This window comes from Pseudomonas sp. HAR-UPW-AIA-41 (assembly GCF_002304225.1).
GTDB lineage: Bacteria > Pseudomonadota > Gammaproteobacteria > Pseudomonadales > Pseudomonadaceae > Aquipseudomonas.
The window spans coordinates 171,620-228,068 of the sequence record NZ_NSLB01000006.1 but is presented as its reverse complement, the minus strand read 5'-3'; the positions used below and the strand labels follow the sequence as shown (position 1 = coordinate 228,068).

Below are 56,449 nucleotides of genomic sequence, written 5' to 3'. Positions count from 1 at the left end.
CATTCGATGCGATCGCCGCTGTAAGAAAAGAATCCACCGCTGTCAGCCGGGAGGCTGCGATCAATGACCGCCAGAAGCTCAGATGCCGCCTTGTCGGCGGGGCGAGCTGCCGCCGAGCCTTTAAAGGGTCGGGAGAGGCGTGACTGAACGGTTCCTGGGTGCAGACTGAGTAAACGAGCCTGCGGAGACTGGCGCGCCAGCTCAATCGCTGCGGTTTTGACAAGCATGTTCAACGCTGCCTTGGATGCCCGATAGGCATACCAGCCACCGAGGCGATTGTCGCCAATGCTGCCGACCTTGGCGGAAAGCACGGCCATGGCTCCCTTGCGATCCAGCAGTGGCAGGAAGTCCCGCATGACCAGTGCCGGGCCCAGGGCATTGACCTGAAAAACCGCCTGCAAGGCTTCTTGTCGCAGTGCAGCAAGGGCCTTTTCCGGTTGCACACCCTCTCGGTGGAGCAGGCCGCTGGTCAGCACAATCAGGTGATAGGGACCGTTGTGCGCGATCGACTGGGCGGCGGCGGTGATACTGGCCGGATCTTCCAGATCGAGAGCCGGGGTGGTAGAGCGCCCCAGTTCAGTGACAAGCACGCAGCCGGGGTCGTTGCGCAGCTGCTCACAGAAAGCCTGGCCCAGAGCCCCGCTGTTACCGATCACCAGCGCCCGATAGGCCGGGCCAAACGACTGCAGCCGCAGCATCAGGGTTGCCGCCGGAAAAACAGCGTGACCTGTCCCAGTTCGATGCCCAGCTTGAGCATGCTGGAGCGATTGATCAGGGTGTCCTCGTCCATCAGGTACATCCAGTCGTCAAATGTAACCACATAGGTTGTTCCGTCGACAGGCAGATTGAGTTGATAACGCCAGCGCAGGGCATTGCCGGCCAGCTCGCCGACTGCCTCACCCACCACGTCGGCGGCGGTTCCCCGCCAGCGATTGGGGCCGTCGGGCGTCAATGTCCAGACACGTTGCTGAGTGCTGCCGTCGCTGTAGACAAAGCGCTCGTCGAGGATCAGACGAACACCGTCCCGACGGCTTGTGATGTCGACATGGAAGCGTTTGAGTACTTGCCCCGAGCGGTCCTGGTATATGCCCCAGGCTTGAACAGGCCGGTCGAAGAAGCGTTGCAGGTCCAGAACCGGTTTCTCGGCCGCGTAATCATCAACTGACACCGTGCCGCAGCTGGCCAGCAACAGGCAGCAAAGCAGCAGAAACCACTGTTTCATCGCTTATTTCCCTCTTCGTTTTGTACAGGTAATCGGCGCGGTGCAACGGCAGTAACCGGCCAGCCGCAAGGGCGAAGCCGGATTTATGCGCGTTGTTTTGCTAATCCTATACAAAAATAACTTTCTGTACAGAATATGATGGTTGGCGCTGTCAGCGATCGTGGCTGTCGCTGTCGCTGTCGAGGAGAAGGGCGATACGGCGGTACTTGGGCAGGCGCGCCACCACCAGTTGGTGCGAGCGGCGCAGCAGGGAGCCCAGTTCTTCGGCACTGGCCTGGTAGGGATGGCTCAGGCTGACCCAGTGGGCGCGGGCCAGGTAGGGGGCAGGGCGGAAACCAGGACGATCGCAGTAGCCCAGAAACAGATCGTCATCGACCTTGAAGGCCAGGCTGTTGCTGCCAGACAGGTCGAGGAGGGCAAACATCTTGTTCCCTGCGACGGAAAACACACGTACGCCGCCCCATTTGATGTCTTCACGGGCACCGGGCAGGGCGAGGCACAGGGCGGCAATCTGCTCGGATGTCATTCGCGGTAGAAGACCTGGATCAGGTGATAGCCGAACTGGGTCTTCACCGGTCCATGCACCTCGCGCAGGGCCTTCTTGAAAATCACCTGATCGACGGCCCGTACCATCTGCCCGGGTCGTACTTCACCCAGATCGCCTCCGCGTTTGCCGGAGGGGCACAGTGAATGTTTGCGGGCCAGTACGTCGAAGGCTTCGCCCTTGGCAATGCGCTGCTTGAGCTGGGCGGCTTCGGCCTCGGTTTTGACCAGGATGTGGCGGGCCATTGCCTTTGCCATGACGGGGTCCTCATTTCTAGGGTGGCGATATTGTGCCAGCATTTGATGCGCCAGCAGAATGACGCCAATAACAAGTCGATTGCACACCCTGTGCGCCTGGAAAAATCGCCTACCTTTTCTAATCCTGTTTGCTGGAAGTCAAATCATGGATCTCACAGCTCTTCTTAAAGTCCTCGCTAGTCAGGATGGTTCGGACCTTTACCTGTCCACGGGGGCGCCACCCTGTGCAAAGTTCAATGGTGTGCTCAAACCACTATCCAGCGAAGCGCTGAAGCCCGGTGAGGTTGAGCAGATCGCCCGTGGCGTGATGGACGAGGAGCAGCGTCAGCAGTTCGGGCACGAGCTGGAGATGAACCTGGCCATGTCGGTGCCGGGCGTCGGGCGCTTTCGCATCAACATCTTCCGTCAGCGCAACGAAGTGTCCATGGTCTGCCGCAACATCAAGCTGGACATACCGTTGTTTGAAGACCTCAAACTGCCGGAAATCCTGCTCAAGGTGGTGATGGAAAAACGCGGTCTGGTGCTGTTCGTGGGGGGGACCGGTTCGGGCAAGTCCACCTCGCTGGCGGCGTTGATCGATCACCGCAACCGCAACAGCAGCGGCCATATCATCACCATCGAGGACCCGGTGGAGTATGTGCACCGGCACAAGAAGTCGATCATCAATCAGCGCGAGGTCGGCGTGGATACCCGCAGCTTCCAGGCGGCGCTGAAGAACACCCTGCGTCAGGCGCCGGACGTGATCCTGATCGGCGAAATCCGCGACCGCGAGACCATGGAACATGCCCTGGCCTTTGCCGATACGGGGCACCTGGCGATTTCCACCCTGCATGCCAACAACGCCAACCAGGCGCTGGACCGCATCATCAACTTCTTCCCCGAGGAACGTCGGCCGCAATTGCTCAATGACCTTGGCAACAATCTCAAGGCATTTGTCTCCCAGCGTCTGGTGAAGACACAGGACGGCAAGCGCCGAGCGGCGGTGGAGGTGCTGCTGGGTACGGCGACCATCAGCGACATCATCAAGCGTGGCGAATTCGATCTGATCAAGGAGGTCATGGAGAAGTCGCGCAACCTTGGCATGCAGACCTTCGATCAGGCACTGATCGAGCTGGCCAAGGAGGGGGTGATCAGCGATGACGAGGCGATCAAGAACGCCGACTCGGCCAACAACGTTCGCCTCAAGCTCAAACTCTATCGTGATGATCCGGCAAATGTGGCCGCTGCACCCCCTGCCACGGCGCCAGTCGTTGCGCCGGCTGCCACGGCATCGGTTAAAACTGAGCCAGGCAGCTGGGGGCTGGAGTTGAAGCTCGAAGAAATCGAAGAAGAGCCTGTGCCCGAGGATCCGGGGCGGCCGGGTATCTGAGGGCGCCTCAGACGCCCTGTGCGTCTCGTTCCTGTTCTGCGCGCTCCTGGGCGATGATCTGCTGGGCCAGTTCGATCATCTGCTCGCGCATCCAGCGATTGGCCGGGTCCTGGTCGGTGCTTTCGTGCCAGTACAGATGGGTTTCCAGCGGCGGCACATCCTTCACCGGCAGCGCCATGAAGTGCAGGTTGTGGCGGCGGGCAAAACGCTCCGGCACGGTGATGGCCATGTCGGTATCGCGCATGACGCTGGAGGCCATCAGGTAATGCTGCGAGCGCAAGGCGATCTTGCGCTGAATCCCCATCTTGCCCAGCGCCAGGTCGACATGCCCAAGGCCACTGCGGCGGCTGGAGATGTGGATGTGGGTCAGCGACAGGTATTCGTCCAGGTTCAGCTTGTCCTTGGCCAGCGGGTGCCCCTGACGCACGGCGCACACGTAACGATCCTCCATGAGCTTGACGTGACGCACCTGCGGGTCGGTGTTGAGAGGAGCATCCACGGCAAAGTCCAGGCGGCCGGCGGCCAGCTCCTTGGTGGTTTCACGGCGCTTGGCCAGGAAGCTTTCGATGAAGATGTTCGGTGCCAGCCGGCGCAGGCGCTGGAACAGCGGCGGCAGAAGAATCTGCTCGGAAAGGTCGGTCATGCTGATGCGGTAGGTCTTGTTGGCCTGCTGCGGATTGAAGCTGCGGCTTTCCTGAACCGACACACGCAACAACTGCAGGGCACTGCGTACCGGGCCGATGATGTTCTGCGCCATCGGGGTCGGCACCATGCCCTGGGCGGTGCGCACGAACAGCGGATCATTGAAGGTTTCACGCAGCCGGGCCAGGGCGTTGGACACCGCCGGCTGGGTGATGCCGACGATCTGCCCGGCACGGGTCAGGTTGGCTTCGGTATAGATGGCGTCAAAGACGATGAACAGGTTGAGGTCGACCTTGGTGAGATTCATCTGTACCGCTCCTGACAGGTGATGGGCTGATCATACCCATCACGGGATCATATATGGCTTATGAATGTTCATACACGAGGAAAATAGCTTAGATAAATCAGGTCGGCTGATCTAGCATCTTCTCATCCGATACAACCAAGCCCGTCAGAAGGTAGCTCCCATGGATTTCGCCTACTCCCCCAAAGTCCAGGCTCTGCGTGAACGCGTTATGGCGTTCATGGAAGAGCATGTTTATCCCGCCGAAGCGATTTTCGAGCAGCAGGTCAACGAAGGTGACCGCTGGCAGCCGACCGCGATCATGGAGGAGCTCAAGGCCAAGGCCAAGGCTCAGGGGCTGTGGAACCTGTTCCTGCCGGAATCGGAGCTGGGGGCCGGCCTGACCAACACCGAATACGCGCCGCTGGCTGAGATCATGGGCAGCTCGCTGATCGGTGCCGAGCCGTTCAACTGTTCCGCGCCGGATACCGGCAACATGGAAGTGCTGGTGCGCTACGCCAACGAGGCGCAGAAGCAGCAGTGGTTGGTGCCGCTGCTCAACGGCGAGATCCGTTCGGCCTTCGCCATGACCGAGCCGGGCGTGGCTTCCAGCGATGCCACCAACATGGAAGCCCGTGCCGTGCGCGAGGGTGACGAGTGGGTGATCAACGGCCGCAAGTGGTGGACCTCCGGCGCTTGCGATCCGCGCTGCAAGATCATGATCTTCATGGGCCTGACCAATCCTGATGCGCCGCGTCACCAGCAACACTCGATGATTCTGGTACCGACTGATACCCCGGGCGTGAAGATCGTTCGCCCGCTGCCGGTGTTCGGCTACGACGATGCCCCGCATGGTCACGCCGAAGTGGTGTTCGAGAACGTTCGCGTTCCCTATGAGAACGTGCTGCTCGGCGAAGGCCGTGGCTTCGAGATCGCCCAGGGTCGCCTTGGCCCAGGTCGTATTCACCACTGCATGCGCTCCATCGGCATGGCCGAGCGCGCCCTCAAGCTGATGTGCCAGCGCGCCGTGACCCGTACAGCCTTCGGCAAGCCGCTGGCGCGCTTGGGCGGCAACCTTGATCACATCGCCGATTCGCGCATGGAGATCAACATGGCGCGCCTGCTGACGCTGAACGCGGCCTACATGATGGACACCGTGGGCAACAAGGTGGCTGCCAGCGAGATTGCCCAGATCAAGGTGGTGGCACCGAATGTGGCACTCAGGGTGATCGACCGCGCCATCCAGATCCATGGCGGCGCCGGTGTTTCCAACGACTTCCCGCTGGCCTACTGGTATGCCATGCAGCGCACCCTGCGTCTGGCCGACGGCCCGGACGAAGTGCACCGCATGGCCATCGGCAAGTATGAGGTTGGCAAGTACGTTCCGCGTGACATGATGAAAGCTTCGCGCTGAGCAGCGAAGTTACCGCATAAGGCCCGCCTGAGAGCGGGCCTTTTTTATGGGGCTGTTAAATCTTTTGCTCGGCTATGTATCTCGGCTTGTAGCACTGAGATGGCGCGGACGGTGCTGAGTCGATTTTTCCTGCCGAGAAAAACACTTGGGCAAGGAGCTTCAAGAGGGGTGTTTCGGTGTCAGTTTCACAGCCCTGAGCGCCCAGTGGCGGGGCCTTGCGCCATGCGGGTTTGCCGTGAAATTGCTGTGCATTTTTTTGAGCGATAAACGGTATGAAAAAATGTGCGAAAAGCATCTTTTCTCAGAAGTCAAATGGGTGAATAATGCGCGCCGTTAGTGTTCAACAAAACATGATGGTGCGTTAAATATCTAAAACACCCTTGGCTGCCTGAGAGGAGGGCCAACCCCGTATGCCACAGCGCATTTGCATCCTAGAGACCGATCACCTTCGCCCCCAGCTGGCTGACCAGTACAAAGGCTATGGTCACATGTTCCAGCAGCTGTTCAGTAAACAGCCGATCGAGGCGGACTTCGAGGTCTACAACGTCGTCAACGGAGAGTACCCTCCCGAGGACCGACGCTACGATGCATACCTGATTACGGGTAGTAAGGCCGACTCCTTTGGTTCCGACCCCTGGATTCTGACCCTGCGTGACTACGTCAGGGGGCTCTATGAGCGTGGCGAGAAGCTGCTGGGGGTGTGTTTTGGTCACCAGCTGCTGGCGCTGATCCTCGGTGGTTACACCGAGCGCGCTGAACAGGGCTGGGGCATTGGCGTACACCGTTACCAGATCACCAGCAAACCCAGCTGGATGGAGCCTGCCGGCGAGACGCTGGACATGCTGATCTACCATCAGGATCAGGTCACCCGCCTGCCGGAGAATGCCACGCTGATTGCCACCAGTGAGTTCTGCCCGAACGCGGCTTACCACATCGGCGATCAGGTGCTGTGCTTCCAGGGTCATCCTGAGTTTATTCACGACTACACCCGTGACCTGCTCAACCTGCGCCGTGAGAGCTATGAGCCAGCCCTCTATGAGCGTGCTGTTGAGAGCCTGGCCAAGGAGCAGCAGGGTAGTGCAGTGGCAGAGTGGATGATGCGCTTCGTGGCTCAGGGCAAGGCTGCCTGACCTGACTCGCCAGTCGTCATGTCGGTTTGACATCACGGGCGTGGACCTTAGAATCCACGCCCGTTTTGTTGTCATGGGCAAAACTGTCGAAAGGCAGTGACGCAAAGCCTCCGGTCTAACAGCGCAAGCTCAGGATAGCGGGGTTGCAGGCCATTCCCCTCCGCTGGGAATGGCATCTCACTGGGCATTCGCCCATGACACCTATTGACTGGATTTTTGTAGGTTGTCATGCGCTGTATGTACTGCGATTTGAATCTGGTGGGCCATTCCGAGGTCACCAGCATCCCCGGACAAGGTCTGGCCCACTATAACTGCTTCATTACCGCCCAGTTTCAGAGTCGGCGCTTTCGTGGGTTGGACATTGCTGCACTGAGTGACAGCTGCCTTGCGCAACTCAAGGAGCTGGTGCTTACAGAAGCGAATGAGCGCAATCGTGATGACGGCGGTGCGGATATCGAACTCTTCTGAGTTCTACAGCCATTTCAGTCGCTTGAAGTTGGCAAACAGTGCCAGACAGCCACTGCCGATAACCCCAAGGACCGCGAAGTAACCGTAGTGCCAGCGCAGCTCTGGCATGAAGTCGAAGTTCATGCCGTAAAGCCCGGCAACGGCCGTAGGAAACGCGAGAATCGCCGCCCAGGCAGCGAACTTGCGCTGTACCACGCTCTGCCGGGAGGCTTCCAGCAGCAGGCCCAGTTCAATGGCGTGATCGGCCATTTCTCGCTGGTTGGTCAGGTCTTCCAGCAGGCGGTTGACGTGAATGGCCACATCGCGAAAGTACGGGCGCATGTGCTTGTCGATGAACGGGAAGTCCAGCTGTTGCAGTTCCTGGCAGATTTCCACCAGCGGGCCGACGTAACGCTTGAGGCGGAGCAGGTCGCGGCGAAGACCGTGAATCTGCTCGATCTGGGTTTGCTCCAGCGGTTGCTGCAGCACAGCCTGCTCCAGCTCTTCGAGTTCACTGTGTGTCTCCTCCAGCAGAGGGCGGTAGTTCTCGATCACAAAGCTGAGCAGGGCGTAGAGCACGAAATCTTCGCCATGCTCCAGCAGCAGGGGGCGTGCTTCACAACGCTGGCGCACGGTCGAGTAGGGCGCCGAATTGCCATAACGCGCACTGATCACATAGCCCTTGCCGGCAAACAGCTGGGTTTCGATGAAGCGCAGCTGGTCGTCTATGCGTAGTGGCGAATACAGCACCATGAACAGTGCGTCGCCGAAGATTTCCAGCTTGGGGCGGGTGTGCTGGGCCAGAGCGTCTTCCAGCGCCAGCTCGTGAAGGTCAAACTGCTGTTGCAGCAGGCGCAACTCCTCGGCTCCGGGGTCATGGAGGCCGATCCAGGCGAAGTGTCCAGGCTTGCTGGCCCAGTCCCGTCCCTCGTCGAGGGTGATGTCGCGGATCTTGTGCCCGGCGCTGTACACGGCGGCGGCTACCACATGCTGCACGGCTTACTCCTTGTCGTTGCTGGTCGCCTCGGGGCGGTACCAGAGTTGCTGTCGCTCGAAGGGTGTTTCGGCGGGCAGCTCGGGGTTTTTCAGTTCGATCACCCGCCGCTGTTCGAGGCGGGCGCGGCGCAGGGTGGCGCCGTGGTGGTGCTGGAACAGACGCTCGAAACTGCCGTCAGCGATGGCCGCCTCAAGGCCCAGGCGCAGATGTTCGGCCAGTTGCGTGTCCTGGCGCGAGGTGAAGAAATAAAAGGCCGTAGGGTAATGCAGCACGATGTGTTCATCGACGCTGAGCTCCAGCCCGTCGCGCGCGGCCTGAGCCTGCTCCTGCCAGACGGTCACGACCTCGCGGGGAAAGGCATCGAAACGTCCGGCATGCAGCATGGCAAACAGCCCGGGGTAACTTGGGCTGGTCACAACTCGCAGACCATTGGCGCGTAGCAAGGGGGTGTCGGGCCAGTCGTGACGCTGGCCGAAGCGCAGTGACTGGAGGTCAGCCAGTTCATCGACCTGGCTCAGTCGCTGGGCATCCTGCGGACGCTGCAGGTTGATACGCCAGCCGATCAGTCCTTTGTAGATTGGGATGCGGATCGGCAGCAGGCGCTGCTCACGCTCACGTGTGGTCATGGCCCACATCACCTGCAGGTGCGGGCTGTGCTGCTCAAGCATCTGCTGGGCGCGGGACTGCGCCATCGGTTCGCTGGTGGGCTGCAGTTGATAGTGCTGGGGGGCGTGGTCGACTGCCAGTTGCAGCAGTTCGGCGACGTAGGCTTCAGGGTCGCTGTCGCGCGAGTGGCGGGGATAGAGCAGCAGCGGGTCTGCCCAGGAGGGCAAGGCGACAGCCAGCAGCAACAGGCAGAGAGTTTTCATACCAGGCAGCTTCGCGCGCTGCCTGGGATTTTTCAACTCGGCCGCTTAGGCGCGGGCCACTTCCGCATCCAGCTGGGCGATGGTCTGCTGCATCAGATCCCAGCAGCGCTGCATCAGCTCGGGAATGTCATCCAGGGTCATGCCGGCGGTGGGGATCGCCGGCAGCGAGCGGATCTTGATCGAACCGCCGTTCCAGCGGTTGAGGTGCATGTTCTTGACGTAGCTGCTGACACACACCGGGATGATCGGTACGCCCGCGGCGATGGCCATCTGGAACGCCCCTTTCTTGAACGGCAGCAGGCCCTGGCCCTTGTTGCGCGTGCCTTCCGGGAAAACCCAGATCGAGGTGTCCTGATGCTGCAGGGTTTCGGTGGTGGTGAGCATGGCCTGTTTGGCCTGCTGGGCATTGCCACGGTCGATCAGTACGTTGCCGGCCAGCCAGTAAAGTTGGCCGAAAAAGGGCACCCACTTGAGGCTCTTCTTGCCGATGCTCACGGTGCGTTCCGGCACCACGCGGCCCAGTACATAGAGGTCGTAGTTGGACTGGTGGTTGGCAATGATCACGCAGCTGCGCTGGTGCTCCAGCAGGCCTTTGGCGTCGCGCTGCAGATTGAGGCGCAGGATGCGCAGGGCCGGCATCGAGTAGAGGCGCGCGCACAGGCGGCTGTTGTCGGGGTTGAACGGGCGGCAGATGCCCAGCAGCAGACCGAGGATGCCGGCGACGACAAAGTGCAGGCCCATCAGCCCCATACGCAGAGTGAACAGCATGATCAAACTCAGGTGAAAAAAGGGCCAGCAGTGTACGGGCGTTCACCTGCAACGACAAACCCGGGCGACCGCTGGTGACTGCGGCAAAAGGTCCGGGGCTCGGCATGACCCGTGAAGGCCATGCCGATGTGCATCAGGCCGCCGGGCGCTGCTGCTTGGCGTAGAGGAACTCCAGCACCGCCGCACGACAGGCGTGGTAGCGAGCATCGTTGGCCAGTTCCAGACGGTCGCGCGGGCGCTCCAGATCAACCTTGAGGATGTCGCCGACGGTCGCGGCCGGGCCGTTGCTCATCATCACGATGCGGTCGGAGAGCAGCACGGCCTCGTCGACATCGTGGGTGATCATGATCACGGTGTTGCCCAGGTCGCGGTGGATTTCCATCAGCGAGTCCTGCAGGTGGGCGCGGGTGAGGGCGTCCAGGGCGCCGAACGGCTCGTCCATCAGCAGCACCTTTGGCTGCATGGCCAGCGCGCGGGCAATACCGATGCGCTGCTTCATACCGCCGGAAATCTCGCCCGGGCGTTTGTCCTTGGCGTGCATCATGTGCACCAGATTGAGGTTGTGCTCGACCCACTCGCGCATTTCCTTGCGCGACTTGCCGCCCTTGAACACCTGGCGCACGGCCAGTTCAACGTTCTCAAAGCAGGTCAGCCAGGGCAGCAGACTGTGGTTCTGAAACACCACGGCGCGTTCGGGGCCGGGTTCGTTGACTTCACGGCCGTCGAGGATGACGCCGCCGGTGCTGGCCTGGTACAGGCCGGCCACTATGTTCAGCACCGTGGACTTGCCACAGCCGGAGTGGCCGATCAGCGAGACGAACTCGCCCTGATCGATCTTCAGGTTGACGTTCTGCAGGGCGCAGAACAAACCCTTGTCGGTAGGGAAGCTGATGCCGACGCCGGACAGTTCGAGGTGTGCGTTACTCATGGGAATTCTCCTTGGCGGTTAGCGCAGTACGGCGTTCTTGTCCCAGCTGACCAGCTTCTGGGCTTGCAGCATCAGACGGTCTAGGGCGAAACCGATCAGGCCGATGGTGATGACCGCCACCATGATCCGGCCCAGCGAGTTGGAGCTGCCATTCTGGAACTCGTCCCAGATGAATTTGCCCATGCCGGGGTTCTGCGACAGCATTTCCGCGGCGATCAGTACCATCCAGCCGGTGGCCAGCGACAGACGCAGGCCGGTGAAGATCATCGGCACGGCAGCCGGCAGCACGATCTTCTGCACATGGGCCAGCGGCGACAGGCGCAGTACCCGGCTGACGTTGAGCAGATCTTTGTCCAGGCTGGCTACGCCCACTGTGGTGTTGATCACCGTCGGCCACAGGCAGCACAGCGCCACGGTGACAGCCGAGGTCAGGTAGGACTTGGAGAACAGCGGGTCGGTGCTGGTGTAGACAGCGCTGACCACCATGGTCACCAGGGGCAGCCAGGCCAGCGGAGAGACCGGCTTGAACACCTGGATAATCGGGTTCACGGCAGCGTAAATGCTCTGTGACAGGCCGCAGAGAATACCCAGCGGCACTGCGATCAGGGTGGCGATGGCAAAGCCGGTCAGGACGGTATAGAGGCTGGTGAAAATCTGGTCGAGGAAAGTCGGCTTGCCGGTGTAGGGGCGGATTTTCACCACCGCATCCGGATTTTTGGCCAGACGCTCGGCGTTGCGGATTTCCTGACGGGCGATGAACTGTTCGGCCTTTTCGCGCTCCTGCCGGTGGGCGTCGAGCAGTTGTCCGGCCTGGAAGAAGACCTGGCTCGGGCCAGGGAACTGACCCAGGCTGGTGTTGATGTTCATGGCCACCAGTTGCCAGAGCAGCAGGAAGAAGGCGATGCCGGCCAGCGGCATGATCAGCCCCTTGGCCATGCGCTTGAGCAGCACCTGGCTGCGGGCGGTCTTGATGGTGTTGGTAATGGGGGTGGCGACGCTCGGATTGCTCATCGTCCTGTCCTCAATTCGGGCTGCTTAAGGCAGCGAAATACCTCGGTGCCCGGCCGGCCGAAGCCGACCGGGCCTGTTTCACTTGTTGTTGCCGATCTTGAACGAGGCCAGGTAGGCGTTCGGCTTGGTGCCGTCGTAGGTCACGCCATCGATGAACTCGGCCGTCGGTGCGCGGAAGCCGGTCTCGCTGGCTGGCGGGAAATCGCTGGCTGCGGCTTTGCCTTCGGCGACCAGTTCGCCGGCTGCGGCCTTGTAGATCTCCGGCAGATAAGCCTTCTTGGCAGTCTCGAAGTACCAGGAGTCCGGCTTGGGCTCGGCGATCTGGCCCCAGCGGCGCATCTGGGTGAGGTACCAGATGGCATCCGAGTAGTAGGGGTAGGTGGCGTTATGGCGGAAGAACACGTTGAAGTCCGGAACCTCGCGCTTGTCGCCTTTCTCGAACTCGAAGGTGCCGGTCATGGAGTTGGCGATCACCTTGGCGTCGGCGCCCACGTATTCCGGACGGGACAGGATCTCCACGGCTTCCATGCGGTTCTTGTTGTTGTCCTCATCCAGCCACTTGGCGGCGCGGATCAGGGCCTTGACCAGGCGCTTGTGGGTCTCGGGGTTGGCTTCGGCCCAGTCCTTGGACACGCCGAACACTTTCTCCGGGTTGTTCTTCCAGATTTGGCCGTCGGTGATGACCGGTACGCCGATACCCTTGAACACGGCAGCCTGGTTCCACGGCTCACCCACGCTGTAGCCGTTGATGGTGCCGGACTCCAGAGTGGCCGGCATCTGTGGCGGCGGAGTCACCGAGATCAGTGTATCGGCGCCGATCTGGCCACTGACGTCACCTTTTTCCGGGGCGTACTGGCCCGGGTTGATGCCGCCGGCGGCCAGCCAGTAGCGCAGTTCATAGTTGTGGGTGGAAACCGGGAATACCATGCCCATGTTGAACGGCTTGCCCTGGGACTTGAACTGCTCGATCACCGGCTTGAGCGCATCGGCCTTGATCGGGTGGACCGGTTTGCCATCCTTCATTTCCACATGCGGTTTCATCATCTTCCACACGTCGTTGGAAACGGTGATGGCGTTGCCGTTGAGGTCCATGGAGAAGGCGGTGACTACTTCTGCTTCGGTGCCGTAGCCGATGGTGGCGGCAATCGGCTGGCCGGCCAGCATGTGCGCGCCGTCCAGTTCGCCCATGATCACGCGGTCCAGCAGGACCTTCCAGTTGGCCTGGGCTTCGAGAGTGACGTAGAGGCCTTCTTCCTCGAAGAAGCCTTTTTCGAAGGCGATGGCCAGCGGCGCCATGTCGGTCAGCTTGATGAAGCCGAGCTTGAGTTCTTCCTTCTCGGGGTCGGCGGCATAGCCGATCTGTGCGGCCAGCGGGGTCAGGGCCAGCAGGCTGGCGCACAGGACACGCTTGAGCAGGTTGCGGCGATTTTGCATGGGGCTTTCCTCAGTGTCAGAAACGAAAAAAAGACGTCGAAACCTGGCTGCCATTGTTGGCAGGAGGCGCGACGTCTTTGTCGATTCGTCCCGATCACCTCCGTTGGCGATCCTGAGACGGTTGCTGTGAAGGTCTTTGCAGCAGCCGTGCCAGTTTCTCGAGCGAGGTGCGGAGTATTTTGAAAAGCCCTTTTAAAACAGTGTCTTGCGTGCCTCTTGTGGTGCTCGTTTGACGACTATGTAGCCTGCGGGCCGGGTTTGCTTCTGGTCGGGAGTGAAGCGGGCGTGCACTGTCCGGGCGCGAGCAGTGCACGCCAATATGGCATCAGCGCTCCAGCAGACCGTCGGCGCGGAACATTGCCTTGATGCCGCGGATGGCCTGGCGGGTGCGGTCCTGATTCTCGATCAGGGCAAAACGCACGTGATCGTCACCGTAGTCGCCAAAGCCGATCCCGGGCGAAACACAGACCTTGGCTTCGCTGAGCAGCTTCTTGGCGAACTCGAGTGAGCCCAGGTGAGCATAGGCCTCGGGAATCTTGGCCCACACATACATGGAGGCCTTGGGCTTCTCGACCATCCAGCCCAGCTCATGCAGGCCCTTGACCAGCACGTCGCGGCGCTGGCGGTACTGCTCGGCGATGTCGCGCACGCACTGCTGTTCGCCTTCCAGCGCGGCGATGGCCGCCACCTGCAGCGGGGTAAAGGTGCCGTAGTCGTGGTAGCTCTTGATGCGCGCGAGGGCTGCCACCAGCTCCGGATTGCCGACCATGAAGCCGATACGCCAGCCGGCCATGTTGTAGCTCTTGGACAGGGTGAAGAACTCCACCGCCACGTCCTTGGCTCCAGGCACCTGCATGATCGAGGGCGCGGTCCAGCCTTCATAAACGATGTCGGCATAGGCCAGGTCGTGCACCACGAGAATGTCGTACTGCTTGGCCAGGGCCACCACGCGCTCGAAGAAATCCAGCTCCACGCACTGGGCGGTGGGGTTGGAGGGGAAACCGATGATGATCATTTTCGGCTTGGGGATGGACTCGCGGATGGCCCGTTCCAGCTCGGCAAAGAAGTCCACGCCGGGCACCAGCGGCACCGAGCGCACCTGGGCGCCGGCGATCACCGCGCCGTAGATATGGATCGGGTAGCTCGGGTTGGGCACCAGTACCGTATCTCCATGGTCCAGGGTGGCCAGCATCAGGTGCGCCAGACCTTCCTTGGAGCCGATGGTGACGATGGCTTCGCTGTCCGGGTCGATCTCCACGTCATAGCGGTCCTTGTACCAGCGCGAGATAGCGCGGCGCAGGCGCGGGATGCCGCGGGAGGTGGAGTAGCCGTGGGTGTCTTCGCGCTGGGCGACCTGCACCAGCTTCTCGACGATGTGCGGCGGGGTGGCGCCGTCCGGATTGCCCATGCTGAAGTCGATGATGTCCTCGCCACGGCGGCGGGCAGCCATCTTCAGCTCGGCGGTGATGTTGAAAACGTAGGGGGGGAGACGATCGATGCGCGCAAAGCGGCGCTTGGCGTTGTCAGCCATGCTGTCCTCGAAGTACGTAAGCGCCCGGAACCGTCCGAGCGACGTTGGCCGCATGAGGCGACCTGGCGAGGAAGATACGAGATGGTTTGCAGGCCTGTCCAGCACAGTCTTGGACTGGACAGGGGCAACAGTTGTCAGGAGCCGGGCTCAGTTGCCCAGCATGTCGTGCATGGCGATGATCTGCTCGGCCACCTGGATCAGCTTCTGCTGACGGCTCATGGCCTGACGTCGCATCAGGGTGTAGGCCTCTTCCTCGTTGCAGCTCTTCATCTTCATCAGCAGGCCCTTGGCCAGCTCGACGCGCTTGCGTTCGGCCAGTTGCGCTTCGCGGGCATTGAGCTGGGCACGCAAGGCCTGATCGCTCTCGAAGCGGGCCATGGCCACGTCGAGGATCGGCTGCAGGCGCTGGGCGTGGATGCCTTCTACGATGTAGGCGCTGACGCCGGACTGGATCGCCTGGCGCATCACCTGCGGGTCGTGCTCGTCGGTGAACATGACGATGGGGCGTGGCTGGTCGCGGGTCACCAGCACCACCTGTTCCATCACGTCGCGGCCGGGAGACTCGGTGTCGATCAGGATCACGTCGGGGCGGATGGCTTCGACCCGCTCAGGCAGGTCGATGACCAGCCCCGATTCGTCAATCACCTCAAAACCGGCTTCGGTCAGGGCGCTCTTGAGGCGGCCGACCTTCTTCGGGGTGTCGTTGATCAGGAGGATGCGCAGCATGGAGTCAACCTTGTCTGTCGTCAGAGCACAGCCGCATGCGGCTCGTTGCTCAGGGAATGTAGGGCGAAGCTGCGGGCGTAGGCGGCCGGGTCCTGGCCATCCCAGGGCTTGCCATCGAGCAGCGTGCTGCTGCGCATGGCATCCGGAACGCTGATGCCCAAAGCGCCGGCGGCATCGGCATACAGGCTGGTCTGTTGCACGGCACGGGCAATTGCCTGGTAATCGGGGTCTTCGCGCAGCAGGCCCCAGCGGCGGAACTGGGTCATGAACCACAGGCCGTCGGACAGGTAGGGCATGTTCACCGCCCCCTCGGCGCAGAATCGCAGCGGATGTGCATCCAGCCAGGCATGGCCGTTGCCGTCCTCGTAGCGGCCGAGGAAGCGCGACTGAATGGTCTGCAGCGGCGCGTCGACATAGTCGCTACCGCTGATCAGTTGCGCCGCACTGCATTTGTTCTCGTCGCTGGCGTCGATAAAGCGGCTGGCTTCCAGCACGGCCATGACCAGCGCGCGGGCGGTGTTGGGGTATTGCTCGACGAATTCGCGGGTACAGCCCAGTACCTTCTCCGGATGATCCGGCCAGAGCGCCTGACTGGTGGCGAGGGTGAATCCCATGCCCTGATCGATGGCGTGGGCGCCCCAGGGTTCGCCGGCACAGAAGCCGTCGATGCGACCGGCCTGCAGGTGGGCAACCATCTGCGAAGGCGGGACTACGACGGTGTTGACGTCCTTGAGCGGGTGAATGCCCAGGCTGGCCAGCCAGTAGTACAGCCACATGGCATGAGTACCGGTGGGGAAGGTCTGCGCGAAGGTGAGTTTTGCCCTGCTATGGTGCACGTGTTGCACCAGTGCCTCGGCGCTGGTCACGCCGCTGCGCTGCAAACGGGCAGACAGATTGATGCTCTGGCCATTCTGCGCCAGCCCCATGAGGACTGCCATGTCGGTAGCGGGGGTGCCGCCAAGGCCAAGGTGCATGCCGTAGATGAGGCCGTACAGGCCCTGCGCAGCATCCAGTTCGCCGGTCACCAGCTTGTCGCGCAGAGTCGCCCAGGAAGCCTGACGCTTGAGGTTCAGGGTCAGGCCATACGGCTGGGCAAAGCCCTGTGTCGCGGCGACGATCAGCGAAGCGCTGTCGGTCAGCGGCATGAAGCCGATATTCAGGGCAGTTTTTTCCGGGGCATCTGAGCCGGCGACCCAGACCAGGTCATCGCTCAGCAGAGAGGTGGTTTCCGTCATCATTTTGTTCCGTCAGTGAACAAAAAGGCGCCATGTTCCAGACCGCATGAGCAGCGGGAACATGACGCCATTGTCAGGGTCGGGCACCGCCGTTGGTGTCGACCGGATGACTAGAGCAAAGCAAGCAGCATGCCATCCATGGCGTGCGGAATCAGCGCTCGAGCATCTGCTTGACGTTGCTTTGCGGGATTTGCTGCACGCGGCCTTCGGCATCTTCGAATTCAAGCATGCCGGTGTCGCGGTCCAGTTCCGGCTTGCCATGGCTGGTGAGCATCTGGCCGTCGGTGGTGGTGATGATGTATTCGCTGGCGCAGCCGGTCAGGGCCAGGAGGCAGCAGGAAGCGAGAATCAGGTGTTTCATGGGGACACTCCATTGTTGGGACTAAAAGCTGCGGCCGACGATAAGCGGCTCAGTGGCGCTCTTCAAGCCCCTGAAAAAGAAAAGCCCCGCTCTAGGCGGGGCTTTTCAGGCCTTGCTGAGGATTAGGCTTGAACGACCGGGATCTTGGCGTTCGCAGCGGCTTCCTTGTACTCGGCGATCTGGTCGAAGCTCAGGTAGCGGTAAACGTCGGCAGCCATGCTGTCGATGTTCTTCGCGTACTCCATGTACTCCTCGACGGTCGGCAGCTTGCCGATGATCGAAGCGACCGCTGCCAGTTCGGCAGAAGCCAGGTACACGTTGGTGGCGTCGCCCAGACGGTTCGGGAAATTACGGGTCGAGGTGGAAACCACGGTCGAACCGGTCTGTACGCGGGCCTGGTTACCCATGCACAGCGAGCAGCCCGGCATTTCCATGCGCGCGCCAGCCTTGCCGTAGATGCCGTAGTAGCCTTCTTCGGTCAGCTGGTGAGCGTCCATCTTGGTCGGCGGAGCCAGCCACAGACGGGTCGGAATGCCACCCTTGACCTTATCCAGCAGCTTACCGGCAGCGCGGAAGTGACCGATGTTGGTCATGCACGAACCGATGAACACTTCGTCGATCTTCTCACCGGCAACGGTGGACAGCAGACGAGCGTCATCCGGATCGTTCGGGGCGCACAGGACCGGCTCTTTCACGTCGGCCAGATCGATTTCGATCACGGCGGCGTATTCGGCGTCCTTGTCGGCTTCCAGCAGTTGCGGGTTGGCCAGCCAGGCTTCCATCGCTTTGGCACGACGCTCCAGAGTACGGGCATCGCCGTAGCCTTCGCCGATCATCCAGCGCAGCATGGTGATGTTGGACTTCAGGTACTCGGCGATGGCGCTTTCCGGCAGCTTGATGGTGCAACCGGCAGCGGAACGCTCGGCCGAGGCGTCGGACAGCTCGAAGGCCTGTTCAACGGTCAGGTCGTTCAGACCTTCGATCTCGAGGATGCGGCCGGAGAAGATGTTCTTCTTGCCTTTCTTCTCGACGGTCAGCAGGCCAGCCTGGATCGCGTAGTAAGGGATGGCATGAACCAGGTCACGCAGGGTGATGCCCGGCTGCAGTTTGCCCTTGAAGCGCACCAGTACCGACTCCGGCATGTCCAGCGGCATAACGCCGGTGGCAGCGGCGAAGGCTACCAGGCCCGAACCGGCCGGGAAGGAGATGCCCATCGGGAAGCGGGTGTGCGAGTCGCCACCGGTACCGACGGTATCCGGCAGCAGCATGCGGTTCAGCCAGCTGTGGATGATGCCGTCGCCCGGACGCAGGGATACACCGCCGCGGGTCATGATGAAGTCCGGCAGGGTGTGGTGAGTGGTGACGTCGATCGGCTTCGGATAGGCCGCGGTGTGGCAGAAGGACTGCATCACCAGATCGGCGGAGAAGCCCAGGCAAGCCAGGTCTTTCAGCTCGTCACGGGTCATCGGGCCGGTGGTGTCCTGGGAACCGACGGTGGTCATCTTCGGTTCGCAGTAGGTGCCCGGACGCACGCCTTTGCCTTCCGGCAGGCCGCAGGCGCGACCGACCATCTTCTGGGCCAGGGTGAAGCCCTTGCCGCTGTCGGCCGGAGCTTCCGGCTTCTTGAACAGGGTGGATGGAGCCAGACCCAGCTCGGCACGGGCCTTCTCGGTCAGACCACGGCCAACGATCAGCGGAATACGGCCGCCAGCGCGGACTTCGTCCAGCAGGACGTCGGTCTTCAGCTGGAAGGTGGTGACCAGCTCGTCGCTGCCATTGCGGCGCACTTCGCCTTTGATCGGGTACACGTCGATGACGTCGCCCATGGCCAGGTTGGTGCAGTCGAATTCGATCGGCAGGGCGCCGGCGTCTTCCATGGTGTTGTAGAAGATCGGGGCGATCTTGGTGCCGAAGCAGAAACCACCAGCGCGCTTGTTAGGTACGTTCGGGATGTCGTCGCCGAAGAACCACAGCACCGAGTTGGTGGCGGACTTACGGGAAGAACCGGTACCCACCACGTCACCGACGTAGGCAACCGGGAAGCCTTTGGCTTTCAGGGCTTCCATCTGTTTGATCGGGCCAACGGAACCCGGCTGATCCGGGTTGATGCCGTCGCGGGCCATCTTCAGCATGGCCAGAGCGTGCAGCGGGATGTCCGGGCGGGACCAGGCGTCCGGAGCCGGCGACAGGTCGTCGGTGTTGGTTTCGCCGGTGACCTTGAACACGGTCAGGGTGACTTTTTCCGGTACGGCCGGGCGGTTGGTGAACCACTCGCCGTCAGCCCAGGACTGCATCACGGCCTTGGCGTTGGCATTGCCGGCCTTGGCTTTCTCGGATACGTCGTGGAAGGCATCAAACATCAGCAGGGTGTGCTTGAGCTGTGCGGCTGCCACTTCGGCCAGCTCGGCGCTGTCCAGCAGCTCAACCAGGGTGGCGATGTTGTAGCCGCCCTGCATGGTGCCCAGCAGCTCGACGGCGAGGGTCTTGCTGATCAGCGGGGAAGTCGCTTCGCCCTTGGCGATGGCAGACAGGAAGCCGGCCTTGACGTAGGCCGCTTCGTCCACGCCCGGCGGAACACGGTTGGTGATCAGATCGACCAGGAAGGCTTCTTCGCCAGCCGGCGGGTTCTTCAGCAGCTCTACCAGGCCTGCGGTTTGCTCGGCGTTCAGCGGCTGGGGAACGATCCCCAGAGCGGCGCGCTCTTCTACGTGTTTGCGATAGGCTTCAAGCACAGTTTTACCCTCATCAGTGGTCCCAACGGGCTGTCCGGGACGCTCATCCAGCTTTCCAACGTTCTTCTGCGCTTCGAGGCTTTGTGGGCCTCACAGCCAGGGAACCGTTGGCTCCAGTTGAAGCTGTTTTCAAAGTTTTACGCCGTTGGCAAGAACCTGATGGGTGGCACGGGGGAGGGTAGAGAACAACCCCGTTGCCAACCTGGCCTGCTGTCGGAAAACTGTGCTCGTGACGCTTTGAAAACAGCTTCTTATTGGTCTTGGCGCCTTGAAAGGCGCGCTGATTCTACTGGAATGCATCAGTAAAGTTAAGCTGCGAGGCCCGTGCAAGGCGGGGTGAAGTTACCTAGACAAAGGGCTAAGATGGCCGGCCGGATTCATCTGCGCTGCCTGCTATGTCAAACCACCTGATCAAAACTCCCTGTGTCGGTCTCTGCTCCACGGTCTATGGGGATCTGGTGTGTCGTGGCTGCAAGCGTTTTCACCATGAGGTGGTGAACTGGAACCTGTATTCCGAGAGCGAAAAGGGCGCTGTCTGGCGGCGTCTGGAGGCTTTGCTGGTGCAGGTGGTGGCGGCCAAGCTCGAGGTGTTCGACGAACAGCGGCTGCGCGCCCAGCTGGTTCAGCGTCAGGTGCGCTTCAATCCCGAGCAGTCGCCTTATTGCTGGGCTTATCAGCTGATTGCCCGTGCTGCCCGGCTGATTCAGCAAGTCGATGCCTACGGCATCGTGATCCTTCCCGAGTTTCGTGAGCGCAACCTGAGCGAGTTGCGCGATGCGATCGACCGCGAGTTCTTCCTGCTGTCCGAGGCGCATTACGAGCGCTATATCGCGCCGAAGTTTCTACTCGAAGGCATGGAAATCCGTGTCTGACCCAGGGCGTAAATAAAAAGGCCACCGTCTAGGTGGCCTTTTTTGTTGCTCGGGCTGACTTAGTGCTGCTCAACCACTGACTCAAGGTGGTCCAGCACATCATCCGGCTTGAGTACGGCGACATCGCACTCCAGCATGTCCAGTACCACTTCGGCGGTGTTGCCGATCAGCGCGCCGGACAGGCCGGTGCGGGCTACGGTACCCAGTACGACAACTCCTGCGTTCAGCTTGCTGGCGATGTGCGGGATCAGTACGTCGGCCGGGCCCTCTTCGACGTGGATCTGCGCATCGCTCACGTCGAACTGCTCGGCGTAGCTCTTGCACTGTTCCAGGTAGCGGGCGTGGATGGTTTCCGACAGCTGGAAGGTCGGGTCTGCGGCTGACAGCATCGGCGACGGGTGTGCGCTCAGCAGGTGCAGGTCGGCCTTGGCGACACGGGCAATTTCGGCGGCATTGGCGACGATGCTGGTGTTCAGGGTACGGTGCTTGGCATCGCTGTTGCCCACGTCGATGGCGGCCAGGATGGTGCCTTCGGTCCATGGGGTGTCGGTTTTCACGATCAGTACCGGGCAGGGGGTGTAGCGCAGAATCTTCCAGTCATCCGGGGTCAGGATGGCTTTCTTCAGCGGGTTTTCCGGTACGTGTTGCTTGATGACCAGACCGCAGGCTTCTTCCTGCAGTGCAGCGATGATGGTTTCGTGCAGGGTGTTCAGACACAGCTGCTGAGTGGTGACACTGTAGCCCTCAGCCTGCAGGCTCTTCTGCAGGTCAGCCAGATAGGCTGAGTGATCGTGCTTCTTGTCGCAGACCAGCAGGTGCAGGTGCGACTGGGTAACGCCAGCGATCAGCTTGGCGCGCTTGAGCGCCAGGCCTTCGGGCTGGCTGAGATCAAGAACTACCAGAATGCTGCGGATGGCTTGCATGTGTATCTCCCTGAGAGGTGTGACTTTTTAGATGTAGCCACTGTAATTGTGCGTGTCGAAACTGTTGTTGACGCATATCAAACCGCACTGGCCCTGTGCGTAGAGCTTCGTATAATGCGCCGCCTTTATGACTCTAGCCAGTTATCGGTGCCCTTCCCTGACGGTGACTGATAACGGCGGATTTGCTTGCTGAATGAACGGCCCTGCGCCGGGGAGAATGCACATGCTGCCTGAAATTCACGACTTCCTTGGCTGTCGCACCCCCGACGCCTGGGTTCAGGCGGCCGTGCAGCAGCAGGAGATCATGCTCCTCGATCACAAAAACTGTGAGTTCAAGGCCGCTTCGACGGCGCTGAGTCTGATTGCCAAGTACGGCCAGCATCTGGACCTGATCAACTACATGTCCCGCCTTGCCCGTGAGGAGCTGGTGCATCACGAGCAGGTGCTGCGGATTCTGAAGAAGCGCAAGATCGGTCTGCGCCCGGTTTCGGCCAGCCGTTATGCCTCTGGTTTGAGGGCTGTGGTGCGGACGCATGAGCCGCATAAACTGGTGGATACGCTGGTGGTGGGTGCCTTTATCGAGGCACGCTCCTGTGAGCGGTTTGAGGCCGTGGTGCCGCATCTGGACGAGGAACTGAGCAAGTTCTACTTCGGCCTGCTGAAGTCGGAAGCCCGGCACTTCCAGAACTATCTGCGCTTTGCCTATCAGTATGGCGACGCGGCGGATGTGGAGCGCAGTGTTGCCAGGGTGAGGGCCGTGGAGCAGGAGCTGATCGAAAGCCCGGATAGCGAGTTTCGCTTTCACTCCGGTGTGCCGATGCTTGCAGCCTGATAAAACAAAAAAAGCGCCGGTTGGCGCTTTTTTATGGCAGAAGAACCTTATTCCTTCACTTTCAGGTCCAGCGCCAGATCGCGTGCGGCCTTGGTGGCCAGCACGCCCATCAACTGGCCGATTTCGTCCTGACGGCTGCTGGCGCTGCCGCTGCCGGCGCCCATCATCACGCTCGGTACCGGCGCCTGGGAGGCAGCCTCGGCCCATACCTTGTTGATCTGCACCAGAGCATCCAGCTTGGGCTGCAGGGCACCGTCCGCCTCGATCACGGCCTTGCGCGCATAGGCTTCGGCGTCCGCGGTGATCTTGGTGGCCTGGGCGGTGATGCTGGCCTTGTCACGCAGCAGCTCGGCGGTCTGCTTCTCGATCTCGGCACGCTGCTTCTCGCGCTCGGCATTGATCACGGCCAGCTGCTTCTCGGTCTCGGCTTGGGTGGTCTGTTCGATCTGATCGCGCAGGGTTTCCTGGCGGCGGGCTTCGACTTCCTTCTCACCGCGGGCGGTGACCAGGAGCTTCTCTTCCTCTTCCTTCAGGCGGTTCTGCCGGGCCACGGCCAGCTCGGCCAGCGCCTGCTGGACCTTGACCATGCGCTGCTTGTACTGGGGGTTGGGGTCGACGTTGGTAATGCGCGCCTCGACCACTTCCACACCGTACTTGCGGAACTGCTGTTGCTTGCGAACGGGCAGCCCTTTGTCGTCGACCACCTTCTCGGTGATGAACTGGCTGGCATTGTTGTCGCCAAATGCGCCTTGTTCAGTGCCAGCCTGAAGAATGGCGGTCTGGCTTGGCTGATGGCCGCGCGGAGCACGTACTTCGCGGCGCTTGATCAGGTAGAGACCGTCGTTGAGCTGGTTCTCGAACTCGGCGGCAAATTCGCTGCGCGCGCCGGCGTAGTAGTCATCGGCACTCATCAGCGAGGCTGTGGCCTGCAGGGTTTCCTTGATGGCCGGAACCAGAGCGGTCTTGATGAAGTTTTCCGGGTTGCGGTACTCCTGAGCAATCTTCAGGAACTGGTCGCCAGAAGGCAGGCGGAAACGCGCGGAGGACTCCACCTTGGCGTCGACGTTGCCCAGAAAGACGATGGGGAAGGCCTCAATGGTGGCGCCCAGTGAGTCGTTGTCGCTCGTGTCGTCGATTTCCAGCGCCTCGGTCAGTACCGACTGCACGCTGAGCGCTTTCTTCCACGGGGTGGCGCGGCCGAACCACTTGGTGGCGTAACCGACGTCATCGACGATCTTTTCTTCGCCGAAGATGGTGCGCACGTGGGTGGCAAAGCCGGCTTCGTTGTAGAAGAACACGCCGTTGAAGGTGGCAAAGCCTGCGGCAGCCACCAGCAGGGGGGCACCGACGTATTTGATGAGGGTGTTTTTCGAGGGAGCGCCGCTGGAGATTTCCATTATCTGTCCTTGACTGCGGGAAAATTGCGCGAATGCTGCGCAGAGGGGGCTTCGCCGTCAAGCAGGAGAGGCTGGATATGTGCTGTGGCCTGCGAAGAGGGCTCAGTTGAGCGGGAAAGACACCTGCTGGAATCCCGTCTCGTCGATCTGCAGGACCCAGCCGAACTTGTCCCAGTCACCGAGCACGATGCGCTGTGCTGGCTGACCGTTGATCAGCAGGTCATGAGTGGCCGGACGGTGCGTATGGCCATGGATCAGAGTGGTGACGCCATGCCGGGCCAGTACCTGCGGAATCAACTCGGGCGTCACGTCGATGATCTCGGCGGCCTTCATGCGGGTCTGTGCTTTGCTCTCGCTGCGCAGCTTGCGCGCCAGCTTGAAACGGGTGCTGAGTGGCAGGTGACGGAGAATGAACAGTGTCAGCGGGTTGCGCAGCCAGCGGCGCAGTTTCATGTAGGCCAGATCCTGGGTGCACAGGCTGTCGCCATGCATCAGCAGGACGCGCTGTCCTTCGATGCTGACTAGGCTGGGGTCGTTCAGCAGCTTGGCGCCTGTTTCCCGGCAAAACCGCTTGCCGATCAGGAAGTCGCGGTTGCCGTGCATCAGGTAAAGGCGGGCGCCACTGTCCGTAAGTTCACGCAGGGCGCGGGCGATGCCTTGCTGGTAAGCGGACATGCCGTCATCACCCACCCAGGCCTCGAAAAAGTCGCCGAGGATATACAGGGCGTCGGCCTGGCGGGCTCGGGTTGCAAGAAAATGCAGAAACGCCCGGGTGATGTCCGGGCGTTCTTCTTGCAGATGCAGATCGGAGATCAGCAGTGTGGCCAAGGAGCTTACTCGGCAACCACTTCTGCTTTTTCGATGATCACGTCATCGACCGGCACGTCCTGATGGCCGCCCTTCATGGTGGTGGCGACATCCTTGATTTTCATCACGACGTCCAGACCGTCCACGACCTGACCGAACACGGCATAGCCCCAGCCCTGAATGGTCGGAGCGCTGTGGTTGAGGAAGCTGTTGTCGGCGACGTTGATGAAGAACTGCGCCGAAGCCGAATGCGGCTCCATGGTGCGGGCCATGGCAATGGTGCCGACCTTGTTCGACAGGCCGTTGTTGGCTTCGTTCTTGATGGTGGCGCGGGTGGCTTTCTGCTTCATGCCGGGCTCGAAGCCGCCGCCCTGGATCATGAAGTTGCTGATCACACGGTGGAAAATGGTGCCGTTGTAGTGACCATCCTTCACGTACTGCTCGAAGTTGGCCACGGTTTCCGGGGCCTTGTCGGCAAACAGTTCCAGGGTGATGACGCCGTGATTGGTGTGCAGCTTGATCATGGTGATATCCGTTAGGTTGCGGGCTGATGCCAGTGCCTGGCGCGGCAGAGCCGGCGGCATGGGCCAGGAATCGACCGGCAGAGGCAAAAGTGCTCTGTCGGGGGCTTGACGGGTTCGCTATCATACGGGCTTTGTCCCAGGCGGCCTACCCTCGCCGCACACTGCAAGAATCAAGGACCCCATGAGCAAGCCCACCGTCGAAAAAGCTGCCAACTTCCTGCGCCCCGTCGTTCAAGCCGATCTGGAAAGTGGCAAGCACGCCAAGATCATCACGCGCTTCCCGCCGGAACCCAACGGCTACCTGCATATCGGCCATGCCAAGAGTATCTGCCTGAACTTTGGCCTGGCCCAGGAATTCGGCGGCGAGTGCAACCTGCGTTTCGACGACACCAATCCGGCCAAGGAAGACCAGGAATACATCGACGCGATCAAGGCCGACGTCGAGTGGCTGGGCTTCAAATGGGCCGGCGAGGAACGCTACGCCTCCAATTACTTCGACCAGCTGCATGATTGGGCCATCGAGCTGATCAAGGCCGGCAAGGCCTTCGTCTGCGATCTGAATGCCGATGAGATGCGCGAGTACCGCGGCAGCTTGACCGAGCCGGGCAAGAACAGCCCGTTCCGCGATCGCTCCGTGGAAGAGAACCTCGACCTGTTCGCCCGCATGAAGGACGGCGAGTTCCCGGACGGCGCCCGTTCGCTGCGCGCCAAGATCGACATGGCCTCGCCGAACATCAACCTGCGCGACCCGATCCTCTACCGCATCCGCCACGCCCATCACCACCAGACCGGCGATAAATGGTGCATCTACCCGAGCTACGACTTCACCCACGGTCAGTCGGACGCGCTGGAAGGCATCACCCACTCCATCTGCACCCTGGAGTTCGAGGATCACCGCCCGCTCTACGAGTGGTTCCTGGCCAACCTGTCGGTGCCGGCGCAGCCGCGTCAGTACGAATTCGCCCGCCTCAACCTGAACTACACCGTCACCAGCAAGCGCAAGCTCAAGCAGCTGGTCGACGAGAAGCATGTGCAGGGCTGGGATGACCCGCGTATGTCGACCCTGTCTGGCTACCGTCGCCGTGGCTATACCCCGGCCTCAATCCGCACCTTCTGCGACATGATCGGCGTCAACCGCGCCGGCGGCGTGGTCGATATCGGCATGCTGGAATTCGCCATTCGCGAGGACCTGGACGCCAACGCCGCGCGCGCCATGTGCGTGCTCAAGCCGCTCAAGGTGGTGATCACCAACTACCCGGAAGGCAAGGTCGAGAACCTCGAACTGCCGCGCCACCCGAAGCAGGACATGGGCCAGCGCGTGCTGCCGTTCAGCCGCGAGATCTACATCGACGCCAGCGACTTCGAGGAAACCCCGCCTGACGGCTTCAAGCGCCTGATCCCCGGCGGCGAAGTGCGTCTGCGCGGCAGCTATGTGATCCGCGCCGACGAGGCGATCAAGGACGCCGCCGGCAATATCGTCGAGCTGCGCTGCTCCTATGACGAAAACACCCTGGGCAAGAACCCGGAAGGCCGCAAGGTCAAGGGCGTGATCCACTGGGTGCCGGCCGCCGAGAGCGTCGAGTGCGAAGTGCGCCTGTACGACCGCCTGTTCCGCTCCGCCAACCCGGAGAAGAGCGAGGAGGGCGGCAGCTTCCTCGACAACATCAACCCGGATTCGCTGGTCGTTCTCACCGGCTGCCGCGCCGAGCCGTCGCTGGCCAACGCCGTGCCGGAAGAGCGCTTCCAGTTCGAGCGCGAAGGCTACTTCGTCGCCGATCTGAAGGACACCCAGCCGGGCAAGCCGGTGTTCAACCGTACAGTCACCCTGCGCGACTCCTGGGGTCAGTAAATGGCACTTTCCATCTACAACACCCTCTCCAAGACCAAGGACGTCTTCCAGCCGCTGGAAGGCAACAGCGTGCGTATGTACGTGTGCGGCATGACCGTGTACGACTTCTGCCATATCGGCCATGCCCGCGTGATGGTCGCCTTCGACGTGGTCACCCGCTGGCTGCGCGCGCGCGGCTATGACGTGACCTACGTGCGCAACATCACCGACATCGACGACAAGATCATCAAGCGCGCCAACGAGAACGGCGAGCCGTTCGAGGCGCTGGTCGAGCGCATGATCGCCGCCATGCACGAGGACGAGGCGCGCCTGAACGTGCTGCGCCCGGACATCGAGCCGCGCGCCACCGGCCATATCGCCGGCATGCACCAGATGATCCAGACCCTGATCGACAAGGGCTACGCATACGCCCCGGGCAATGGCGACGTGTACTACCGCGTCACCAAGTTCGAGACCTACGGCAAGCTGTCGCGGCGCAAGATCGACGAGCTGAAGATCGGCGCGCGCATCGAGGTCGACGAGATCAAGGAAGACCCGCTGGACTTCGTGCTGTGGAAGGGCGCCAAGCCGGGCGAGCCGAGTTGGGATTCGCCCTGGGGCAAGGGGCGGCCGGGCTGGCACATCGAGTGCTCGGTGATGTCCACCTGCTGCCTGGGCGAGACCTTCGACATCCACGGCGGTGGCCCGGACCTGGTGTTCCCGCATCACGAGAACGAGATCGCGCAGAGCGAGGCGGCCACCGGCAAGCTCTACGCCAAGGCCTGGATGCATGCCGGCGCGGTACGCGTGGACGGCGAGAAGATGTCCAAGAGCCTGGGCAACTTCTTCACCATCCGCGAAGTGCTGGAGAAATACCACCCGGAAGTGGTGCGTTACCTGCTGGTGTCCAGCCACTACCGCAGCCCGATCAACTACTCCGAAGAGAGCCTCAAGGAAGCCAAGGGCGCCCTGGAGCGCTTCTACAACGGCCTCAAGGGCCTGCCTGAAGTGGCGCCGGCTGGCGGTGAGGAATACGTCGAGCGCTTCGGCGCGGCCATGGACGATGACTTCAACTCGCCGGAAGCCTGCGCCGTGCTGTTCGAGATGATCCGCGAGGTCAACCGCCTGCGCGAGTCGGATGAACAGGCTGCCGCCGGCCTGGCCGCCCAGCTCAAGCAACTGGCTGGCGTGCTCGGCGTGCTCCAACTGGAGCCGGATGCGTTCCTCCAGGCTGGCGCCGCCGGCAAGGTCGATGCCGACGAAGTCGAAGCCCTGATCGCTGCGCGCCTGCAGGCTCGCGCCAACAAGAACTGGGCCGAAAGCGACCGCATCCGCGACCAGCTCACCGCTATGGGCGTTGTACTGGAAGACGGCAAGGGCGGCACCACTTGGCGCCTGGCTGAGTAATCAATGCCTGAATGGAAAAGCCGCTCACTTGAGCGGCTTTTTTATTGGCGCTTAGCGGGTAGAAAGCGGTGGGGTGCGTGGTGGTATCTGGCGCTTGGAACCGGTGGCTTCGAATGCGCAAGCTAGGCGTAGCAACTCGTTGTCAGTGTAGGCCCTCCCGGCAAAGGTGAGACCTGCAGGCATACCGATATCAGCCATCACACCCATCGGTACTGTGACGGTTGGCACTCCGAGGTGACGGATTGCCAGATTGCCATTGGCCACCCAGATGCCGTTACTCCAGGCGGTGTCAGCGGAATCCGGATTAATATCGGCATCGGCCGGTCCAACATCCGCCACAGTCGGGAACAAGACCGCATCCAGGCCTAGCTGGTCCATCCAGTCCTCAAGGTCGAGCTTGCGGGTCTTTTCCAGGCCACGCAGGCCGTCGGGAACGGTCGGGATCTGATCCCAGGGCTTGATGCCACGCTTGGCCATATTCACGTACTCGTCCATGCCGGCGGCCAGATCGCCTTCACGGTTGGGCAGGGTGCCTGGGTCGTGTGGGAAAATCTGCTGGCCGTCGACGTCAGCCAGGCGGTTCAGCTTCGGGTCACCGTTGGCTTGCAGGAATTCATCGAACGCCCAGCCTGAGAGCTCCCACAGCTCGTCATGGAGGAATTCGGGGCTGATGATGCCGCGGTTGAAGACGGTCGGTGCACCGGGGCGGTCGCCTTCACAGTTGGAGACCAGCGGGAAATCGACTTCGACGACTTCTGCGCCGGCGGCCTCCAGGCTTTTGCGTGCGGCTTCCCAGAGGGTGATGACGCTGGGGCGTGTGTTGATTCGTTGGCCGGTCGGGCCGCCAATGCCGGGATTCTCGCTGGTGCCGGCCATCTCATCCTTGTTGATGTACATGCGTGGCACGCCCAGGCGCTTGCCCTTGAGTACCTCGGCTTTTGCGGCCAGCGCCTGATAGGAGGCGGGGCGAACCTCGGAGGCTTTTGGAATCGGTACCCAGGGTTGCAGGCGCCAGAGGTCACCACGGGTATCCGGATCGTCAGCGACTACCACATCGAGCACTTCGAGCAGGTCGGCCATGGTCCGTGCATAGGGCACCACGACGTCCATGGTCGGCGTCAGCGGCCAGTTGCCGCGCACCGAGATCACGCCGCGCGAGGGGGTGTAGGCGCAAAGCCCGTTATTGGAGGCCGGGCCGCGACCGCTGGACCAGGTCTCCTCGGCCAGGCCGAAGGCGGCGAAGCTGGCAGCTGTAGCCGTACCGGCACCATTCGAGGAGCCGGAGGCGAAGGGGGCGGTCAGGTAACTGGCGTTGTAAGGGCTTTCGGCGCGGCCGTAGACCCCGCGCTGCATGCCGCCGTTGGCCATCGGCGGCATATTGGTCTTGCCCAGACAGATGGCGCCGGCAGCGCGCAGGCGTTCGACGGTGAATGCATCACGCTGGGCGACGAGATCCTTGAAGGCCGGACTGCCGGATGCTGCGGTGAGGCCTTTGACCAGATAGCTGTCCTTGGCGGTGTAGGGGATGCCATCCAGTGGCCCCAGAGTTTGGCCATGGGCGCGACGGGTGTCGGAGGCTTGCGCCTCTTTCAGGGCCTCCGGGTTGCGTACCACCACGGCGTTCAGGTGGGTGTCGCTGTCTGGTCCATCATAAGCCTCAATCCGGGCCAGGTAGGCCTTGACCAGCTCGACGGCGGTGGTGCGCCCGGATTCGAGTGCGGCACGCAACTCGGCAATCGATGCCTCGGTAACTTCGATCATTCTGCGAACTCCAACAGCGGTTAGCGTACGATTTTGGCTTTCGAGTGATTATAATGCCGATATTTATCGAGTAAATAGGGTTGGTGAAAATCTTGCGGCTGGGGTTGAGTGGTGGTTGATGTGTTCGCGTAAGGAATGCAAGGAAAGATAGGCACAAAAAAGCCCCGAGCACAGTGTGGTCGGGGCTTGTCTGGGGTATGCGGCTACTGGTGTAGGTGTTCAGCGGCGTAGAGAGTGTTTTCCAGCAGGCAGGCGCGGGTCATGGGGCCGACACCGCCGGGGACGGGGGTGATCCAGCCGGCACGTTCGGCTGCTGCTTCGAACTCGACGTCTCCGACCAGTTTGCCGTCTGCCTGGCGGTTGATGCCCACGTCAATGACGATGGCGCCGGGCTTGATCCATTCACCTTTTACCAGGCCGGGCTTGCCGGCTGCGACTACCACGATGTCGGCGCTGGCGAGGTGTCCGGGAAGGTCTCGGGTGAATCGATGGGTGACGGTTACGGTGCTGCCGGCAAGGAGCAGTTCCAGAGCCATGGGGCGGCCGACGATGTTGGAGGCGCCAACGATGACGGCATGCTGGCCGTGGAGGTCAACGCCTGTGCTTTCCAGCAGGGTCATGATGCCTTTTGGGGTGCAGGGGCGCAGCAGGGGGATGCGCTGAGCCAAGCGGCCAATGTTGAATGGATGGAAACCGTCAACGTCTTTGTCCGGGCGGATGCGCTCCAGAAGCTGCGAGGCGTCGAGGTGGGCAGGTAGCGGTAGTTGTACGAGGATGCCGTCGATGGTCGGGTCATCGTTCAGCTGGTCGATCAGTGTTTCCAGGTGCTGCTGGCTGGTTTCAGCGGGCAGGTCGTGGGCCACAGAATGAAAGCCGACTTCCTCGCAATCCTTGCGCTTGTGCGACACGTAAACCTGGGATGCAGGGTCGCTGCCGACCAGAATCACGGCCAGGCCGGGCGCGCGGAGGTTCTGTTGGCGCCGCTCGGCAACGCGTTGGGCAATGTGCTGGCGGAGGTTGGCGGCGATCGCCTTGCCGTCGATCAGGTGTGCGGTCATAACGCTTGGTTAACCAGTAGGAGGATTAAAAACAGTTGGCCTATTCTCGCATGTGCGGCGTGGCCGGCAAAGGCGCGCGCCTTGGTTTTTCCTGTAACTCCTTTATCTCACTGAACTTTTTTTAAATTTTCGGTTGACGGGGTGGGGCTCTGTCGATAACATGCGCCCCGCTTGTCGAGCACAGCTTCTAGCTGGGTAAGACGGTGGTGCAGCTGGTCTGCATAAGCCGAGCTGTTGATCTGCGCTCCGCAATGAATGCAGATGAATAAGCGCCCGTAGCTCAGCTGGATAGAGCATCCGCCTTCTAAGCGGATGGTCGCAGGTTCGAGTCCTGCCGGGCGTGCCATCTGGTACATCGGCGCAGGCAGTGTAGTGCAAGCAATGCAATATGGTGGGCGTAGCTCAGTTGGTAGAGCACAGGATTGTGGCTCCTGGTGTCGTGGGTTCGATTCCCATCGTCCACCCCATATTCCAAACGCCAGGCTTTAGCCTGGCGTTTGCTTTTCTGCAGTACCCCCTCCGCGGACGTGGTGGAATTGGTAGACACACTGGATTTAGGTTCCAGCGCCGCAAGGCGTGAGAGTTCGAGTCTCTCCGTCCGCACCATATTTCCTTCTTTTATATGATCTTTTCGCCCTTTCGGGCGGATGACTTCTGCATTTCTTCCCACTAGAATGCTGGCCTTTATTGAGGCCGGAACGCCGGCTTACGTCTGTGCAACGAGGAATATCCATGCAAGTTTCTGTTGAAAGCACCTCCGCCCTTGAGCGTCGCATGACCGTTGGCGTCCCGGCCGAGCGTATCGAGACCGAAGTCAACAAGCGTCTGCAGCAGACTGCCAGTCGCGCCAAGGTTCCGGGCTTCCGTCCGGGCAAGGTGCCGATGAGCGTCATTCGTCAGCGCTACGAAGACAGTGCGCGTCAGGAAGCGCTGGGCGATCTGATCCAGGCGACCTACTACGAAGCCATCGTTGCCCAGAAGCTGAATCCGGCCGGCGCTCCGGCGGTCGAGCCGAAAGTGTTCGAGAAGGGTAAGGATCTGGAATACGTCGCGACTTTCGAAGTGTTCCCGGAAATTCAGCTGGCTGGCTTCGAGGGTCTGACCATCGAGCGTCAACAGGCTGAAGTACAGGACTCCGATGTCGACAACATGCTGGAAATCCTGCGCAAGCAGAACACCCGCTTCGAAGCTGTTGAGCGTGCTGCCGAAAATGGCGATCAGCTGAATATCGATTTCGTTGGCAAGATCGATGGCGAGGCTTTCGCTGGCGGTTCGGCCAAGGGTACCCCGCTGGTGCTGGGCTCCGGCCGCATGATCCCGGGCTTCGAAGAGGCTCTGGTGGGTGTCAAGGCTGGCGAAGAGCGCGTGATCAACCCGGCTTTCCCGGCTGATTACCAGAATCTGGATCTGGCCGGCAAAACTGCTGAGTTCACCATCACCGTCAACAGCGTTTCTGCGCCGCAATTGCCGGAGCTGAACGATGAGTTCTTTGCTCTGTTTGGCATCAAGGAAGGCGGTATCGACGGCTTCCGCGCCGAAGTGCGCAAGAACATGGAGCGCGAGCTGCGTCAGGCCATCAAGTCCAAGGTCAAGAATCAGGTAATGGAAGGTCTGCTGGCCGCCAACCCGGTTGAAGTGCCGAAGGCGCTGATCGCCAATGAAGTGAACCGTCTGCGCGTGCAGGCTGTGCAGCAGTTCGGCGGCAACATCAAGCCAGATCAGCTGCCGGCTGAGCTGTTCGATGAGCAGGCCAAGCGTCGCGTGGTGCTGGGCCTGATCGTTGCTGAAGTGGTCAAGAAGACTGAGCTGAAGCCTGACGAAAACCGTGTTCGCGAGCTGATCGAAGAGATGGCGTCCGCTTATCAGGAGCCGCAGCAGGTAGTTGCCTGGTACCTGAAGAACGAGCAGCAGCTGAACGAAGTGCGCTCGGTTGTGCTCGAAGAGCAAGTTGTAGATACTGTTCTGCAGCAGGCCAAAGTGACCGATAAAGCGGTCTCCTACGAAGAAGCAGTCAAGCCGGCAGAAGCTCCGCAAGCCGACTGATCCTCTCGCCTCGTTCGAGTACACACCATAAGCCAGCCTTCGTGCTGGCTTATGCGTCTATAGAGACATGACTTAAGGGAGTGTCGCAGCACATGTCCGCAAATCCTTTCATGCCGCAAATGATTGATGTCCAGGCCGCTGGCGGTCTGGTGCCGATGGTGGTCGAGCAGTCGGCCCGTGGCGAACGTGCCTATGACATCTATTCCCGCCTGCTCAAGGAGCGGGTGATCTTCCTGGTTGGTCAGGTTGAGGACTACATGGCCAACCTGGTGGTGGCGCAGTTGCTGTTCCTTGAGGCGGAAAACCCGGACAAGGACATTCATCTGTACATCAACTCGCCGGGTGGTTCGGTGACGGCCGGTATGTCGATCTACGACACCATGCAGTTCATCAAGCCGGATGTATCGACCATCTGCATCGGTCAGGCTTGCAGCATGGGTGCCCTGTTGCTGGCTGGCGGTGCAGCGGGTAAGCGCTACTGCCTGCCGCATTCGCGGATGATGATTCACCAGCCGCTGGGTGGCTTCCAGGGGCAGGCCTCGGATATCGAGATCCATGCGCGCGAGATTCTGACCATCCGCGAGCGCCTGAATAATGTGCTGGCGCACCACACTGGTCAGCCGCTGGATGTGATTGCCCGCGACACCGACCGTGACAACTTCATGAGCGGCCCGGATGCCGTGAAATATGGCCTGATCGATCAGGTTCTGAGCAAGCGTCCGGCCACTGCGTGACGCAGTGTATGACCTCTGCCGGCTGATGCGCGGCAGAGGTTTGCGGACTTGAAAATGCCCGCATTTGCCTCCATCTTGTTTTACAAGCCATCCGGATTTGGATTGATCTAATGACTGATACCCGCAACGGCGAGGAAAACGGCAAGCTGCTGTATTGCTCCTTCTGTGGCAAAAGCCAGCATGAAGTGCGCAAACTGATTGCCGGCCCGTCGGTATTTATCTGCGACGAGTGCGTCGATCTGTGCAACGACATCATCCGCGAGGAGGTGCAGGAAGCTCAGGCCGAAAGTAACGCGCACAAGCTGCCGGCTCCGAAGGAGATCAGCAGCATTCTCGATCAGTATGTGATCGGTCAGGAACGTGCCAAGAAGGTGCTCGCTGTAGCGGTGTACAACCACTACAAGCGCCTCAATCAGCGCGAGAAGAAAGATGACGTTGAGCTCGGCAAGAGCAACATCCTGCTGATCGGTCCGACCGGTTCCGGCAAGACGCTGCTGGCCGAGACTCTTGCTCGCCTGCTCAATGTGCCGTTTACCATTGCTGATGCCACCACACTGACTGAAGCCGGTTATGTGGGTGAGGATGTCGAGAACATCATTCAGAAGTTGCTGCAGAAGTGCGACTACGATGTCGAGAAGGCCCAGATGGGCATCGTCTACATCGATGAAATCGACAAGATTTCGCGCAAGTCGGACAACCCGTCGATCACCCGCGATGTGTCGGGCGAAGGCGTACAGCAGGCGCTGCTCAAGCTGATTGAGGGCACTGTGGCCTCGGTTCCGCCCCAGGGTGGCCGCAAGCATCCGCAGCAGGAGTTCCTGCAGGTCGATACGCGCAACATCCTGTTCATCTGCGGCGGTGCTTTCGCTGGTCTGGAAAAGGTGATTCAGGGGCGCTCGACCAAGGGGGGCATCGGCTTCAATGCCGAGGTGCGCAGTCCTGATACCGGCAAGAAGATTGGTGAGACCCTGCGTGATATCGAGCCCGACGATCTGGTCAAGTTCGGTCTGATTCCGGAGTTCGTTGGTCGTCTGCCGGTGATTGCGACCCTCGACGAGCTGGATGAAGCTGCCCTGATGCAGATTCTGACCGAGCCGAAGAATGCTCTCACCAAGCAGTACGCCAAGCTGTTCGAGATGGAAGGTGTTGATCTGGAGTTCCGTGCCGATGCCCTCAAGGCTGTCGCGCACAAGGCTCTGGAGCGCAAAACCGGCGCCCGTGGTCTGCGGTCGATTCTCGAAGGCGTCCTGCTCGACACCATGTATGAGATTCCTTCCCAGAAGGATGTCAGCAAGGTGGTTGTCGACGAGAGCGTCATTGCCGGCAACTCCAAGCCCTTATTGATCTACGAGAATAGCGAACAGCCGGCCAAGGCCGCGCCAGACGCGTAACTCGACAAGGGGCCTTCGGGCCCCTTGTTATTTCTGGGCATTGCGATTCCAAGTATTGCGCTTGTTTTTTCCCGGGCCCACCCCCATCTTAGGTTCATCCGCCTGCCTGCAAGGGCAGGCCTCCGAGTCCGTTGTAGAGCTGAACTCATGAAGACAACCGTCGAATTGCCTCTGTTGCCGCTGCGCGATGTGGTGGTGTATCCGCATATGGTCATCCCGCTGTTCGTGGGGCGGGAAAAGTCCATCGAAGCTCTTGAAGCGGCGATGACGGGAGATAAGCAGATTCTCCTGCTGGCCCAGAAGAACCCGGCGGACGATGATCCGGCTCCGGATGCGCTCTATCGGATGGGAACCGTGGCCACTGTGCTGCAGTTGCTCAAGTTGCCGGACGGCACCGTCAAGGTGCTGGTCGAAGGTGAGCAGCGCGGGGCAGTACAGGCTTTCACCGATGCTGATGGACATGTCCGTGCCAGCGTCGAGTTGCTCGAAGAAGGTGAAGTGCCTGAGCGCGAGGCTGAGGTCTTCTCGCGCAGCCTGATGAGCCAGTTCGAGCAGTATGTGCAGTTGGGCAAAAAGGTCCCGGCAGAGGTTTTGTCCTCACTCAACAGCATCGATGAGCCCGGGCGTCTGGTCGATACCATGGCGGCGCATATGGCGCTGCGTATCGAGCAGAAACAGGCCATTCTGGAAATCACCGACCTCACGCTGCGGGTCGAGCATGTGCTGGCGCTGCTGGATGCCGAGCTTGAGCTGTTGCAGGTTGAGAAGCGCATCCGTGGTCGCGTTAAAAAGCAGATGGAGCGCAGCCAGCGTGAGTACTACCTGAATGAGCAGATGAAGGCCATTCAGAAAGAGCTGGGTGACGACGAAGGGCACAATGAAATCGATGAGCTTAAAAAACGGATCGAAGAAGCGGGCCTGACCAAAGAGGCGCATGCCAAGGCCACGGCCGAGCTGAACAAGCTCAAGCAGATGTCACCGATGTCTGCCGAGGCCACGGTGGTACGTTCTTACATTGATTGGCTGGTCAATGTGCCGTGGCAGGCCGAGAGCAAGGTCCGTCTGGATCTTGCCAAGGCGGAAGAAATTCTGGATGCCGATCATTACGGGCTGGAAGAGGTCAAGGAACGCATCCTTGAGTACCTCGCCGTGCAGAAGCGGGTGAAGAAGCTCAAGGGGCCGGTCCTCTGCCTGGTGGGGCCGCCTGGTGTGGGCAAGACCTCTCTCGCCGAGTCGATTGCCCGCTCGACCAATCGCAAGTTCGTGCGCATGGCGCTGGGCGGCGTGCGTGATGAGGCTGAGATACGTGGTCATCGCCGTACCTATATCGGTTCGATGCCGGGGCGCCTGATTCAGAAGATGACCAAGGTCGGCGTGCGCAATCCGCTGTTCCTGTTGGATGAAATCGACAAGCTGGGCAGTGACATGCGCGGCGATCCTGCATCGGCGCTGTTGGAAGTGCTGGATCCGGAACAGAACCACAATTTCAACGATCACTATCTGGAGGTCGACTATGACCTCTCGGATGTGATGTTCCTCTGCACCGCGAACTCGATGAACATTCCGGCGCCCTTGCTTGATCGCATGGAAGTGATCCGTCTGCCTGGTTACACCGAGGCGGAAAAGATCAATATCGCCACCAAGTACCTGGTGCCCAAGCAGACCGAAGCCAATGGTCTGAAGAAGGGGGAGCTGAGTTTCGCCGAGGACGCCATACGCGACATCATCCGTTACTACACCCGCGAGGCGGGTGTCCGTAGTCTGGAGCGGCAGATTGCCAAGGTTTGCCGCAAGGCCGTCAAACAGCATGCCGGCGCCAAGCGTATCAAGGAGTGCGTTGATGCCGGCAACCTCGAGCAGTTCCTCGGGGTGCACAAGTATCGCTATGGTCTGGCCGAAGCACAGGATCAGGTCGGGCAGGTCACCGGGCTGGCCTGGACTTCGGTTGGTGGTGAGCTGCTGACCATCGAGGCCGTTGTTGTTCCTGGCAAGGGGCAACTGATCAAGACCGGCTCGCTGGGCGATGTCATGGGCGAGTCGATCACGGCGGCGCTGACCGTGGTGCGCAGTCGTGCCAAGAGCCTCGGCGTCGCGGCGGATTTCCATGAGAAGCGGGATATCCACATCCATGTGCCTGAAGGGGCTACACCCAAGGATGGTCCGAGTGCTGGCATTGGCATGTGCACTGCGCTTGTCTCGGCCCTGACCAATATTCCGGTGCGCGCCGATGTGGCCATGACAGGCGAAATCACCCTGCGCGGCCAGGTGCTGGCAATTGGAGGCTTGAAGGAAAAGCTCCTGGCCGCTCACCGTGGTGGGATCAAGACGGTGATCATTCCTGAGGAAAACGTACGTGACCTCAAGGATATTCCGGAAAATATCCAGCAAGACCTGCAGATTAAACCGGTTAAATGGATTGACGAGGTCCTGCAAATTGCGCTGCAATACGCCCCGGAGCCCTTGTCTGATGCGGCTCCCGAGATTGTTGCAAAAGACGAATCGCGCGAGGCTGAATCCAAGGAGCGAATCAGCACGCACTAGCAGGCAAGCTTCCTTGACACCTTTTTTGAGCCCTTGTTATAAAGCGGCACACTAAGTGGCATGAAGCCCACCCAGCACCGGTTTTGCTTACACCAAACACTAAGAAACAACTCACGAAATAAGGGGACTTAAGAGTGAACAAGTCGGAACTGATCGATGCCATCGCAGCATCTGCTGATATCCCGAAAGCTGTTGCTGGCCGTGCACTGGACGCCGTAATCGAATCCGTTACTGGTGCCCTGAAAGCTGGTGATTCCGTTGTTCTGGTTGGCTTCGGCACCTTCGCTGTCAAAGAGCGTGCTGCCCGTACCGGCCGTAACCCGCAGACTGGCAAGCCGATCAACATCGCTGCTGCCAAGATCCCGGGCTTCAAAGCTGGCAAGGCCCTGAAAGACGCCGTCAACTAAGCGTCTTGATGAGTTGCCCGGAGTCGATGTGAGTCGGCTCCGGCTGCGGAGCGGTAGTTCAGTCGGTTAGAATACCGGCCTGTCACGCCGGGGGTCGCGGGTTCGAGTCCCGTCCGCTCCGCCAGTTCACGAGAAGGCGCATCCACGGATGCGCCTTTCTTTTATCCAAAGAAATCCATCCTGCAGCGGTGCTAAGCACGGCTGTTTTCGGGGGAGTCATGCTGCAGAATATCCGGGACAATTCACAGGGGTGGATTGCCAAAACCATCATTGGGATCATCGTTGTGCTCATGGCCCTGACGGGCTTTGACGCGATCATGACCAGTACCAGCAAGGCGCAGACAGCCGCTGAGGTCAATGGTGAGGAAATCAGTCAGAGTGCATTGGCGCAGGCCGCTGATGCCCAGCGTCGCCAACTGATGCAGCAACTGGGCAAGGACTTCGACAGCAGCCTGCTGGATGAGAAGCTCCTGCGCGAGGCGGCCCTCAAGGGGCTGATTGATCGCCAACTGCTGCTCCAAGGGGCACAGAGTGCGAAGTTCGCTTTTTCCGAGAGTGCTCTGGATAAGCTGATCCTGCAGACTCCCGAGTTTCAAGTCGAAGGCGAGTTCAACGCTACACGTTATGACCAGGTACTGCAGCAGATGGGCTACACCCGTCTGCAGTTCCGTCAGATGCTGCAGCAGGAAATGCTGATCGGCCAGCTGCGCGCTGCCTTTGCCGGCAGTGGTTTTGTTACCGACGCCGAAGTGCAGGCTTTTGCCAAACTGGAAAAGCAGACTCGCGACTTTGCCGCTCTGACAATCAAGGCCGATCCGGCCAGTGTGAAAATTGCCGAGGCTGATATCCAGGCCTATTTCGATGAGCATGCTGCCGAGTACAAAAGTGCCGAGCAGGTCGTTCTGGAGTACCTGGAGCTTAAAAAGGATGCCTTCTTCAATCAGGTCGAAGTGAGTGAAGAGGATCTGAAAGCGCAGTACGAGAAGGAAATCGCCGCGCTGGCCGAGCAGCGTCAGGCCGCGCACATCCTGATCGAGGTAGGTGACAAGCTCAACGATGAACAGGCCAAAGCCAAGATCGATGAGATCGCCAAGCGTATTGCCGCCGGTGAAGACTTCGCCGCACTGGCCAAGGAACTCTCCAACGATCCATCCTCTGCCGAAAACGGTGGCGATCTGGGTTATGCCGGCCCCGGCGTGTATGACCCGGCATTCGAGAAGTCGCTGTATGAACTCAAGCTCAATCAGGTTTCCGCACCTGTGCGCAGCGAGTTTGGCTGGCACCTGATCAAGCTGCTGGGCGTTCAGGCGCCGGACGTACCGAGTTTTGCCAGCCTGAAGGACAAGCTGTCCCGTGACTTCAAGTCCCAGGAAGTGGAGAAACTGTTTGTCGAGGCCAGCAAGCAGCTGGAAAGCCTCGCTTACGAGTCTTCCGATCTGGCTCAGCCGGCCCAGGAGTTCGATCTCAAGGTCCAGCTCAGCCCGGCCTTCGGTCGTGAGGGTGGCGATGGCCTGGCGGCCAACCGTCAGGTTCTGCAGGCGGCCTTCAGCAAGGAAGTGCTGGAAGACGGCGCCAACAGTGGTCTGATCGAGCTGGATCCGGAAACCGTTGTGGTTATCCGCGTGAAGGAGCACAAGCTGCCGGAACAACTCAAGCTGGAGCAGGTCAGCGAAACCATTCGCGGCCATCTGCTCAGCCAGCGTGCCGCCGAACAGGCCAAGCGCGATGGCGAGGCGCTGATCGCCGATCTGCGCAGTGGCAAGACGCCGACCAAAGCCGCCAAGGCGGATACCTGGAAGGTTCAGGAAGCCGCTACCCGCAATCAGGAAGGTGTTGATCCTGCCGTGTTGCAGGCTGTGTTCCGTATGGCCAAGCCGCAGGCTGCGGACAAGCCGGCGTTTGCTGGTGTGGAACTGGGCAATGGCGATTTCGTTGTGCTGCGCCTGAATGGTGTCAGTGAGCAGGAAAACGCGCTGTCCGAGGAAGAGAAGGGTATGTACCGTCGTTTCCTCGCTTCGCGCAGCGGTCAGCAGGATTTCAATGCTTACCGTCGTCAGCTGCAAGCCAAGGCCGAGATCGAGCGGTTCTAACCCAACCGCTCTGACGGACAGAAAAAAGCCCGCGATTGCGGGCTTTTTTCATTTCGAAGCTATCAGTCTTCGATGGCGCCCATGGCCGTGGTGTTGAAACCACCATCCACATAGAGGATCTCGCCACTGATGCCCGAGGCCAGGTCGGAGCAGAGGAAGGCGCCGGCATTGCCGACTTCCTCGATGGTCACGTTACGACGCAGCGGGGTCTGCTTCTCGTTGGCTGCCAGCATCTTGCGGAAGCTCTTGATGCCGGACGCGGCGAGCGTGCGGATCGGGCCTGCCGAGATGGCATTGACGCGGGTGCCTTCCGGGCCGAGGCTGCCTGCCAGGTAACGTACGCCGGCTTCCAGGCTGGCCTTGGCCATGCCCATGACGTTGTAGTTGGGCATGGTGCGCTCAGCGCCCAGGTAGGAGAGGGTCAGTACGCTACCATTGCGGCCCTGCATCAGCGGGCGACCGGCCTTGGCCAGGGCCACCAGACTGTAGGCGCTGATGTCATGGGCAATGCGGAAGCCTTCGCGGGTGGTGACTTCGGTGAAGTCGCCGTCGAGCTGGTCGCCCGGGGCGAAGCCCACGGAGTGGACGATGCAGTCCAAGCCATCCCACTTTTTCGCCAGTGCTTCGAAGACCTTGGCGATTTCCTCGTCACTGGCCACATCGCACGGGAAGCACAGCTCGGCACTGGAACCCCAGCCGGCGGCGAACTCTTCGACGCGGCCTTTGAGTTTTTCGTTCTGGTAGGTGAAGGCCAGTTCGGCACCCTCACGGTGCATGGCGGCAGCGATGCCCGAGGCAATCGACAGCTTGCTGGCGACCCCGACGATCAGTACGCGCTTGCCGGCGAGAAATCCCATATCCGTATCCTCTTACTGGTTAGGCGGCCCCGCCCGGCGTCATGAACGCGGCTTCGAGCAGTTGCCGGGTATAGCTGTGTTGCGGCGCGGCGAAAATGCTGGCCGCGTCCCCTTGTTCCACCACCTGACCCTGCCTGACCACCATCAACTGGTGACTCAGCGCCCTGACCACCGCCAGATCGTGGCTGATGAACAGGTAGGTCAGGTTGTACTTGCGCTGCAGGTTGCGCAGCAGTTCAACCACTTGTCGCTGTACCGTGCGGTCGAGGGCCGAAGTCGGCTCGTCGAGCAGGATCAGCGCCGGCTTGAGCACCAGGGCCCTGGCAATGGCAATACGCTGCCGTTGTCCGCCGGAGAACTCGTGGGGGTAGCGATGGCGGGTTTCCGGATCCAGCCCTACCTCAACGAGCGCATCGATGATCGCCTGTTCCTGCGCCTCTTCATCGCCCATACCATGAATGCGCAGGCCCTCTCCGACAATCTGACCCACGCTCATGCGCGGGCTGAGGCTGCCGTAAGGGTCCTGAAACACCACCTGCATCTGCCGGCGCAGCGGGCGAACCTCTTTCTGCGACAGGCCCTGAATGGCCTGCCCCTGGAAGCGGATGTCGCCTTGACTGCCCAGCAGTCGCAGGATGGCCAGACCCAGAGTGGACTTGCCCGAGCCGCTTTCGCCGACAATGCCCAGCGTCTGCCCCTGGGGAAGACTGAAGCGAATGCCGTCGACGGCCTTGACATGATCCACCGTGCGCTGGAAGAAGCCCTGCTTGATGGGAAACCACACCCTGAGCTGGTCGACTTCGAGCATGGTCGGCCCCGGCGGGTTCTCCGCCGGCTGACCACTGGGTTCGGCACTCAGCAATTCCTGGGTATAGGGATGCTGCGGCGCGCGGAACAGTTCCTCACACGATGCCTGTTCGACGACACGACCGCGCTGCATGACACATACGCGATGGGCAATTCGTCGTACCAGATTGAGATCGTGGGTAATCAGCAGCATGGCCATACCCAGTTTGGCCTGCAGCTCCTTGAGCAACTCGAGGATTTTCAGCTGGACGGTAACGTCGAGGGCCGTGGTCGGCTCGTCGGCAATCAGCAGCTCCGGCTCGTTGGCCAGTGCCATGGCGATCATCACCCGCTGGCGCTGACCGCCGGACAGTTCGTGCGGATAGGCCTTGAGGCGTTTGGCGGGCTCGGGGATGCCGACCAGCTCCAGCAGTTCAAGAACGCGAGCGCGTGCAGCTGCGCCGGTCAGTCCCTTGTGCAGGGCTAGGACCTCGGCAATCTGCTTCTCGATGCTGTGCAGCGGGTTGAGCGAGGTCATCGGTTCCTGAAAGACCATGGCAATCCGGTTGCCACGAATGCTGCGTAGCTCGCGCTCATTGAGCTTGAGCAGGTCCTGACCGTCATAGCGGATGCTGCCGGCGGGATGGCGGGCGAGCGGGTAGGGCAGAAGGCGCAGAATCGAGTGAGCGGTCACGGACTTGCCGGAGCCGCTCTCGCCAACCAGCGCCAGCGTCTCGCCCTTGCGGATGCTCAGGCTGACGCCTTCGACCACGCGCTGCACCTGCTCGCCGGTCACGAACTCGACGGCCAGATCCTCGATTTCGATCAGATTGCTCGGGGTGAGCGGATCAGTGCTCATCGCATCATTTCCTTGGGTCAAAGGCATCACGGGCAGCCTCGCCGATGAACACCAGGAGGGTCAGCATCAGCGCCAGCACGGCAAAGGCCGTCATACCCAGCCACGGCGCCTGCAGGTTGGACTTGCCCTGAGCCACCAGTTCGCCGAGCGAGGGCGAACCAGGCGGCAGGCCGAAGCCGAGGAAGTCCAGCGCAGTCAGCGTACCGATGGCGCCGGTGAGAATGAACGGCATGAAGGTCATGGTCGAGACCATGGCGTTGGGCAGGATATGCCGGTACATGATGGCGGCATTACCCATGCCCAGTGCCTTGGCCGCGCGGACGTATTCAAGATTGCGGCCCCGGAGAAACTCGGCCCGCACCACATCGACCAGGGTCATCCAGGAGAACAGCAGCATGATGCCCAGCAGCCACCAGAAGTTCGGCTGCACGATGCTGGAGAGGATGATTAGCATGAACAGCACCGGCAGGCCCGACCAGACTTCCAGAAAGCGCTGTCCGGTCAGGTCGACCCAGCCGCCGTAGTAGCCCTGCAGGCACCCGCCAGCACGCCGATCACCGAGCTGGCCAGGGTCAGGGTCAGGGCGAACAGGACCGAGATGCGGAAGCCGTAGATCACCCGGGCCAGTACGTCGCGTCCCTGGTCATCGGTGCCCAGCCAGTTGTCGGCAGAAGGCGGCGCGGGCGCCGGGACGCGCAGGTCGTAGTTGATGCTGTCGTAACTGAAGGCAATCGGCGGCCAGAGCATCCAGCCGTCGCGGCTGGCGATCAGCTCGCGCATGTAAGGGCTCTTGTAGTTGGCCTCCAGCGGGAACTCACCACCAAAGGCCGTCTCCGGGTAGCGCTTGAACACCGGGAAGAACCATTGGCCATCGTGCTGCACCACCAGCGGCTTGTCGTTGGCGATGAGCTCGGCACCCAGGCTGAAGATGAACAGCCCGAGGAACAGCCACAGCGACCACCAGCCGCGCTTGTTGGCCTTGAAACGGGCGAAACGACGTTGATTGAGAGGCGACAGACGCATGCTCAAGCCTCCCGACTGGCGAAGTCGATACGCGGATCGACCAGGGTGTAGGTAAGGTCTCCGATCAGCTTCACCACCAGCCCCAGCAGGGTGAAGATGAACAGCGTGCCGAACACCACCGGATAGTCGCGGTTCATGGCCGCCTCGAAGCTGAGCAGGCCCAAGCCGTCGAGGGAGAAGATCACCTCGATCAGCAGCGAGCCGGTGAAGAAGATGCCGATGAAGGCCGCCGGGAAGCCGGCGATGATCAGCAGCATGGCGTTACGGAACACGTGGCCATAGAGCACGCCGCGTTCGGACAACCCCTTGGCGCGGGCCGTGACCACATACTGCTTGTTGATCTCGTCAAGAAAGCTGTTCTTGGTCAGCAGGGTCAGGGTGGCGAAGTTGCCGATCACCAGAGCGGTAATCGGCAGCGCCAGATGGTGGAAGTAGTCGACGATCTTGCCCCAGGTGCTCAGCTCGTCGAAGTTGTTCGACGTCAGCCCGCGCAGTGGGAACCAGTCCAGATAGCTGCCGCCTGCAAACACCACGATCAGCAGGATGGCAAAGAGGAATGCCGGTACGGCGTAGCCGACGACAATGGCGGTACTGGTCCACACGTCGAAGGCGCTGCCGTGCCGCACGGCCTTGGCTACTCCCAGCGGAATGGACACCAGGTACATGATCAGGGTGCTCCACAGCCCCAGAGAGATGGAAACGGGCATCTTCTCCATGATGAGGTCGGTGACCTTGGCGTCGCGGAAGAAACTCTCGCCGAAGTCCAGCTGCAGGTAGTTGCTGATCATGATCCAGAAGCGCTCGGGCGCCGACTTGTCGAAGCCGTAGAGCTTCTCGATATCCTTGATCAGCTCCGGGTCCAGGCCCTGTGCGCCGCGGTAGCTGGAACTGCTGGCGGCCACCTCGCTGCCGCCACCGGAAATGCGGCCGGTAGCTCCACCGGCAGCGGCATCGAAACCTTCCAGCTTGGCGATCATCTGCTCCACCGGGCCGCCGGGTGCCGCCTGGATGATGATGAAGTTGATCAGCAGAATGCCGAACAGGGTCGGGATGATGAGCAGCAGGCGCCGCAGGATATAGGCCAGCATCAGGGCTTGGCCTCCGCCTGGGGCTCTGTGGCGGCCTGGCTGGCGTCGGGCTTGATCCACCAGGTCATCAGACCGTAGTCGTAGGGTGGCGTCACCTCCGGATGCTGCAGACGGTCCCAGTAGGCCAGGCGCCAGGTCTTGATGTGCCAGTTGGGCACCACGTAGTGCCCCCAGAGCAGGACACGGTCGAGGGCGCGGGTGTGCTGGATCAGGCTGTCTCGGCTGCTGGCGTTGATCAGACCCTCCACCAACTGGTCGATGGCCGGGTCTTTCAGACCAATAAAGTTGCGGCTGCCGGGTCGGTCGGCGGAGCTGGAATGCCAGTATTCGCGCTGTTCATTGCCCGGTGAGTTGGACTGCGGGAAACCACCGACGATCAGATCGAAGTCGCGCGAACGCAAACGGTTGACGTATTGCGAGACATCGACACGGCGGATCTCCAGGTTGATGCCCAGATCACGCAGATTGCGCTTGTAGGGCAGCAGCACCCGCTCGAACTCGGTCTGCGCCAGAAGGAACTCGATCACCACCGGCTGGCCCTTGGCGTCGAGCATCTGGTCGTTGGCAATCTTCCAGCCAGCGTCCTGCAGCAGTTGATAGGCGCGTCGTTGCTGTTCACGAATCACTCCGCTGCCATCGGTTTCGGGCACCTTGAACGGCTGGCTGAACAGCTGGGCCGGCAACTTCTCGCGCAGTGGTTCGAGAATCTTCAGTTCTTCCGGACTTGGCAGCTCAGTAGCGGCTAGTTCCGAGTTGTCGAAATAGCTGTGGGTACGGGTATAGGCGCCGTTGAACAGATTCTTGTTGGCCCACTCGAAGTCGAACAGCAATGCCAGGGCCTCACGTACCCGCACATCCTGAAACAGCTCCCTACGTGTATTGAAGATGAAGCCCTGCATGCCGGCCGGATTATGGTTGGCGATCTCGTCCTTCTTCAGGCGGCCTTCACGCACGGCAGGGTTGTCGTAAGCGGTGGCCCAGTTCTTCGCGCTGGTTTCCAGCCAGAAGTCGAACTGGCCTGCCTTGAGGGCTTCCAGTGCGACGGTGTTGTCGCGGTAGTAGTCGACTTCGATGGCGTCGAAGTTGTTCTGCCCGCGGTTGACCGGCAGGTTTTCACCCCACCAGTCCTTGACCCGGGCGTAACGGATGCTGCGACCGGCCTGGAAACGCTCGATACGGTAGGGGCCGCTGCCGACCGGCATGTCCAGCGTGCCGTCGGCGAAGTTGCGCCCGGTCCACCAGTGTTTGGGCAGCACTGGCAACTGGCCGAGGATCATCGGCAGTTCACGGTTGTTGGCGTGTTTGAATTCAAAGCGCACGCTGTGCGGATTTTCAGCCACCACCTTGGCCACATCGGCATAGTAGGTTTTGTACAGCGGGCTGCCGTGGGCCATCAGCGATTCAAAGGTGAAGACCACATCGTCGGCGGTTACCGGCTGGTCGTCATGGAAGCGGGCCTGCTGACGCAGGTGATAACGCACCCAAAGGTTCTGCGGGTCGCGCTCGATGCGCTCGGCGAGCAGGCCATATTCACTGAACGGCTCATCCAGGCTGCGTTTGGTCAGGGTGTCGTAGATCAGTCCGATGTTTTCCTCGGCCACGCCCTTACTGATGAACGGGTTGAAACTGTCGAAGCCGCCAAAGCCGGCCTGACGCAACGTGCCACCCTTGGGGGCATCCGGATTCACGTAGTCGAAATGCGTGAAGCTGGCCGGGTACTTCGGCGCCTCACCGTACAGGGTGATGGCATGCTGACCGGCACCGAGCGCCAGCGCAGGGCTGAGCAGCAGGGCGGCCAGAGAGTGTCGCAGGGTGCACAGAACGGTCATGGGGTGAGCTCCGGAGCCTTCAGCCACCAGGCGCGCAGGCCAAGTGTGTAGGGCGGGGTAGTGACATAGGCAAACTTGCTGCGATACGCCAGCCGATGATTGCTGGAGTACCAGTTAGGGATGACGTAGTGCTGCCACAGGAGCACGCGATCCAGAGCCCGGGTGGCGGCGATCTGTTGCTCGCGGTTTTGTGCCGCAAGGAGCTTCTCCAGCAACTGATCCACGACAGGATGACGAATACCGGCGTAGTTCTTGCCGCCTTTGACGCTGGCCTGACTGGAGTGGAAGTACGACCACTGTTCTAGCCCGGGGCTGAGTGTCTGGGGCAGCGTCAACAGGGCCATGTCGAAATCGAAGCGATCAAGGCGTTGCTTGTACTGGGCCCGATCCACGGTGCGCATGCGGGTTTCGATACCGATGCTGCGCAGGTTCTGCCGGTAGGGCTGGAGGATGCGCTCCAGACCGGGGTTGACCAGCAGAATCTCGAAACTGAATGGATTGCCTCTGGCGTCGACAAGACGGTTGCCCTGCAATTGCCAGCCGGCGTTGTTGAGTAGCTGCATGGCCTGGCGCAGGGTATCCCGCGGCAGGCCGTGACCATCGGTGGCCGGCAGACTGAACGGCTGCTTGAACAGCGTGGCCGGTAGTTGCTTGCGATAGGGCTTGAGCAGCTTGAGCTCGGCTTTGCTTGGCAAGCCGCGGCTGGCAAAGATGCTGTTGGGGAAATAGCTTTCGGCTCGCTGGTAAGCGCCATTGAACAGCGCCTGGTTGGTCCACTGGAAATCGAACAGCATGCCCAGCGCCTGGCGCACGTCGCGGTCGTTGAACTGACTGCGGCGGGTGTTGAAGAACAGGGCCTGGGTCTGGGTGGGAATCTGGTGGGGAATCTCGGCGCGGATCACGTCGCCGCGCAACACCGCCGGAAAGCGGTAGTTGGTGGCCCAGTTCTTGGCCTGATTATCGATATAGAAATCGAATTCGCCGGCCTTGAAGGCTTCGAAGGCGATGTCGCTGTCACGGTAGAACTCGACTTCGGCCCTCTGAAAATTGTACTTGCCGCGATTGACCGGCAGGCTCTTGCCCCACCAGTCCTCGACCTTCTCGAACACCAGACGTTTACCCGGTACTACCTGCGTAATGCGGTAGGGACCACTGCCCAGTGGCGGTGTGTAGGTGGTGGCGGTGAAGTCGCGGCCCTGCCAGTAGTGCTGCGGCAGTACCGGAAGCTCACCCAGACGCAGAATCAGCAGCGGATTGCCACTGCGCTTGAACACGAAACGGATCTTCAGGCGGTTGAGGATGTCGACCCGGGCCACTTCCTGCAGGCTGGTGCGATACAGCGGATGGCCTTGGTGCAGAAGAGTGCGGTAGGAAAAGGCGACATCGTAGGCGGTGATGGGTTTGCCATCGTGAAAGCGGGCTTCCGGACGCAGGTTGAATACCACCCAGCTGCGATCCTCGCTGTACTGCACGCTTTTGGCGATCAGGCCGTAGCTGGAGTTGCTTTCATCGCCCGAGGGGTCATAGATGCCGCTGCCAACCATCAGTGGCTCGTTCAGCTCGTTGATACCGTACTGCAGGAAGTTGCCGGAGCTGATCGGCGGCGTGCCCTTGATCGTGTAGGGATTGAGTGTGTCGAAGCTGCCGTAGGCCATCAGGCGCACGGTGCCGCCCTTCGGTGCCTCGGGGTTCACCCAGTCGAAGTGGGTAAAGCTGGCGGGGTACTTGAGCTTGCCGAACTGGGCATAGCCATGGCTGCTGGTCAGCTGGGCGTGAGCCATCTGGCTCAGCAGCAAACCGATCAGCAGGGTGAGGAGGTGTCGCATCAGGCGGCCGTCCGATCCATGGCAAAGCATTTTTTCTTTGCCGGTACAGTAACAGCTTGTATCGACAGGAAAAAGGCCGATTCCGGTGGTGCAGGTGCCATCATTTTGACTACAGTAAATACATATTTTGTTAAGGAATCCGGTCTTGGGCGAACGCACCTTCGGGTTGGCGGGTTGGCTGGAGCGTTTGAGTGAGGCTGAACTGCCTGCTTTGGCGTCTGTGGTCAAGAACCTGCAAGAGACTGCCAGCAGCGCCGCCAATGTTTCGGTGCAGCGGGTTGCGGATGTCTTGCTGCACGATGCCGCGCTGACTGCAAAGATCCTGCGTGTGGCCAATAGCGTCTACTACAACCCTTCGCAGGAAGTGATCAAGACCATCTCGCGCGCCATCGTATTGATGGGCTTTGAGAATGTGCGTTTGATCGGCCTGTCCGTCAGTCTGGTGGATGGCCTGCTGACCCGGGTGCCGCGGGAGCAGTTGCAGGAGCTGCTCGCGCGTTCCTTTCATGCGGCCGTTCAGGCGCGCAACATTGCCGGCTATGTGCTGGCGAAGCATCAGGAAGAGGTATTCATCGCCGCTTTGCTTCACCACATGGGGGAGATGGCCTTCTGGGGCTGCGCAGGAGGGGAGGCAGACCAGTTGGCCGAGGCGATTCAGCAGCCGGGGGCTGATGTAGAGCAGGTCGCTCGTGAGTTTCTAGGCGTCAGTTTTCGCCAGTTGACCCAGGGGTTGCTGAAGAACTGGAACCTCGGCGAAACCGCCACGCTGGCACATAACCCCAAGCTGCAGAATGATCCTTCAGTAAGGGCGGTCACTCTCGGAGTAAGAATCAGTGAGGCCGCACTGGATGGCTGGGACTGTGACAACATGCAGGCCCTGGTTGCCGAGATAGCGGAGTTTACTTCGCTGACACCCGATGATGCCTTGTTGCAGGTGTTGGCCAGCGCAGAGGAGGCAGTCAAGGTTGTTACTACCTTTGGTGCTGCCAAGCTTTCTAAGCTGATTCCCAATACCGATCCCGATCAGGTGCGCCTTCAACAGGAGCAGAGGCGTGCTCGTCTGTTGCAGCCTAATCTGCTGCTGATGCAGCAGAGTCTGCAGGAGTTGGGGCTTCTGTTGGCTCGAAAGGATGATGTGCAGCTGGTTCTTGAAACGCTTGTCCGGGGATTGCATCAGGGGGCCGGATTGGAGCGGGTTGTAGTGGCTGTGTTGGCCGACGGACAAAGCTGTTTCCGTTGCAAGCGCGCTGAAGGCGAGGGGGCCGAGCGCTGGCAGCAGGAGTTCATGCTGCCGGTGGATCAACCACAACAGCAGCACATCTTCAGCTATGTGTTGCGCAGTCGTGAAACGCTCTGGATGGGGGTTCCGGCGACCCATGCGCTGAATGATCTGGTGACGTTGCCGCTGCGCCAGTGGATCGGAGGTGGCATGTTTTTCATTGCGCCGCTGCTGGCCGGCAAGCGCGAGATTGGTGTGGTGTATGCCGACAGCCGGTTGTCCGGGCGCACACTCAAACATGAGCAGTTTGTGGCTTTCCAGCGCTTTACCCAATTGGCCAGCCGTTGCCTGGAGGCGCTGACCAAGCGCTGAACCGCCGCAGAACGCGTTGCTACAAGTACAAGGCCAGCGACTGGCCTGGCTTGAGGCTCTTGCTGACTTTGGGATTCCAGCGCTGCAGTTGCTTGAGGTCAACCTTGAAGCGCTTGGCGATCAGGTACAGCGAGTCGCCGGCCTTGACCTTGTAGTAGGTAACCTGCTGACGTCCGGCACTGCTGTTCTTGGGCGTGCCCGTAGTTGTTTGCTTGGTCGTGCTGGCCTGCAGCTTAAGTTGCTGGCCGAGCTTGAGGTCGTTACTGCGCAAGTTGTTCCAGCGCTTGAGGTCGTTGACCTTGACCCCCTGACTTTTGGCAATGCTCCACAGGTTATCGCCCTTGCGCACGGTGTAGGTGTGGCTGGCTGAGGCAGTCGAGCTGCGCTGGAACAGCGGCTCGTTGAACTTCATGCCCGGCTCCGTCGGAATGCTCAGTGTCTGGCCGATACTCAGGTTGTTGCTGCGCAGCTGGTTGATGTCCTTGAGTGTGCTGACGGTGACGCGGTAGCGGTTGGCGATACCATGCAGGCTGTCGCCGGCCCTGACCTTGTAGGTTTGCCAGTCGACCGGGTCCTGCGGCTTCATCAGTGCGAGGTTGGCCTCAAGCATTTCTGCCTTGTCACTGGGAACCAGCAGGCGCTTGGGGCCGCCATAGGTAATGCCGCGCTTGAAGGCAGGGTTGAGCTGGAGGATTTCCTCCTTCTCCATGTCGACAAGGTCGGCCAGACGGCCCAGGTCGAGACGTTCCTGCTTGAGGTTGACCACCTCGAAATACGGTTCGTTGGCAATCGGGTGCAGGTCGATCCCGTAAGCTTCGGGCGCCATGACGATCTGCGACAGCGCCAGCAGCTTGGGTACATAATCCTGGGTTTCCTTGGGCAGCTGCAGGTTCCAGTAATCGGTCGGCAGGCCGAGGCGCTGGTTACGCTCGATCGCACGGCTGACAGTGCCTTCGCCGGCGTTGTAAGCGGCCAGGGACAGCAGCCAGTCGCCGTTGAACATCTGGTTAAGCCGGCTCAGGTAGCTGATTGCCGCATTGGTCGATGCAAGGATGTCGCGTCGCCCGTCATACCAGGCCGTCTGCTGCAGATTGAAATTGCGCCCGGTAGCGGGAATGAATTGCCAGATACCCACGGCATGGCTGCGCGAGTAGGCCATCGGGTTGTAGGCGCTTTCGATCACCGGCAGCAGCGCCAGCTCCAGCGGCATGTTGTGGCGTTGCAGTTGCTCGACCACGTAATGAATGTAGAGGGAGCCTCGGTCACTGGCGCTTTGCAGGAACGAAGGGTTGCTGACGAACCACAGTCGCTGGCGTTCGATCCGGGGGTTGAAGCCGATTTCGTTCTGCAGCTTGAAACCGTCGCGCATGCGCTGCCAGATGTCGTCGGGTTCCTTCTGCTCATCCTCGAGCCAGGCAGTGTCATTATCGATGCCGACGGCGCGGTCGGTATCACGGCCCGGTGCTTCACTCGTGTGTGAGCCGGTTGTCTGGCAGCCTGCCAGCAACAAAGCCAGCAGCACGGCAGCAAGGCGGGGAAGCACGGCCGGCGTCAGGTGCAGCTGGAGGTGACGCAGCAATGACGGCATCGGCTGTCCGGGCTTGGCAAGGAAGTGCCGGCGATTCTAGGAATCACCCCTAGTCGGGTCAAGGTAAGAGTGTTTTAGAACGTGTCCTTCCAGCGGCGCAGCAGGGCAAAGCTTTGCTCCGGGCTGCGCTGGCCGGCACCGAATTGCCGGTCGAGTTGCTGCTCGATGGTCGGGGTGCCAATACGCAGGAACGGATTACTGGCCAGCTCCAGGCCAATGCTGCTGGGCAGGGTGATCTGGCCTGCCGCGCGCTGTTCGGCCACTGCCTTTACGCGCTCGATCAGTTGCACGTTGTCCGGCTCGACGGTCTCGGCAAACCGCAGGTTGCTCTGGGTATATTCGTGGGTGCAGTACACACGGGTGTTGGCGGGTAAGCGGGCCAGACGCTGCAGCGAGTGATAGAGCTGGCTGGCCGTGCCGCCAAACAGCCGGCCGCAGCCACCGGCAAACAGCGTGTCGCCGCAGAACAGCATGGCATCGCTACCCTGATGAAAGTAGGCGATATGTCCGATGGTGTGGCCGGGCACGGCCAGCACCTGAAACGGCAGACCAAGCACGTCGATGGTTTCTTCGCCGTGCAAAGGGTGGCTGCAATGCGGGATGTCTTCCTGCGCCGGGGCATACACGCTGGCAGCATGTTGCTGCAGCAGTGCGCCAATGCCGCCAGTATGATCGGCATGCTGGTGCGTGATCAGGATGCTTTCCAGCACACAGCCCGGATGCTCATCCAGCCAGGCCTGCACCGGGGCTGCGCTGCCCGGATCCACTACCGCACAGCGTTGGCGTTCTGCATCGTGCAGCAGCCAGATATAGTTGTCGGTAAAGGCGGGCAGGGCGTGAATAGCGAGCATGATGGCGGCATCCTGTGAAATGCTGCCGATGGTAAGCCCAAACCGGGCTGCCGGGTGAGCGAGGAGGTCTGAAATGAAGCGTGAGGGCATGGGCAGACAGAACTGCTCCCATCTCGATCCGCACTGGCTGGATCTGCTCGAAGGTGCCGAAGAGTGGTTCCAGGGGCCTCTCGGTCAACTGCTTCTCAGCCGTCAGCAAGCCGTGCTGGAGGAGGAACTGCAGCGCCTGTTTGGCGGTTATCTGGTGCATTACAGCGCGGTGCCGGGGCCGGCGGTCAAGGCCGCGCATATCCAGCGCAGTGTGCGCATTGGTGCACCGCTGGCGGGCGTGGAAATCGCCTGTGAAGAGCAGTCCTGGCCGTTGGGTGAGCATGCTGCCGATGCTGTGGTGCTGCAGCATGGTCTGGACTTCTGTCTCTCGCCCCACGGCCTGCTGCGTGAGGCCGCGTTCAGTGTGCGCCCGGGCGGGCATCTGCTGATCGTCGGCTTCAATCCCTGGAGCCTGTGGGGCCTGCGCCACTGGCTGTCCCGCGATACCTGGCGTCAGGCCCGCTGCATCGATCCGGGGCGGGTCAGTGACTGGCTGCATCTGCTGGGGTTCGCGCTGGAGAAACGCCGGTTCGGGTGTTATCGTCCGCCGCTTTGCAACAGCAGCTGGCAGGCACGCCTGCAACCTCTGGAGAGCCGGGCCGAGGCCTGGCAGTTACCCGGCGCAGGTTTCTATGTGCTGGTGGCGCGCAAGCTGATGGTCGGGCTGCGCCCACTGCGGCTACCGCGGCGCGAAGCACGCGGGCAGCTGTTGCCCTTGCCGGTGGCCAAGATCAGCCGGCGCGATTCCGAGAGCTAGAAGTATTGATGAGCGAAGACAAGGTCGAGATTTACACCGACGGCGCCTGCAAGGGCAATCCCGGCCCCGGTGGCTGGGGCGCGCTCTTGGTTTACAAGGGGGCAGAGAAGGAGTTGTGGGGTGGCGAGCCCAACACCACCAATAACCGCATGGAACTCATGGCGGCCATCTGTGCGCTGATAGCCCTCACCCGACCCTGTTCGGTGCGTCTGGTTACCGATTCGCAGTACGTGATGAAGGGCATTCAGGAGTGGATGCCGAACTGGAAGAAACGCGGCTGGAAGACGGCGTCCAAGGAACCGGTGAAGAACGCCGATCTGTGGCAGGCCCTGGACGAACAGGTCAATCGTCATCAGGTGGAGTGGAAGTGGGTACGTGGCCATACCGGCCATCCGGGTAACGAGAAGGCCGATCAGTTGGCCAACCGCGGCGTCGAAGAAGTCAGAGGGCGAGCATGAGATATGTAGTACTGGATACCGAAACCACCGGCATGCCGGTGGGGGATGGCCATCGCATCATCGAAATCGGCTGTGTCGAACTCCAGGGGCGGCGTCTGACCGGGCGGCACTTTCATGTGTACCTCAACCCTGACCGTGAGATCGACGAAGGCGCCATTGCGGTCCACGGCATCACCAACGAGTTTGTCGCCGACAAGCCGCGTTTCCGCGATGTGGCCGACGAGTTCTTCGAGTTCATCAAGGGCGCCGAGCTGATCATCCACAACGCGGCGTTCGACGTTGGCTTCATCAATAACGAGTTTGCCCTGCTGGGGCAGCGCGAACGCAGCGATGTCAGCGACTACTGTACGGTGCTTGATACCCTGCTGATGGCGCGCGAGCGGCATCCGGGGCAGCGCAACAACCTCGACGCACTGTGCAAGCGCTATGGCGTCGACAACTCCGGACGCGACCTGCACGGCGCCTTGCTCGACGCCGAGATTCTCGCGGACGTCTACCTGGCGATGACCGGCGGCCAGACCAGTCTGTCGCTGGCTGGCCAGGGTGCCGGCGAGGATAGCGGTGGTCGCCAGCAGGCCAGTCCGATCAGCAGGCTGCCGGCCGATCGCCCCCTGACCCGGGTGATCCGTGCCAGTGCGGAGGACCTGGCGGCCCACGCGGTGCGGATGGCCGCCGTGGAAAAGTCGGCTGGTGGTCCATCGGTCTGGGCCCAGCTGGAGGCAGCGCCTGTCGCTGAGTAAAGGCTGCATTTGCACTGCGGCGACCTTTAGTTACAGCGAGTTGCACAGGGGGTTCCCCCTGAAGATGGCAGTCTCTACCCTGAGGTGAACGGGACCACCGCCCTCAGGGGGGCGCCATGCACAAAGACCTCAAATTCCCCATCCTCATCGTTCACCGTGACATCAAGGCTGACACCGTGGCCGGGCAGCGCGTTCGCGATATCGCTGACGAACTGGCTCAGGACGGTTTCAGCATCCTCTCCACGGCCAGCAGCAGCGAAGGGCGCATCGTCGCCTCCACCCACCACGGCCTTGCCTGTATCTTGGTGGCGGCCGAAGGCGCAGGTGAGAATCAGCGTCTGCTGCAGGATGTGATCGAGCTGATCCGGGTCGCCCGGGTGCGCGCACCGCAGCTGCCGATCTTCGCCCTTGGCGAGCAGGTGACGATCGAGAATGCTCCGGCTGAGGCGATGGCTGACCTGCACCAGCTGCGCGGCATCCTCTACCTGTTCGAAGACACTGTGCCATTCCTTGCCCGCCAGGTCGGGCGTGCCGCGCGCAGTTATCTGGACTGCCTGTTGCCACCTTTTTTCAAGGCGCTGGTGCAGCACACCGCCGATTCCAACTATTCCTGGCACACCCCGGGGCACGGTGGTGGCGTGGCCTACCGCAAGAGCCCGGTGGGGCAGGCTTTCCATCAGTTCTTCGGCGAGAACACCCTGCGCTCGGATCTCTCGGTGTCGGTGCCTGAGCTCGGTTCGCTGCTCGACCATACCGGACCGCTGGCCGAGGCCGAGGCCAGGGCGGCGCGCAACTTTGGCGCGGACCATACCTTCTTCGTCATCAACGGTACGTCCACGGCGAACAAGATCGTCTGGCATTCGATGGTCGGGCGCGACGATCTGGTACTGGTCGACCGCAACTGCCACAAGTCGATACTTCACTCGATCATCATGACCGGGGCCATTCCGCTGTATCTGGTGCCCTCGCGCAACGAGCTGGGCATCATCGGCCCCATTCCGTTGTCCGAATTCAGCCGCGAGTCGATCCAGGCCAAGATCGACGCCAACCCGCTGGCCCGTGGCCGTGAGCCCAAGGTAAAGCTGGCGGTGGTGACCAACTCCACCTACGACGGTCTCTGCTACAACGCCGAACTGGTCAAACAGGCGCTGGGCAACAGTGTAGAGGTGCTGCACTTCGACGAGGCCTGGTATGCCTACGCGGCTTTCCATGATTTCTACAGTGGCCGTTTCGGCATGGGCACCAGCCGCAGCGAGGACGCGCCGCTGGTGTTCACGACACATTCAACGCACAAGCTGCTGGCGGCGTTCAGTCAGGCCTCGATGATTCACGTGCAGGATGGCGGGCGGCGTCAGTTGGATCGTGACCGCTTCAATGAAGCCTTCATGATGCACATCTCGACCTCGCCGCAGTACGGCATCATCGCCTCATTGGATGTGGCCTCCGCCATGATGGAAGGCCCCGCCGGTCGTTCGCTGATCCAGGAAACCTTTGACGAGGCGCTGAGTTTCCGCCGTGCGCTGGCCAATATGCGCCAGAGCATGGAGGCCGATGACTGGTGGTTCAGCATCTGGCAACCGAGTGGCAGTGC

The 56,449-nt window shown here is 61.0% G+C and carries 48 protein-coding genes, 4 tRNA genes, 1 pseudogene and 1 riboswitch (2 of these 54 cut by a window edge); of the genes and pseudogenes, 23 read left to right on the top strand and 30 right to left on the bottom strand.

Annotated elements, in window-relative coordinates; genetic code table 11:
- The 4 genes from CK486_RS13575 to CK486_RS13560 form a co-directional block, all read right to left on the bottom strand.
- Positions 1-698 carry the 5' portion of an SDR family NAD(P)-dependent oxidoreductase gene (locus CK486_RS13575; RefSeq protein ID WP_095940842.1) on the bottom strand. 4 nt of this gene lie to the left of the window's left edge, so 698 of the gene's 702 nt are visible here — the first part of the coding sequence; its start codon is at positions 696-698; its stop codon lies beyond the left edge, outside the window.
- Entirely contained in the window at positions 698-1,222 is a 525-nt protein-coding gene (locus CK486_RS13570) for a DUF3833 domain-containing protein (RefSeq protein WP_095940841.1), read from the bottom strand. Before CK486_RS13570 ends, CK486_RS13575 begins: the two co-directional genes overlap by 1 nt.
- 151 nt (positions 1,223-1,373) lie before the next feature.
- Positions 1,374-1,748, bottom strand: coding sequence for an MmcQ/YjbR family DNA-binding protein (locus CK486_RS13565; protein ID WP_095940840.1), 375 nt, complete (start codon positions 1,746-1,748; stop codon positions 1,374-1,376).
- Positions 1,745-2,023 carry a peptidylprolyl isomerase gene (locus CK486_RS13560; RefSeq protein ID WP_095940839.1) on the bottom strand — a complete coding sequence of 93 codons (279 nt, stop codon included), beginning with the start codon at positions 2,021-2,023 and terminating at the stop codon, positions 1,745-1,747. Before CK486_RS13560 ends, CK486_RS13565 begins: the two co-directional genes overlap by 4 nt.
- 145 nt (positions 2,024-2,168) lie before the next feature.
- Between CK486_RS13560 and CK486_RS13555 the strand changes: the two genes are divergently transcribed.
- Positions 2,169-3,392: a PilT/PilU family type 4a pilus ATPase gene (locus CK486_RS13555; RefSeq protein WP_095940838.1), complete on the top strand. Its 1,224-nt coding sequence runs from the start codon at positions 2,169-2,171 to the stop codon at positions 3,390-3,392.
- 7 nt (positions 3,393-3,399) lie between these two features.
- Here CK486_RS13555 and CK486_RS13550 read toward each other — a convergent pair whose 3' ends face one another.
- Positions 3,400-4,341, bottom strand: coding sequence for a LysR family transcriptional regulator (locus CK486_RS13550; protein ID WP_095940837.1), 942 nt, complete (start codon positions 4,339-4,341; stop codon positions 3,400-3,402).
- Between the two features lie 160 nt (positions 4,342-4,501).
- Here CK486_RS13550 and CK486_RS13545 point away from each other — a divergent pair, with 160 nt between their 5' ends.
- From CK486_RS13545 to CK486_RS13535, 3 genes are all read left to right on the top strand, one after another.
- Positions 4,502-5,731: an acyl-CoA dehydrogenase gene (locus CK486_RS13545; protein WP_095940836.1), complete on the top strand. Its 1,230-nt coding sequence runs from the start codon at positions 4,502-4,504 to the stop codon at positions 5,729-5,731.
- Between the two features lie 410 nt (positions 5,732-6,141).
- Positions 6,142-6,861: an amidotransferase gene (locus CK486_RS13540; protein ID WP_095940835.1), complete on the top strand. Its 720-nt coding sequence runs from the start codon at positions 6,142-6,144 to the stop codon at positions 6,859-6,861.
- A 66-nt stretch (positions 6,862-6,927) separates the two neighbouring features.
- Positions 6,928-7,012, top strand: a riboswitch (cyclic di-GMP riboswitch).
- 77 nt (positions 7,013-7,089) lie between these two features.
- Positions 7,090-7,329 carry a DUF2175 domain-containing protein gene (locus tag CK486_RS13535; RefSeq protein ID WP_141248910.1) on the top strand — a complete coding sequence of 80 codons (240 nt, stop codon included), beginning with the start codon at positions 7,090-7,092 and terminating at the stop codon, positions 7,327-7,329.
- Between the two features lie 3 nt (positions 7,330-7,332).
- On the opposite strand, the gene CK486_RS13530 is transcribed toward CK486_RS13535, so the two are convergent.
- The 11 genes from CK486_RS13530 to acnB all read right to left on the bottom strand — a co-directional run bounded on the left by CK486_RS13530 (position 7,333) and on the right by acnB (position 19,900).
- Complete coding sequence (locus tag CK486_RS13530; RefSeq protein ID WP_095940833.1) at positions 7,333-8,304, bottom strand: magnesium and cobalt transport protein CorA; 972 nt, start codon at positions 8,302-8,304, stop codon at positions 7,333-7,335.
- A 3-nt stretch (positions 8,305-8,307) separates the two neighbouring features.
- Positions 8,308-9,174 (bottom strand): ABC transporter substrate-binding protein, encoded by an 867-nt coding sequence (locus CK486_RS13525; RefSeq protein WP_095940832.1) that lies wholly within the window; start codon positions 9,172-9,174, stop codon positions 8,308-8,310.
- Between the two features lie 45 nt (positions 9,175-9,219).
- Complete coding sequence (locus CK486_RS13520) at positions 9,220-9,942, bottom strand: 1-acylglycerol-3-phosphate O-acyltransferase (RefSeq protein ID WP_095940831.1); 723 nt, start codon at positions 9,940-9,942, stop codon at positions 9,220-9,222.
- Between the two features lie 133 nt (positions 9,943-10,075).
- Entirely contained in the window at positions 10,076-10,870 is a 795-nt protein-coding gene (locus CK486_RS13515) for an ABC transporter ATP-binding protein (RefSeq protein ID WP_095940830.1), read from the bottom strand.
- Positions 10,871-10,888: 18 nt separating this feature from the next.
- The gene (locus tag CK486_RS13510; RefSeq protein ID WP_095940829.1) at positions 10,889-11,881 is read right to left on the bottom strand and encodes an ABC transporter permease; all 993 of its coding nucleotides are present in this window, start codon (positions 11,879-11,881) and stop codon (positions 10,889-10,891) included.
- Between the two features lie 78 nt (positions 11,882-11,959).
- A complete protein-coding gene (locus tag CK486_RS13505) occupies positions 11,960-13,315 on the bottom strand; it encodes a CmpA/NrtA family ABC transporter substrate-binding protein (protein WP_095940828.1) in 1,356 nt (451 codons plus the stop codon).
- Positions 13,316-13,640: 325 nt separating this feature from the next.
- The gene (gene alaC, locus CK486_RS13500; RefSeq protein WP_095940827.1) at positions 13,641-14,846 is read right to left on the bottom strand and encodes an alanine transaminase; all 1,206 of its coding nucleotides are present in this window, start codon (positions 14,844-14,846) and stop codon (positions 13,641-13,643) included.
- A gap of 147 nt (positions 14,847-14,993) precedes the next feature.
- Complete coding sequence (locus CK486_RS13495; protein WP_095940826.1) at positions 14,994-15,572, bottom strand: ANTAR domain-containing response regulator; 579 nt, start codon at positions 15,570-15,572, stop codon at positions 14,994-14,996.
- Positions 15,573-15,592: 20 nt separating this feature from the next.
- Positions 15,593-16,807: a CmpA/NrtA family ABC transporter substrate-binding protein gene (locus tag CK486_RS13490; protein WP_095940825.1), complete on the bottom strand. Its 1,215-nt coding sequence runs from the start codon at positions 16,805-16,807 to the stop codon at positions 15,593-15,595.
- Between the two features lie 151 nt (positions 16,808-16,958).
- Positions 16,959-17,168: a YgdI/YgdR family lipoprotein gene (locus CK486_RS13485; RefSeq protein ID WP_095940824.1), complete on the bottom strand. Its 210-nt coding sequence runs from the start codon at positions 17,166-17,168 to the stop codon at positions 16,959-16,961.
- Positions 17,169-17,290: 122 nt separating this feature from the next.
- Positions 17,291-19,900 carry a bifunctional aconitate hydratase 2/2-methylisocitrate dehydratase gene (acnB, locus tag CK486_RS13480; protein ID WP_095940823.1) on the bottom strand — a complete coding sequence of 870 codons (2,610 nt, stop codon included), beginning with the start codon at positions 19,898-19,900 and terminating at the stop codon, positions 17,291-17,293.
- A gap of 395 nt (positions 19,901-20,295) precedes the next feature.
- On the opposite strand from acnB, the gene CK486_RS13475 reads away from it, so the two are divergent.
- Positions 20,296-20,772, top strand: a complete 477-nt coding sequence (locus tag CK486_RS13475) for a DUF1289 domain-containing protein (protein ID WP_095940822.1) — start codon at positions 20,296-20,298, stop codon at positions 20,770-20,772.
- A 59-nt stretch (positions 20,773-20,831) separates the two neighbouring features.
- On the opposite strand, the gene CK486_RS13470 is transcribed toward CK486_RS13475, so the two are convergent.
- Positions 20,832-21,695 carry a universal stress protein gene (locus tag CK486_RS13470; RefSeq protein WP_095940821.1) on the bottom strand — a complete coding sequence of 288 codons (864 nt, stop codon included), beginning with the start codon at positions 21,693-21,695 and terminating at the stop codon, positions 20,832-20,834.
- Positions 21,696-21,918: 223 nt separating this feature from the next.
- On the opposite strand from CK486_RS13470, the gene CK486_RS13465 reads away from it, so the two are divergent.
- Positions 21,919-22,527: a tRNA-(ms[2]io[6]A)-hydroxylase gene (locus CK486_RS13465; protein ID WP_095940820.1), complete on the top strand. Its 609-nt coding sequence runs from the start codon at positions 21,919-21,921 to the stop codon at positions 22,525-22,527.
- Between the two features lie 47 nt (positions 22,528-22,574).
- Here CK486_RS13465 and CK486_RS13460 read toward each other — a convergent pair whose 3' ends face one another.
- From CK486_RS13460 to CK486_RS13450, 3 genes are all read right to left on the bottom strand, one after another.
- Complete coding sequence (locus CK486_RS13460; protein WP_095940819.1) at positions 22,575-23,924, bottom strand: SPFH domain-containing protein; 1,350 nt, start codon at positions 23,922-23,924, stop codon at positions 22,575-22,577.
- 102 nt (positions 23,925-24,026) lie between these two features.
- Positions 24,027-24,752 (bottom strand): UDP-2,3-diacylglucosamine diphosphatase, encoded by a 726-nt coding sequence (lpxH, locus tag CK486_RS13455; protein ID WP_095940818.1) that lies wholly within the window; start codon positions 24,750-24,752, stop codon positions 24,027-24,029.
- A gap of 5 nt (positions 24,753-24,757) precedes the next feature.
- Positions 24,758-25,255 carry a peptidylprolyl isomerase gene (locus CK486_RS13450; protein WP_095940871.1) on the bottom strand — a complete coding sequence of 166 codons (498 nt, stop codon included), beginning with the start codon at positions 25,253-25,255 and terminating at the stop codon, positions 24,758-24,760.
- A gap of 181 nt (positions 25,256-25,436) precedes the next feature.
- On the opposite strand from CK486_RS13450, the gene CK486_RS13445 reads away from it, so the two are divergent.
- Together CK486_RS13445 and cysS are read left to right on the top strand one after the other, a co-directional pair.
- Positions 25,437-27,104: a glutamine--tRNA ligase/YqeY domain fusion protein gene (locus tag CK486_RS13445; protein WP_095940817.1), complete on the top strand. Its 1,668-nt coding sequence runs from the start codon at positions 25,437-25,439 to the stop codon at positions 27,102-27,104.
- A complete protein-coding gene (cysS, locus tag CK486_RS13440) occupies positions 27,105-28,490 on the top strand; it encodes a cysteine--tRNA ligase (RefSeq protein ID WP_095940816.1) in 1,386 nt (461 codons plus the stop codon).
- 51 nt (positions 28,491-28,541) lie between these two features.
- Here cysS and CK486_RS13435 read toward each other — a convergent pair whose 3' ends face one another.
- Positions 28,542-30,251 (bottom strand): amidase, encoded by a 1,710-nt coding sequence (locus CK486_RS13435; protein WP_095940815.1) that lies wholly within the window; start codon positions 30,249-30,251, stop codon positions 28,542-28,544.
- 203 nt (positions 30,252-30,454) lie between these two features.
- Positions 30,455-31,309, bottom strand: coding sequence for a bifunctional methylenetetrahydrofolate dehydrogenase/methenyltetrahydrofolate cyclohydrolase FolD (gene folD, locus CK486_RS13430; protein ID WP_095940814.1), 855 nt, complete (start codon positions 31,307-31,309; stop codon positions 30,455-30,457).
- 269 nt (positions 31,310-31,578) lie between these two features.
- On the opposite strand from folD, the gene CK486_RS13425 reads away from it, so the two are divergent.
- From CK486_RS13425 to CK486_RS13380, 10 genes are all read left to right on the top strand, one after another.
- A tRNA-Arg gene (locus tag CK486_RS13425) sits at positions 31,579-31,655 on the top strand.
- 45 nt (positions 31,656-31,700) lie between these two features.
- Positions 31,701-31,776 (top strand) — tRNA-His (locus tag CK486_RS13420).
- A gap of 54 nt (positions 31,777-31,830) precedes the next feature.
- A tRNA-Leu gene (locus CK486_RS13415) sits at positions 31,831-31,915 on the top strand.
- A 126-nt stretch (positions 31,916-32,041) separates the two neighbouring features.
- Positions 32,042-33,352: a trigger factor gene (tig, locus tag CK486_RS13410; protein ID WP_095940813.1), complete on the top strand. Its 1,311-nt coding sequence runs from the start codon at positions 32,042-32,044 to the stop codon at positions 33,350-33,352.
- A 92-nt stretch (positions 33,353-33,444) separates the two neighbouring features.
- Positions 33,445-34,086, top strand: coding sequence for an ATP-dependent Clp endopeptidase proteolytic subunit ClpP (gene clpP / locus CK486_RS13405; protein ID WP_095940812.1), 642 nt, complete (start codon positions 33,445-33,447; stop codon positions 34,084-34,086).
- Positions 34,087-34,196: 110 nt separating this feature from the next.
- Entirely contained in the window at positions 34,197-35,477 is a 1,281-nt protein-coding gene (gene clpX, locus CK486_RS13400; RefSeq protein ID WP_095940811.1) for an ATP-dependent Clp protease ATP-binding subunit ClpX, read from the top strand.
- Positions 35,478-35,624: 147 nt separating this feature from the next.
- Positions 35,625-38,018 (top strand): endopeptidase La, encoded by a 2,394-nt coding sequence (gene lon, locus CK486_RS13395; protein ID WP_095940810.1) that lies wholly within the window; start codon positions 35,625-35,627, stop codon positions 38,016-38,018.
- 134 nt (positions 38,019-38,152) lie between these two features.
- A complete protein-coding gene (hupB, locus tag CK486_RS13390) occupies positions 38,153-38,425 on the top strand; it encodes a nucleoid-associated protein HU-beta (RefSeq protein WP_003282502.1) in 273 nt (90 codons plus the stop codon).
- 47 nt (positions 38,426-38,472) lie between these two features.
- Positions 38,473-38,549: transfer RNA gene (locus CK486_RS13385), tRNA-Asp, on the top strand.
- 94 nt (positions 38,550-38,643) lie between these two features.
- Entirely contained in the window at positions 38,644-40,515 is a 1,872-nt protein-coding gene (locus CK486_RS13380; protein WP_095940809.1) for a SurA N-terminal domain-containing protein, read from the top strand.
- Between the two features lie 62 nt (positions 40,516-40,577).
- Here the strand turns inward: CK486_RS13380 and fabI are convergent, their stop codons facing one another.
- The 6 genes and pseudogenes from fabI to CK486_RS13350 form a co-directional block, all read right to left on the bottom strand.
- Complete coding sequence (gene fabI, locus CK486_RS13375) at positions 40,578-41,372, bottom strand: enoyl-ACP reductase FabI (RefSeq protein WP_095940808.1); 795 nt, start codon at positions 41,370-41,372, stop codon at positions 40,578-40,580.
- 19 nt (positions 41,373-41,391) lie between these two features.
- Complete coding sequence (locus tag CK486_RS13370; RefSeq protein WP_095940807.1) at positions 41,392-43,017, bottom strand: ABC transporter ATP-binding protein; 1,626 nt, start codon at positions 43,015-43,017, stop codon at positions 41,392-41,394.
- Between the two features lie 4 nt (positions 43,018-43,021).
- Positions 43,022-44,040 (bottom strand): annotated as a pseudogene (locus CK486_RS13365) (ABC transporter permease).
- A gap of 2 nt (positions 44,041-44,042) precedes the next feature.
- Positions 44,043-45,128, bottom strand: coding sequence for a microcin C ABC transporter permease YejB (locus tag CK486_RS13360; RefSeq protein ID WP_095940806.1), 1,086 nt, complete (start codon positions 45,126-45,128; stop codon positions 44,043-44,045).
- Complete coding sequence (locus tag CK486_RS13355; RefSeq protein ID WP_095940805.1) at positions 45,128-46,957, bottom strand: extracellular solute-binding protein; 1,830 nt, start codon at positions 46,955-46,957, stop codon at positions 45,128-45,130. The genes CK486_RS13360 and CK486_RS13355 overlap by 1 nt, the downstream gene beginning before the upstream one ends.
- Positions 46,954-48,783 carry an extracellular solute-binding protein gene (locus CK486_RS13350; RefSeq protein WP_095940804.1) on the bottom strand — a complete coding sequence of 610 codons (1,830 nt, stop codon included), beginning with the start codon at positions 48,781-48,783 and terminating at the stop codon, positions 46,954-46,956. Before CK486_RS13350 ends, CK486_RS13355 begins: the two co-directional genes overlap by 4 nt.
- A 145-nt stretch (positions 48,784-48,928) precedes the next feature.
- On the opposite strand from CK486_RS13350, the gene CK486_RS13345 reads away from it, so the two are divergent.
- Complete coding sequence (locus CK486_RS13345; RefSeq protein WP_256574427.1) at positions 48,929-50,374, top strand: HDOD domain-containing protein; 1,446 nt, start codon at positions 48,929-48,931, stop codon at positions 50,372-50,374.
- Between the two features lie 19 nt (positions 50,375-50,393).
- Here CK486_RS13345 and CK486_RS13340 read toward each other — a convergent pair whose 3' ends face one another.
- Together CK486_RS13340 and gloB are read right to left on the bottom strand one after the other, a co-directional pair.
- Positions 50,394-51,962, bottom strand: a complete 1,569-nt coding sequence (locus CK486_RS13340; RefSeq protein WP_095940803.1) for a LysM peptidoglycan-binding domain-containing protein — start codon at positions 51,960-51,962, stop codon at positions 50,394-50,396.
- Between the two features lie 74 nt (positions 51,963-52,036).
- Entirely contained in the window at positions 52,037-52,813 is a 777-nt protein-coding gene (gloB, locus tag CK486_RS13335; RefSeq protein ID WP_095940802.1) for a hydroxyacylglutathione hydrolase, read from the bottom strand.
- Between the two features lie 88 nt (positions 52,814-52,901).
- On the opposite strand from gloB, the gene CK486_RS13330 reads away from it, so the two are divergent.
- From CK486_RS13330 to CK486_RS13315, 4 genes are all read left to right on the top strand, one after another.
- Positions 52,902-53,660: a class I SAM-dependent methyltransferase gene (locus CK486_RS13330; protein ID WP_095940869.1), complete on the top strand. Its 759-nt coding sequence runs from the start codon at positions 52,902-52,904 to the stop codon at positions 53,658-53,660.
- 8 nt (positions 53,661-53,668) lie between these two features.
- Positions 53,669-54,118 (top strand): ribonuclease HI, encoded by a 450-nt coding sequence (rnhA, locus tag CK486_RS13325; RefSeq protein WP_095940801.1) that lies wholly within the window; start codon positions 53,669-53,671, stop codon positions 54,116-54,118.
- The gene (dnaQ, locus tag CK486_RS13320) at positions 54,115-54,858 is read left to right on the top strand and encodes a DNA polymerase III subunit epsilon (protein WP_095940800.1); all 744 of its coding nucleotides are present in this window, start codon (positions 54,115-54,117) and stop codon (positions 54,856-54,858) included. Before rnhA ends, dnaQ begins: the two co-directional genes overlap by 4 nt.
- A gap of 116 nt (positions 54,859-54,974) precedes the next feature.
- Positions 54,975-56,449 carry the 5' portion of an Orn/Lys/Arg decarboxylase N-terminal domain-containing protein gene (locus CK486_RS13315; protein ID WP_095940799.1) on the top strand. The gene runs 784 nt beyond the window's last position, so only the first 1,475 of its 2,259 coding nucleotides appear in the window; it begins with the start codon at positions 54,975-54,977; the stop codon falls past the right edge of the window.

Bases quoted from the DNA above. Each gene is read 5' to 3' on its own strand.
- CK486_RS13350 (WP_095940804.1), bottom strand. From the start codon at position 48,783: ATGCGACACCTCCTCACCCTGCTGATCGGTTTGCTGCTGAGCCAGATG.
- CK486_RS13490 (WP_095940825.1), bottom strand. From the start codon at position 16,807: ATGACGGAAACCACCTCTCTGCTGAGCGATGACCTGGTCTGGGTCGCC.
- CK486_RS13560 (WP_095940839.1), bottom strand. From the start codon at position 2,023: ATGGCAAAGGCAATGGCCCGCCACATCCTGGTCAAAACCGAGGCCGAA.
- CK486_RS13520 (WP_095940831.1), bottom strand. From the start codon at position 9,942: ATGCTGTTCACTCTGCGTATGGGGCTGATGGGCCTGCACTTTGTCGTC.
- alaC (WP_095940827.1), bottom strand. From the start codon at position 14,846: ATGGCTGACAACGCCAAGCGCCGCTTTGCGCGCATCGATCGTCTCCCC.
- rnhA (WP_095940801.1), top strand. From the start codon at position 53,669: ATGAGCGAAGACAAGGTCGAGATTTACACCGACGGCGCCTGCAAGGGC.
- CK486_RS13505 (WP_095940828.1), bottom strand. From the start codon at position 13,315: ATGCAAAATCGCCGCAACCTGCTCAAGCGTGTCCTGTGCGCCAGCCTG.
- dnaQ (WP_095940800.1), top strand. From the start codon at position 54,115: ATGAGATATGTAGTACTGGATACCGAAACCACCGGCATGCCGGTGGGG.
- CK486_RS13370 (WP_095940807.1), bottom strand. From the start codon at position 43,017: ATGAGCACTGATCCGCTCACCCCGAGCAATCTGATCGAAATCGAGGAT.
- fabI (WP_095940808.1), bottom strand. From the start codon at position 41,372: ATGGGATTTCTCGCCGGCAAGCGCGTACTGATCGTCGGGGTCGCCAGC.
- CK486_RS13570 (WP_095940841.1), bottom strand. From the start codon at position 1,222: ATGAAACAGTGGTTTCTGCTGCTTTGCTGCCTGTTGCTGGCCAGCTGC.
- CK486_RS13460 (WP_095940819.1), bottom strand. From the start codon at position 23,924: ATGGAAATCTCCAGCGGCGCTCCCTCGAAAAACACCCTCATCAAATAC.
- CK486_RS13355 (WP_095940805.1), bottom strand. From the start codon at position 46,957: ATGACCGTTCTGTGCACCCTGCGACACTCTCTGGCCGCCCTGCTGCTC.
- CK486_RS13555 (WP_095940838.1), top strand. From the start codon at position 2,169: ATGGATCTCACAGCTCTTCTTAAAGTCCTCGCTAGTCAGGATGGTTCG.
- CK486_RS13540 (WP_095940835.1), top strand. From the start codon at position 6,142: ATGCCACAGCGCATTTGCATCCTAGAGACCGATCACCTTCGCCCCCAG.
- CK486_RS13525 (WP_095940832.1), bottom strand. From the start codon at position 9,174: ATGAAAACTCTCTGCCTGTTGCTGCTGGCTGTCGCCTTGCCCTCCTGG.
- CK486_RS13510 (WP_095940829.1), bottom strand. From the start codon at position 11,881: ATGAGCAATCCGAGCGTCGCCACCCCCATTACCAACACCATCAAGACC.
- CK486_RS13550 (WP_095940837.1), bottom strand. From the start codon at position 4,341: ATGAATCTCACCAAGGTCGACCTCAACCTGTTCATCGTCTTTGACGCC.
- cysS (WP_095940816.1), top strand. From the start codon at position 27,105: ATGGCACTTTCCATCTACAACACCCTCTCCAAGACCAAGGACGTCTTC.
- clpP (WP_095940812.1), top strand. From the start codon at position 33,445: ATGTCCGCAAATCCTTTCATGCCGCAAATGATTGATGTCCAGGCCGCT.
- CK486_RS13465 (WP_095940820.1), top strand. From the start codon at position 21,919: ATGCTGCCTGAAATTCACGACTTCCTTGGCTGTCGCACCCCCGACGCC.
- clpX (WP_095940811.1), top strand. From the start codon at position 34,197: ATGACTGATACCCGCAACGGCGAGGAAAACGGCAAGCTGCTGTATTGC.
- CK486_RS13470 (WP_095940821.1), bottom strand. From the start codon at position 21,695: ATGCAAGCCATCCGCAGCATTCTGGTAGTTCTTGATCTCAGCCAGCCC.
- CK486_RS13380 (WP_095940809.1), top strand. From the start codon at position 38,644: ATGCTGCAGAATATCCGGGACAATTCACAGGGGTGGATTGCCAAAACC.
- CK486_RS13485 (WP_095940824.1), bottom strand. From the start codon at position 17,168: ATGAAACACCTGATTCTCGCTTCCTGCTGCCTCCTGGCCCTGACCGGC.
- CK486_RS13535 (WP_141248910.1), top strand. From the start codon at position 7,090: ATGCGCTGTATGTACTGCGATTTGAATCTGGTGGGCCATTCCGAGGTC.
- CK486_RS13330 (WP_095940869.1), top strand. From the start codon at position 52,902: ATGGGCAGACAGAACTGCTCCCATCTCGATCCGCACTGGCTGGATCTG.
- CK486_RS13435 (WP_095940815.1), bottom strand. From the start codon at position 30,251: ATGATCGAAGTTACCGAGGCATCGATTGCCGAGTTGCGTGCCGCACTC.
- tig (WP_095940813.1), top strand. From the start codon at position 32,042: ATGCAAGTTTCTGTTGAAAGCACCTCCGCCCTTGAGCGTCGCATGACC.
- CK486_RS13495 (WP_095940826.1), bottom strand. From the start codon at position 15,572: ATGCTGCGCATCCTCCTGATCAACGACACCCCGAAGAAGGTCGGCCGC.
- CK486_RS13565 (WP_095940840.1), bottom strand. From the start codon at position 1,748: ATGACATCCGAGCAGATTGCCGCCCTGTGCCTCGCCCTGCCCGGTGCC.
- CK486_RS13475 (WP_095940822.1), top strand. From the start codon at position 20,296: ATGTCAAACCACCTGATCAAAACTCCCTGTGTCGGTCTCTGCTCCACG.
- folD (WP_095940814.1), bottom strand. From the start codon at position 31,309: ATGACCGCACACCTGATCGACGGCAAGGCGATCGCCGCCAACCTCCGC.
- CK486_RS13360 (WP_095940806.1), bottom strand. From the start codon at position 45,128: ATGCTGGCCTATATCCTGCGGCGCCTGCTGCTCATCATCCCGACCCTG.
- CK486_RS13545 (WP_095940836.1), top strand. From the start codon at position 4,502: ATGGATTTCGCCTACTCCCCCAAAGTCCAGGCTCTGCGTGAACGCGTT.
- CK486_RS13340 (WP_095940803.1), bottom strand. From the start codon at position 51,962: ATGCCGTCATTGCTGCGTCACCTCCAGCTGCACCTGACGCCGGCCGTG.
- lon (WP_095940810.1), top strand. From the start codon at position 35,625: ATGAAGACAACCGTCGAATTGCCTCTGTTGCCGCTGCGCGATGTGGTG.
- CK486_RS13450 (WP_095940871.1), bottom strand. From the start codon at position 25,255: ATGATCAAGCTGCACACCAATCACGGCGTCATCACCCTGGAACTGTTT.
- gloB (WP_095940802.1), bottom strand. From the start codon at position 52,813: ATGCTCGCTATTCACGCCCTGCCCGCCTTTACCGACAACTATATCTGG.
- CK486_RS13515 (WP_095940830.1), bottom strand. From the start codon at position 10,870: ATGAGTAACGCACACCTCGAACTGTCCGGCGTCGGCATCAGCTTCCCT.
- CK486_RS13445 (WP_095940817.1), top strand. From the start codon at position 25,437: ATGAGCAAGCCCACCGTCGAAAAAGCTGCCAACTTCCTGCGCCCCGTC.